At 73.9% G+C, this 57,671-nt stretch carries 35 protein-coding genes and 1 pseudogene (1 of these 36 running past the window's edge); 19 read left to right on the forward strand and 17 right to left on the reverse strand.

Annotated features, from left to right (window positions below):
- Positions 1-158: 158 nt before the first annotated feature.
- From ACZ4Z1_RS39175 to ACZ4Z1_RS39185, 3 genes are all read right to left on the reverse strand, one after another.
- Entirely contained in the window at positions 159-782 is a 624-nt protein-coding gene (locus ACZ4Z1_RS39175) for a GNAT family N-acetyltransferase (protein WP_468491467.1), read from the reverse strand.
- Positions 783-852: 70 nt separating this feature from the next.
- Positions 853-2,406, reverse strand: a complete 1,554-nt coding sequence (locus ACZ4Z1_RS39180; protein WP_468491468.1) for an MFS transporter — start codon at positions 2,404-2,406, stop codon at positions 853-855.
- Positions 2,403-3,359, reverse strand: coding sequence for a GntR family transcriptional regulator (locus ACZ4Z1_RS39185; RefSeq protein ID WP_468491469.1), 957 nt, complete (start codon positions 3,357-3,359; stop codon positions 2,403-2,405). Before ACZ4Z1_RS39185 ends, ACZ4Z1_RS39180 begins: the two co-directional genes overlap by 4 nt.
- A gap of 442 nt (positions 3,360-3,801) precedes the next feature.
- Between ACZ4Z1_RS39185 and ACZ4Z1_RS39190 the strand changes: the two genes are divergently transcribed.
- Positions 3,802-5,253: an amidohydrolase family protein gene (locus tag ACZ4Z1_RS39190; RefSeq protein WP_468491500.1), complete on the forward strand. Its 1,452-nt coding sequence runs from the start codon at positions 3,802-3,804 to the stop codon at positions 5,251-5,253.
- A 124-nt stretch (positions 5,254-5,377) separates the two neighbouring features.
- Positions 5,378-5,446 (forward strand): annotated as a pseudogene (locus tag ACZ4Z1_RS39195) (hypothetical protein); the annotation flags it as partial.
- A gap of 53 nt (positions 5,447-5,499) precedes the next feature.
- Here ACZ4Z1_RS39195 and ACZ4Z1_RS39200 read toward each other — a convergent pair.
- The gene (locus ACZ4Z1_RS39200; RefSeq protein ID WP_468491470.1) at positions 5,500-7,311 is read right to left on the reverse strand and encodes an ABC-ATPase domain-containing protein; all 1,812 of its coding nucleotides are present in this window, start codon (positions 7,309-7,311) and stop codon (positions 5,500-5,502) included.
- Positions 7,312-7,503: 192 nt separating this feature from the next.
- Positions 7,504-7,752 carry a hypothetical protein gene (locus ACZ4Z1_RS39205; protein WP_468491471.1) on the reverse strand — a complete coding sequence of 83 codons (249 nt, stop codon included), beginning with the start codon at positions 7,750-7,752 and terminating at the stop codon, positions 7,504-7,506.
- Positions 7,753-8,343: 591 nt separating this feature from the next.
- On the opposite strand from ACZ4Z1_RS39205, the gene ACZ4Z1_RS39210 reads away from it, so the two are divergent.
- Complete coding sequence (locus tag ACZ4Z1_RS39210; protein ID WP_468491472.1) at positions 8,344-9,210, forward strand: helix-turn-helix domain-containing protein; 867 nt, start codon at positions 8,344-8,346, stop codon at positions 9,208-9,210.
- A gap of 136 nt (positions 9,211-9,346) precedes the next feature.
- Positions 9,347-9,994, forward strand: a complete 648-nt coding sequence (locus ACZ4Z1_RS39215) for a hypothetical protein (RefSeq protein WP_468491473.1) — start codon at positions 9,347-9,349, stop codon at positions 9,992-9,994.
- Between the two features lie 50 nt (positions 9,995-10,044).
- On the opposite strand, the gene ACZ4Z1_RS39220 is transcribed toward ACZ4Z1_RS39215, so the two are convergent.
- The gene (locus ACZ4Z1_RS39220) at positions 10,045-11,025 is read right to left on the reverse strand and encodes a hypothetical protein (RefSeq protein WP_468491474.1); all 981 of its coding nucleotides are present in this window, start codon (positions 11,023-11,025) and stop codon (positions 10,045-10,047) included.
- 273 nt (positions 11,026-11,298) lie between these two features.
- Here ACZ4Z1_RS39220 and ACZ4Z1_RS39225 point away from each other — a divergent pair, with 273 nt between their 5' ends.
- Together ACZ4Z1_RS39225 and ACZ4Z1_RS39230 are read left to right on the forward strand one after the other, a co-directional pair.
- Complete coding sequence (locus ACZ4Z1_RS39225) at positions 11,299-12,255, forward strand: threonine/serine dehydratase (RefSeq protein WP_468491475.1); 957 nt, start codon at positions 11,299-11,301, stop codon at positions 12,253-12,255.
- Positions 12,256-12,799: 544 nt separating this feature from the next.
- Positions 12,800-16,987 (forward strand): amino acid adenylation domain-containing protein, encoded by a 4,188-nt coding sequence (locus tag ACZ4Z1_RS39230; protein ID WP_468491476.1) that lies wholly within the window; start codon positions 12,800-12,802, stop codon positions 16,985-16,987.
- A gap of 79 nt (positions 16,988-17,066) precedes the next feature.
- On the opposite strand, the gene ACZ4Z1_RS39235 is transcribed toward ACZ4Z1_RS39230, so the two are convergent.
- The gene (locus tag ACZ4Z1_RS39235) at positions 17,067-18,098 is read right to left on the reverse strand and encodes a helix-turn-helix transcriptional regulator (protein ID WP_468491477.1); all 1,032 of its coding nucleotides are present in this window, start codon (positions 18,096-18,098) and stop codon (positions 17,067-17,069) included.
- Between the two features lie 113 nt (positions 18,099-18,211).
- Here ACZ4Z1_RS39235 and ACZ4Z1_RS39240 point away from each other — a divergent pair, with 113 nt between their 5' ends.
- Positions 18,212-18,640 (forward strand): DUF3224 domain-containing protein, encoded by a 429-nt coding sequence (locus ACZ4Z1_RS39240; protein WP_468491478.1) that lies wholly within the window; start codon positions 18,212-18,214, stop codon positions 18,638-18,640.
- Here ACZ4Z1_RS39240 and ACZ4Z1_RS39245 read toward each other — a convergent pair.
- Both ACZ4Z1_RS39245 and ACZ4Z1_RS39250 read right to left on the reverse strand, forming a co-directional pair.
- Positions 18,625-20,016, reverse strand: coding sequence for a glycosyltransferase (locus ACZ4Z1_RS39245; protein ID WP_468491479.1), 1,392 nt, complete (start codon positions 20,014-20,016; stop codon positions 18,625-18,627). The two genes, ACZ4Z1_RS39240 and ACZ4Z1_RS39245, sit on opposite strands and share 16 nt — an antisense overlap.
- Positions 20,010-20,327: a hypothetical protein gene (locus tag ACZ4Z1_RS39250; RefSeq protein ID WP_468491480.1), complete on the reverse strand. Its 318-nt coding sequence runs from the start codon at positions 20,325-20,327 to the stop codon at positions 20,010-20,012. The genes ACZ4Z1_RS39245 and ACZ4Z1_RS39250 overlap by 7 nt, the downstream gene beginning before the upstream one ends.
- 564 nt (positions 20,328-20,891) lie before the next feature.
- Here ACZ4Z1_RS39250 and ACZ4Z1_RS39255 point away from each other — a divergent pair.
- Positions 20,892-23,204: an NHL repeat-containing protein gene (locus ACZ4Z1_RS39255; RefSeq protein WP_468491481.1), complete on the forward strand. Its 2,313-nt coding sequence runs from the start codon at positions 20,892-20,894 to the stop codon at positions 23,202-23,204.
- Between the two features lie 90 nt (positions 23,205-23,294).
- Here the strand turns inward: ACZ4Z1_RS39255 and ACZ4Z1_RS39260 are convergent, their stop codons facing one another.
- The gene (locus tag ACZ4Z1_RS39260; RefSeq protein WP_468491482.1) at positions 23,295-27,794 is read right to left on the reverse strand and encodes a cation-translocating P-type ATPase; all 4,500 of its coding nucleotides are present in this window, start codon (positions 27,792-27,794) and stop codon (positions 23,295-23,297) included.
- Between the two features lie 246 nt (positions 27,795-28,040).
- Between ACZ4Z1_RS39260 and ACZ4Z1_RS39265 the strand changes: the two genes are divergently transcribed.
- The 3 genes from ACZ4Z1_RS39265 to ACZ4Z1_RS39275 all read left to right on the forward strand — a co-directional run bounded on the left by ACZ4Z1_RS39265 (position 28,041) and on the right by ACZ4Z1_RS39275 (position 33,664).
- Positions 28,041-28,730, forward strand: coding sequence for a formylglycine-generating enzyme family protein (locus ACZ4Z1_RS39265; protein WP_468491501.1), 690 nt, complete (start codon positions 28,041-28,043; stop codon positions 28,728-28,730).
- Between the two features lie 154 nt (positions 28,731-28,884).
- The gene (locus ACZ4Z1_RS39270) at positions 28,885-29,508 is read left to right on the forward strand and encodes a hypothetical protein (RefSeq protein ID WP_468491483.1); all 624 of its coding nucleotides are present in this window, start codon (positions 28,885-28,887) and stop codon (positions 29,506-29,508) included.
- Positions 29,509-29,920: 412 nt separating this feature from the next.
- Complete coding sequence (locus ACZ4Z1_RS39275) at positions 29,921-33,664, forward strand: nSTAND1 domain-containing NTPase (RefSeq protein ID WP_468491484.1); 3,744 nt, start codon at positions 29,921-29,923, stop codon at positions 33,662-33,664.
- 449 nt (positions 33,665-34,113) lie between these two features.
- Here ACZ4Z1_RS39275 and ACZ4Z1_RS39280 read toward each other — a convergent pair whose 3' ends face one another.
- Entirely contained in the window at positions 34,114-34,962 is an 849-nt protein-coding gene (locus tag ACZ4Z1_RS39280; protein WP_468491485.1) for a hypothetical protein, read from the reverse strand.
- A gap of 399 nt (positions 34,963-35,361) precedes the next feature.
- On the opposite strand from ACZ4Z1_RS39280, the gene ACZ4Z1_RS39285 reads away from it, so the two are divergent.
- From ACZ4Z1_RS39285 to ACZ4Z1_RS39300, 4 genes are all read left to right on the forward strand, one after another.
- On the forward strand, positions 35,362-35,976 hold the full coding sequence (locus ACZ4Z1_RS39285; RefSeq protein ID WP_468491486.1) for a hypothetical protein: 615 nt from the start codon (positions 35,362-35,364) through the stop codon (positions 35,974-35,976).
- A 188-nt stretch (positions 35,977-36,164) separates the two neighbouring features.
- Complete coding sequence (locus tag ACZ4Z1_RS39290) at positions 36,165-39,818, forward strand: hypothetical protein (RefSeq protein ID WP_468491487.1); 3,654 nt, start codon at positions 36,165-36,167, stop codon at positions 39,816-39,818.
- Positions 39,819-39,821: 3 nt separating this feature from the next.
- Entirely contained in the window at positions 39,822-44,060 is a 4,239-nt protein-coding gene (locus tag ACZ4Z1_RS39295) for a hypothetical protein (protein WP_468491488.1), read from the forward strand.
- A gap of 446 nt (positions 44,061-44,506) precedes the next feature.
- The gene (locus ACZ4Z1_RS39300) at positions 44,507-45,331 is read left to right on the forward strand and encodes a SigB/SigF/SigG family RNA polymerase sigma factor (RefSeq protein ID WP_468491489.1); all 825 of its coding nucleotides are present in this window, start codon (positions 44,507-44,509) and stop codon (positions 45,329-45,331) included.
- Positions 45,332-45,525: 194 nt separating this feature from the next.
- Here ACZ4Z1_RS39300 and ACZ4Z1_RS39305 read toward each other — a convergent pair whose 3' ends face one another.
- Entirely contained in the window at positions 45,526-45,786 is a 261-nt protein-coding gene (locus tag ACZ4Z1_RS39305; protein WP_468491490.1) for a hypothetical protein, read from the reverse strand.
- Positions 45,787-46,009: 223 nt separating this feature from the next.
- Positions 46,010-46,354: a trypco2 family protein gene (locus tag ACZ4Z1_RS39310; RefSeq protein ID WP_468491491.1), complete on the reverse strand. Its 345-nt coding sequence runs from the start codon at positions 46,352-46,354 to the stop codon at positions 46,010-46,012.
- A 63-nt stretch (positions 46,355-46,417) separates the two neighbouring features.
- On the opposite strand from ACZ4Z1_RS39310, the gene ACZ4Z1_RS39315 reads away from it, so the two are divergent.
- The 4 genes from ACZ4Z1_RS39315 to ACZ4Z1_RS39330 all read left to right on the forward strand — a co-directional run bounded on the left by ACZ4Z1_RS39315 (position 46,418) and on the right by ACZ4Z1_RS39330 (position 53,788).
- On the forward strand, positions 46,418-50,374 hold the full coding sequence (locus ACZ4Z1_RS39315; protein WP_468491492.1) for a tetratricopeptide repeat protein: 3,957 nt from the start codon (positions 46,418-46,420) through the stop codon (positions 50,372-50,374).
- Complete coding sequence (locus ACZ4Z1_RS39320) at positions 50,371-51,597, forward strand: hypothetical protein (RefSeq protein WP_468491493.1); 1,227 nt, start codon at positions 50,371-50,373, stop codon at positions 51,595-51,597. The genes ACZ4Z1_RS39315 and ACZ4Z1_RS39320 overlap by 4 nt, the downstream gene beginning before the upstream one ends.
- Positions 51,594-52,874 (forward strand): hypothetical protein, encoded by a 1,281-nt coding sequence (locus ACZ4Z1_RS39325; protein WP_468491494.1) that lies wholly within the window; start codon positions 51,594-51,596, stop codon positions 52,872-52,874. Before ACZ4Z1_RS39320 ends, ACZ4Z1_RS39325 begins: the two co-directional genes overlap by 4 nt.
- Positions 52,875-53,161: 287 nt before the next feature.
- Positions 53,162-53,788: a ScbR family autoregulator-binding transcription factor gene (locus tag ACZ4Z1_RS39330; RefSeq protein WP_468491495.1), complete on the forward strand. Its 627-nt coding sequence runs from the start codon at positions 53,162-53,164 to the stop codon at positions 53,786-53,788.
- 23 nt (positions 53,789-53,811) lie between these two features.
- Here ACZ4Z1_RS39330 and ACZ4Z1_RS39335 read toward each other — a convergent pair whose 3' ends face one another.
- The 4 genes from ACZ4Z1_RS39335 to ACZ4Z1_RS39350 all read right to left on the reverse strand — a co-directional run.
- Positions 53,812-54,684 (reverse strand): carbohydrate ABC transporter permease, encoded by an 873-nt coding sequence (locus ACZ4Z1_RS39335; protein ID WP_468491496.1) that lies wholly within the window; start codon positions 54,682-54,684, stop codon positions 53,812-53,814.
- On the reverse strand, positions 54,681-55,691 hold the full coding sequence (locus ACZ4Z1_RS39340) for a carbohydrate ABC transporter permease (protein ID WP_468491497.1): 1,011 nt from the start codon (positions 55,689-55,691) through the stop codon (positions 54,681-54,683). Before ACZ4Z1_RS39340 ends, ACZ4Z1_RS39335 begins: the two co-directional genes overlap by 4 nt.
- A gap of 63 nt (positions 55,692-55,754) precedes the next feature.
- Positions 55,755-57,074 carry an extracellular solute-binding protein gene (locus ACZ4Z1_RS39345; RefSeq protein WP_468491498.1) on the reverse strand — a complete coding sequence of 440 codons (1,320 nt, stop codon included), beginning with the start codon at positions 57,072-57,074 and terminating at the stop codon, positions 55,755-55,757.
- Positions 57,071-57,671 carry the 3' portion of a GNAT family N-acetyltransferase gene (locus ACZ4Z1_RS39350; RefSeq protein WP_468491499.1) on the reverse strand. Its footprint extends 383 nt past the window's final position, so 601 of the gene's 984 nt are visible here — the last part of the coding sequence; the start codon falls outside the window, past its right edge; its stop codon occupies positions 57,071-57,073. The genes ACZ4Z1_RS39345 and ACZ4Z1_RS39350 overlap by 4 nt, the downstream gene beginning before the upstream one ends.

A 57,671-nucleotide genomic window follows, 5' to 3' on the forward strand; every position in this document is an offset into this window, starting at 1 on the left:
TGGTCGCCGCCCTGCGCGCCCAGGGCGACGGCAACCTGGACCACTCCGCCCTCCTGCGCGGCGTCGAACGCCTCTCCGGCCACCCCACCGGCTGAGCCCGGCCCGCCCCGTACGACGTCTGCCCGAGCCACCGCCGATCAGCAGCCCGCGGCGGTGGCTCAGGCGTCCGGGGGCCAGTCGTCGCCCGCGATCCGCGCGTGCAGGTGCTCGTCGTGCCAGCCGTCCGCGTGCAGCAGGGCGCTGCGCAGGGTGCCTTCGAGCCGGAAGCCCGCCCTGGCCGCCACCCGGCAGGACGCCGGGTTGGCCACGGAGTGGCACAGGCGCAGCCGGTGCAGGCCGAGGTCTTCGACGGCCCACCTGCTGATCCGTACGGTCGCCGACACCGCGAGCCCGCGCCCGCGTCCGGCCGGGAGCAGCCAGTAGAGGAACTCCGCGCTGCCGCCCTTGAGGTCCATGTCCCCGAGTCCGGCCAGCCCCACCGCTTCGCCGCCCGCCGCGTCGGCGACGGCCCAGAGGGCGGCCTGCTCGTGGCGCCACCGCTGGTGCCAGTGGGCGATCTTGGCCTGCGCGCCCTCCAACGAGACCTGCGCGGGCCGGTTCCACTGCTGGATGTCCGGGTCCTGACAGGCGGCGACCAGGACGGGCGCGTCGACGGGCCGCCACGGGCGCAACTCGGCGTCCGCGGAGAGCGGGAGAGTGGGCTGCTGGCTGTCCCGCATCCGGCCGGCGGGCACGACGGGAGGTATCGGGGAGGGCGGGGGAGGAGACGCGGGGGAGGTCATGGGTGGATGATGCCAAAGGCCGTAGGGGGACTGTTCGGTCAGACACCCGGCCCGTTCGGCCGGCCCGCGCTCACGCCCGCGTACGGTCTCCCGGGTACCACGCGATCACCAGCGCCCCGCCCGCCACGACCACCCCGGCCAGTACGAGCATCGCGACGTCGAGCGATCCGGTGAAGGCGTCGAGCACCGCGTCCCGTAGGCCGCTGCCCACGGGCCCGGACACGCTCGGTTGCCGCTCCGCCGCGGCCACCGTCGTCGGCGGGTGCGGGCCGTGCAGCACCGCAGGCAGGTGCGCGGTGAAGAGCGCGGTGACGACGCTGCCGCTGATCGCGATGCCCAGCGCGCTGCCCAACTCGCGGGCCAGGCTCTGGAGTCCGGAGCCGGTTCCCGCGCGGTCCGGTGGCAGCGCCGACATCATGCCGTGCGAGAGCAGGGGCGTGGCCAGTCCGCAGCCGGCCGCGGTCAGTGTGGCACCGGTGGCGTAAAGGACGTACGGGGTGCGCGCGCTCACCGTCGACACGGTGGCGAGCCCCGCCGCCAGCACCAGCAGCCCCGTACCGACGGTGGCCCGGCCGCCCAGCAGCCGCTCCAGTGCCACCGCGCAGCGCGGGGCCAGCAGCAGCGCAGCCGCCATCGGCAGCAGACGTACGCCCGCACCCAGCGGCGAGTGGCCTTGTGCGTACTGGAGGTACTGGCCGTTGACGTAGAACAGGCCGAACATGCCGACGAAGGCCAGCGCCAGGCCGAGCGCCCCCGCCCGCACGACGGGCAGGGCGAAGAGCCGCGGGTCCAGCATCGGGTGCGGACGCCGGAGTTCGTACCGTACCCAGCAGGTCAGCAGTACGGCGGCGAGGGCGAAGCCGCCGGCCGTCCGGACGCCCAGCCAGCCCGACCCCGGCCCGGAGACGATGCCCGCCAGCAGAGCCAGGAAGCCGGCCGTCAGCAGGGCCGCCGAGAGAGGGGAGACCGGGCGGTCGTGGCGTACGGCGACCGGGGCGCAGACGGCTATCAGGCCGAGGGCCAGGAGGGCAGGCGGGATGACGCACAGGAACAGCGCCCGCCAGGAACCGGTCTGGAGGGCGGCCCCGCCCCCGACGTTGCCCAGGACCGCCGCCAGCCCCGTCATCGACGCCCACACCGCCACCAGGCGGGGCCGGCGCTCCGGCGCGGCGTCCGCGACCAGCAGGGCCAGCGTGGTGGGGAGTACCGCGGCGGCGCCGGCCCCGCTGAGCATCCGTCCGGCGATCACCACCGCGATGCCGGGCGCGGCGGCACACAGCGCCGACCCCGCTGTGAACAGTGCCATTCCGCCGAGCAGCGTGCCCTTGCGGCCCAGCCGGTCCGCGAGTGCGCTCGCCGGGACGAGCAGGCAGGCGAAGAACACCACGTACCCGTCCACGACCCACACCACCGCCTCGGCGGAGGGGTGCAGCGCGCTGCGGGACAGTGACGGGATGGCGAGGTTGACGGCGGAGACCATGCCGACGACGAGGGTGACGCACAGGCACATCACCGCGACGGTGATGCGGTTCGGGCCGGTGGTGGGGCCGGGGGTCGGTGCGGGGGCGGTTTCGGTGGGAGCGGTTCCGGCGGATGCGGTTCCGGTGGGTGGGGTGCGGGTCATCGGCCGTCCTCCGTCGGGCCGGGGCCGGCGGGCGGGCTTTCCGGCGGCCCGTCGTCCCGGGAGCCGGGCGAGTTCTCCGGCGTTCCGGTGTCCCGGCAGCCGGACGGGCCGTCCGGCGTCCCGGTGTCCGCAGAGCCGGGTGGGCTTCCGGGCGCCGCGGCGCCCCGGCAGCCGGGCGGGCTTCCGGTCACTCCGGAACCCCGGCCCAGCTCCGCCCGGAATGCCAGCCGGTCGCCCCGGATCCGTAGGAACTCCAGGTCCACAGGGCGCCCGTCCGGCAGCCGGGTCAGCCGCTCGACCGTGAACACCGCCTGCCCCGGCGGGGTTCCGAGCAGGGCCGAGGTGCCGGGGTCCGCGTTGACCGCGTGTACGGTCACGCTCGCCGACCCCAGCGGGCCGCCGACGGACTCCTCGATCAGGCTGAACAGGTCCCGGCCCGCCAGGTCCGCGTCCAGCAGTGGCCGCCCGATGCCGGTGGTCAGATACGTCAGGTCCAGCGACAGCGGATCCTCACCGAGGCGGCGCAGCCGCTCGATGTACACCACCTGCCCGCCGTCCGGCACACACAGCTTGCGGGCCACCTCCCGGGGCGGCCGGATCACGTCCGCGACCCGCACCTCGTTGCTGACCGGCCCGTACGCCGACAGGGTCTCGGCCAGCCCGGTCAGCCGCTCCAGCGAATGCTCGTACGTACGGCGCCGGACCACCGTTCCCACACCCTGCCGCCGCTGCACCACGCCCTCGTCGCGCAGGACGCGCAGCGCCTCGCGGACGGTGTTCCGCGAGACGCCGTGGTCGGCGATCAGGCTGCGTTCGTCCGGCAGGACTCCGGCGGGAAAGGCGCCGGTGGCGATCTGCCGGCGCAGAACCTCCGCCACCTGCCGGGCCCGGTCCGCGCGGGACCGGGCGCGGGGGCCTGCCGGAGCGGTCGGGTCGGGTGACGACGCGGTCATGGGATCTCCGCAACTCGGCTCGGGGTACGCCGGGCGACACGGTGCCGGGCGTTCGCCCAACCTAGGGTCCGGACATTTCTTCGAAGTTACGCCACCCGCTCTGACCTGGGGCGACGCTGGGACGTGGGTGTTTGCACACCGGGCCGGGGGGTTCCGCCACCCGGGGCGGGCCGTCGGTGCGGCCAAGACATCTCCCGTATGCCGGAAGGGTTGTTCCGCGTTACGGGCTCCTTTATCGTCGGCCCGCCCGGTCCAGGGCGGCGGGAAACCGACCACTGAGGAGAGCGCGTTGGCGAACCAGGCAGGGCGGGAACGGCCCGGACGGTCGGGGGACGAGGGGGAGCGGGCGGCGGACGGCGGTGAGCTTGTGGCGGGCGGCGGCCGGCCCGCCGCGGAGGAGGAGCCGCGCCAAGAGGAGGGGACGGGCCGCCGGGCCTTCCTGATGCGCGCCGGGCTGACCGGGGCAGGCGGCCTGCTGGCGGCGACCACGGCAGCGGGCCCCGCGTCGGCCGCCGCCCCGGGGCCGGCCACCGCCCCCGCGTCCGCTACCGCATCCGCGCTCCACCCCGAGCAGTTCGACGGCGACGAGCTCCTCCTCGTCCCGGAAGTACTCCTCCTGCCCGCAGGACCGGTCAAGGACCATGCCGTACGCGTCGCCGACGGCGTCTTCAGGGAGGTCGGGCCCGCGCGCAAGCTCATCGGCGCCCACCACCACCTGACGCCGCTACGCCTCGGCCGCGCGCTGCTCATGCCCGGCTTCGTGGACGCGCACCACCACCTGACGCAGAGTTTCGGCAAGGCGCAGGCGTTCGGGCAGCCGTCGGAGATCTTCAAGACGGTCTGGGAACCCCTGGAACGCGCGCTCGACGAGGAGAGCGCCTACCTGGCGGCGAAACTGGCCGCGCTGGAAGCGCTGCGCGGCGGGTTCACCACCGTCGCCGACGCCGGGACCCGTGCGCCCGTCGATGTCGCGGCCCTGGCACAGGCCACCCAAGAGGCCGGTATCCGCTGCGTGCTGGGCCGGGTGTGCTCGGACGGGAAGGGCGGCGAACGGCACCTCGCCCGCTGGGACGGGTCCCGGCTGGTCCACCCCTCACTGGCGATACCCGTGCCGGAGGACGCCGCCGACGCCGGGGTGCTGCGGCGCACGGCCCGGCTGTGCGCCGAAGCGGGCGCCGTCTTCCAGGTGCACGTCAACGAACACCTCGCCTCCGTCGAACGCTCCCTCAAAAGCGTCGGCCGGCGCCCGGTCGAACACCTCCACCACGTCGGTGCCCTCGGCCCGCACACGCTCGGCGCCCACGCTACCCTGCTCACCCCCGGTGAACTGCGCCTGCTCGCCGATACGGGCACGGCCGTCAGCTACAACCCCGTCGCCAGCGCGTGGAAGGGCAACGGCGTCGCGCAGGCCGGCACCATGGCCGCCCTGGGCGTGCGCTTCGGCACCGGCACCGACGGCACACGCGGCGACGGATTCCGCCTGATGGACGCCGCGGAAACCGCGCAGCGCCTGGCGTTCGGCCTGCAGACCGGCGACGCGGTGTGCGGCGCCGGACGGCTGTGGCTGGAGCACGCGACCTCGCGCGGCGCCGACGCGCTCGGCCTCGGCCGGGTCACCGGCGAGATCGCGGCCGGCAAGGCGGCGGACTTCCTCGTCGTGGACCTCGACGTACCGGAACTGACACCGTCGTGGGACCTGAGCTGGGAACTGGTACGGCTCGCGGGCCGCGACCAGATCCGCGCGGTCGTCGTCGCCGGACGGCTGCGCCTGTGGGACGGCCGGCCACCCCACTGGGACGGCCCCGCACTCGTACGGCGGGCCGCCGAGGCGGGACGCGAGGCCGTCCGCAGGGCGCGCATCCGCCGCGTCGAACCGGTGCCCCCGGCGTCGTAGCGGTTACGCGTGACGCCACCGGAACGGCCCGCGGCCGACCACGGCCGGCCACACGGGACATCGCCTCAGAGTTGAATGCCCCTTCGACCCGCCGAGGAGCGGCATCATCAGCGGATCAACCGAGATCACCGGCTTCACCTGCGAGAACTGCACAAGGCCGGTCGCGGCGCCGGTCAACGGGAGCTACCGCGACCACCGCCCGTACTGCCTGTACTCGCTGCATGCGGACATCACGCCCGGCGCCGCTCAGCCCTCCGCCGCCCCCGTCGGCCTCCCCAGGACCCGCAGGCCGCGCAGCCGGTTCAGGGCCGCGGCGACCTCGTGGCGGCGGGGCAGGGCGAAGTCCTCGTCGCGGACGGCGAGGAGCTGGTGGGCGCCGTCCGCCAGGTCACCGTCGAGGAGGTCGAGGGCCTCGGCCAGGGTGCGCTTGCCGTCGACGTACCCGCGTCGCACCATCAGTTCGAGGGCCAGGCCGATGCCCACCACCTGGCGCGCGTCCGTGATCTGTTCGACGGCCCGCAGGTCGATGTCGTGCTCGCCGAAGGTCAGTCCGTCGTCGCCGCGGGCGCGGATGCGGGACCGGCCGCGTACGGACGTGTCGAGCGAGCCGGGGTCGGGGCGGCGGTGTGCGACGCCGGGGAAGGAGTCCGCCTCGGCGGTCCGGCCGGTCGGTACCGCCGCCAGCGCGCGTGCCCGTCCGGTGACGTCGGACGGCAGGTACGCGTCCATCATGATCACCTGGTCGGCGACCTCCATATAGTCCCCCGACCCGCCCATCACCAGCACGGTCGAGACCCCGTGGTCCCGGTGCAGGGAGCGGACGAGGTCCACGAACGGCGTCAGCGGCTCCCGCTCCTTGGCGACCAGCGCCTGCATCCGCGCGTCGCGGATCATCAGGTTGGTGGCCGCGGTGTCCTCGTCGATGAGCAGGGCCCGCGCGCCCGACTCGACGGCCTCGCACAGGGAGGCGGCCTGCGAGGTGGAGCCGGAGGCATTGTCCGTACGGAAGTCGGTGGTGTCCGCGCCGCTCGGCAGGTGGTCCACGAAGGCGTGCACGTCCACCCGCTCGACCCGGCGGCCGTCCTCGGAACGGATCTTCACAGTGTCGGGCCTGGCCACCACCTGCTCGCGGCCGTCCCCCGGGACGTGGTCCCACACGCCCGTCTCCAGCGCCCGCAGCAGCGTCGACTTGCCGTGGAAACCGCCACCGACGATCAGCGTGACGCCCTCGCGTACGCCCATGCCGGTGACCGTCCCCGCGTGCGGCAGGCCGACCGAGACCCGCAGCTCCTCCGGGGAGGCGAACGGGACGACTCCGCCGCCGGTCGCCGGGCGGTCGTCCACGCCGCTGCGCCGCGGCAGCACCGCGCCGTCGGCCACGAACGCGACCAGGCCGAGACCGGGCAGCGCGGCGCGCAGCGCGGCCGAGTCCTCGACGGTGTCCGCGAAGGCCCGTACGTCGTCGGCGTCCAGCGCCGCGTACCGCAGCGCGCGCTCGGCGACCCTCGGCAGCAGACCGCACAGCACGTGCTCCGCCGCGTGCCCGTCGATGCGGCGGCCGTGCCCCGGCAGGTCCACGCCCAGCCGCAGCGTCACCGAGCCGTCCCGCGCGTCGACCAGGCAGGAACTGCGCTCCAGCACCTCCTGACCGCCGGCGTCCACCCGCAGCGACCGGTGGTCCGCCGCCTCGGCGGCCCGCCGCGCCAGGTAACTCGCCAGCGCCCGCCGCCGTACGGGCGACTCCCACAGGTCGGCGGGGAACCCGGCCTCCTCGGCCGGTACGCGCAGGGCCACCCGCGCGGGCGGCGCGTACGGGTCGGACTGCCCGCGGATCACCTCCAGGGTGAAGCCGGGCATCGACCAGGAGCCGAGGAGCGCCTTGTACCTGCCGTACGAGGCGCCGTCCATCCGGCGCAGCTCCCCGGCCAGACCGTCACGGGTCCCTTGCGGGCGGTCGGCCCGCTGCCGGTCCTGGGGACGGCCGTGGCCACGGGCCTGCCCGCGGTCCCGGCCGTGTTCGCGGCCGCGGTCGTGGTCGCGGCCTTGAGGGCGTCGCACAGCGCCTGCACCTTTCGCGTGACGTCTTGCGGTCACCGGTGGTCCACCGGTCCGACGGCCGACGATACCCAGACCTGCCCCGCGCCGTCGCACGCGGACGAGTGACCGGCCGCGGCCGGATCTAACCGTCCGCGGCCGGTCACGGGGCCGGACCGGCAGTGCCGGGCGGACCCGCCGGCGCCGGCGAACCCGTCAGTACAGGGTGAAGGGGAAGAGCTGGCGGGTTCCGTCCGCTCCCGCCTCCGGTTCCGTTCCCGCTCCCGCGTCCCGCCCGACCGCCGTACGGACCGGCCGCAGACCGACCAGGGTGGTGGCGCCACACGCGCAGATCACGGACGTGGCGATCAGCAGCCGGCCGGAGCAGTCGACGACCGGGGTGGTGAAGGCGCGCGGCTCCGGAGCCCCGCACCGGTCGCACGCCGCCTTCGGCGATCCGCTCACCGTCCCCGCCCCGATCCACTCCGTACGGCGGCCGGCGTGAGCGCCGACGCCAGGAGCAGGACCCAGAGGGTGTCCTGCGGGGCGGGGAGGACGGCGGGGGAGGGTGTCACCAGGGTGACACCTACGATGAGCACCGCCACGAAGGCGATGCCCGTACAGCGAAGGGCTATCCTGCAGTCGACGAACATGAGGTCTCCTAGTGGGTGGAAGAACACGGGGTCTCGTGAGTTCGGCAGAAGGCCGTTCCCTGCTTCCCGCCAGAAGCACCAGGGGGCGGCCTTTTCTTTTGCCGGTGGCGGTACGGAAGCTCCGTCCGCCGGGTCGTGGTGGTCGGTCGTGACGGCCGGTCAGGTCACACGGGGTGCTCCTTCCCACGGTGCTCGCCGCGCGGAGCCGCGCAGCCCGTACACCGGAAGTGTCGGCCCCGCGCTCACCTGGGCCAATGGCCCGGAGACGGGCGCAGGCATTCCTGAGCACCACGACGGCGAGGGCGAGCACTGGCGAACACCGGTGGCACAGGCGGACAATGACGGGCAGGCACGGAACTTCTGTGGCACCTTCGCCGTCGCGCACCCGGGGGATGATGATCCATTGACCGAACGGCCCGTGTCCTCGCCCGTGCCCGAGCCGGTGGAGGCGTTCGCGGTGCAGCTGCGCGAACTGCGGCTGCGGTGCTTCGAACCGACGGAGGCCAGCCTCGCCCTGCAGATGAAGTGCGGGCGCAGCTCGGTGTCGGCGATGCTCAACGGGCGCCGCTTCCCGAGCTGGGAGCTGACCTCGGCCTTCGTCACCGCGTGCGGGGCCGAGCCGGCGGACTGGCTGGACCGCTGGCGGGACGCCAAGCGCCGCCTCGACGCGCTGCGCAGGGGGCCGGCCGGGGGCGGGGACGGGGCCGCGCGTCCCGCGGCGTTGCCGGACGTCGGCGGTGACGCGCTGCTCGCCGCGACCTGGTACCGCAGCAACCCCGAGTTCTACACCGCGGCGGCCCGGTGCGTCCGGGCGGCCCGGTCGGAGATCAGGGTGACGTACACCCGCCGCTACCCGCCCGACCAGTACACGACCAAGGCCTCCGCCGACTACTTCGCGGCCATCCTGGCCTGGGCGCGCGAGGACACCGACGACCAGCGCAGCGTCCGCCGCATCATCGGTGTCCCCGAGACCGACGGCGTACCCGACCGGGACGTCCTCGTCTGGGCCCGGCGGCACCGCGAGGAGACCGGCCACCTCCTCAACTACGAGGCGAGTGTCCTGCGCTGGACGGCGGCGGCCGACGGCCTGAACATGGCGCTGATCGACGACAGCACCGTCTTCCTGGCCTTCTCCGGCGGCGCCCGCCAGAAACTGAACGGCTTCAGCGTGCAGGACCCGACCTACATGTCGTATTTTGCTGCCTACTTCGAGCAATTGTGGACACCGCTCCAGCCGCTGGGCGCCTACCTGGACGCCACGGAAGGCTGAGGCAGCCGGCGTGGGCCGGCGCGCGGAGCCTGGAGCGGCGAGACGTCCCGCTCCGGAGCCCTCGGCTCGGCCGGTCCGTGCACACGGCCGACGCACCGTCGCTGCACGGCGGGGCGCCGCGGCGCATACTGCACCTGTGAGCAACGAGTCTTCGGAGGGCCTGCCGGACACCGCCGCACAACAGCCCGCCGAGCGGAAACGGCAGCTCGAAGAGCGCGAGAAGGCCATGGGCCGGCGCGAACGCCACGCCGACGAGCGGGACCGGCTGGCGGACCGGCGTGACGAGGCCGCCGACCGGCGGGAACACCTCGCGGACACGCGGGAGGACGCGGCCGATCTGCGGGACGGTTGTGCGGACGAACGGGAGAGAGCCGCCGACCGGCGTCAGGCCGCTCTCGACTCGCAGGAGCAGCGGGCGGACCGGCGGTCCCGTGCCGCGGGAGAGAGCACCGCCGGCCATCGGCAGCGCTGCTCCGAGGCCATCGACCGGGCAAAGGACCTGATCGCGGCCAGCAAGGACCAGCTTGAGCGGGCCGGTGCCACCCTGCACCGCACGGAAGCGCGCGAGGAGAACGAACAGCGGGCCATCGACATGGAGGTGGCCGCCTCGGTACGGCAGGCGCGCCGGGACGCGAGCGTGACCCAGGGCGCCGCCGACCAGGGGGAGCGCAGTACGGACAGCACGAACGGGACGGACGGGGCGGACAGGGCGGACAGCACGAACGGGACGGACGGGGCGGACAGGACGGACAGCACGAACGGGACGGACGGGGCGGACACCTGAACGCCGGTGGCCGTCCGTACCGCCCGTTGCGGTGCTCTCCGTTCTCCGTCCTACCGCGCGCCGGCGGTCGGCGCGATCGCGTCGTCGGCGAAGCGTGGCACCTGCGTGTTCTCGTTGTGGCCGCCGTTCTTCTCGCGGATCCACTTGCCGGCGAGGGCGGGAATCCACGCCGAGAACTCGCTCTGCGTCAGGTCCGCGGGGACCTTGCCGCCCAGCTTGTCGATGTCCGCCGCGGGGTAGCCGCCGGGTGCGTCGATGCGTTCGGACGGGGTGTCCTTCATCGTCGCGTCCCAGACCTGGAGGGCGAACGTGGTGCAGTTCCTGGCGGACGTGCCTGCCCAGCCGCCGGTCAGGAGGTAGTTCCAGCTGGGCAGGAGCGTGTACTTTTCGTCGAGTTCGGCGCGGCGCCGGATCTCCTGCTCGAAGTTGCTCTGCTGTGCGCCGGTCAGTGCCGTGCAGCGCGCGGCGCGTGGGGAGTACGCCTGGCCCTGGTCCTGCTTGCGGCTCGGCCGGTCCCACTCGACCAGTGGCTTGCCGGGGACGTTGATGTCGTAGCCGGTGTAGTTGACGGACATGCCGTCGACCGGTGATCCGTCGCCGTTGGTGCCGTCCGGGTCGTCCGGCTGGAAGGAGTACGTGTCGTACCGGGCCTCTTCGCCGTTGTCGAGCTTGCGGTGCAGCTTTCCGCCGGTGTTGAAGTGCACGAGCCAGCTGTGGCCGAACACGTGCCGGCTCACGTTCAGTTCATACAGCAGCTTGTTCGTCTGCTCGGCGTAGGACAGCTTCCCGTACTTCTTCCGGAAGTCGTCGCTCTTCCACAGCGCGTGGGCCCGCTTGCCGATGTCCCAGACGTAGCCGCCGGTGGTGCGGTCGGTGATCTCGGTGCTGTAGATGCACAGCACGTTGTCCAGTGCCCGGGCGCCGGACGGCTGCGGCCGGCCGGCGGCCTGGGCGGCGGGTGCCTGGAGCAGGCCCAAACAGAGGGTCACCGCGGCACCGGAGGCGACCATGGCCGGCGTACGTAATGTCATGACGTGCGGGTACTTTCCTTCGGTCGGCCGGCGGCTCGGACGCGCCGCCGGCTCGGCATACCAAGATCATTTCGCTGGGCGGCCCTGTGCGCCAAGGGCGGAAAGTCCTGGTGGCGCGGGACTTTCGCCCCTGCCGGAGTGGGGAGGGCGGGCACCCGGGAGGCCGTACGTGATCAACTGGTGCCGCCCGGCCGGGAGAGCGGCCCCGCCGCCCCGTGCCGGACGGCACGTGACACGACGTCCGACGTTACGACCCCGGGAGAGTGGTCCGCGATGAGCAGCATCAGCTACCAGGACGTGAAGGCGGCGGCCGACCGGATCGCCGGGGACGTGCGCCCGGTCACCGTCGCGCCGGCCGACCCGGAGGCGTTCGGCGCCGGCGAGGGCTGGTTCGCCTACGAGTTCACCCAGCACACCGGATCCTTCAAGGCCCGCGGCGCGGCGAACTTCATCGCCGCGCACCGCGAGACGGGCACCCTGCCCGAGGCCGGGGTGGTCATCGCCTCCGGGGGCAACGCCGGGCTGGCCTGCGCCTGGGCCGCGGGCCGGCACGGCATCCGGGCGACGGTGTTCCTGCCGGAGACCGCGCCGCCGGTCAAGGTCGCCCGGCTGCGCCTGCTCGGCGCCGACGTGCGCCAGGTGGGCCCCGAGTACGCCGCCGCGCTGGAGGCGGCCCGGGAACACGTCGCGCGGACCGGGGCGTTGGAGGCGCACGCGTACGACCACCCGCTGATCGCGGCCGGCGCCGGCACCCTGCTGGAGGAGATCCGCACCGCGCTGCCCGGCCTGGACACGGTCGTGGTCGCGGTCGGCGGCGGTGGCCTGTTCAGCGGTGTCGCCGCGGCCGCGCACCACCACGGCGTACGGGTCGTGGCCGTCGAGCCGGAGAACTGCCGGGCGCTGAACGCGGCGGTCGAGGCGGGCCGGGCCGTCGACGTCACGGTGGACTCCGTCGCCGCCGACTCGCTGGGCGCGCGCCGCGTCAGCGACATGGCGCTGCACTGGGCGCGGCGGGCCGGGGCGGTCTCGGTCCTGGTCCCGGACGAGGCGATCCTGGCCGCGCGGCAGAGCCTGTGGGACGACCGCAGGCTGGCGGTCGAGCACGGCACGGCGGCCGCCTTCGCCGCCCTGCGGGCCGGGGCGTACCGGCCCGCGCCGGGGGAGCGGGTGTGCGTCGTGGTGTGCGGCGCCAACACCGACCCGTCGGACCTCGTACGCCCCGGTGGGTGACCCCGGCGGCCCGCTCTGGCGCAGGCATTCGACGGACGCATGACCGCCGGGCCGGTCTCAGGGGAGCCGCCCGGTCCCCGGAACCGCCCGGCGCCGCCCTCGTTGTTCCGCCCGTGAGCTGCGCGTCAACGGCTTCCCGGGCGGCCCGCGGACCATCGGCCGCCCCCGTCTCCGTACACCTGTCCAAAGAGATTTGCCGACGAACCGATACACCCGTCGCGTGGTGCTCGTTGGCCCTTCAGAGCCTGTGTCATCACTCCGGCCGGATCAGCGCACGTCGTCCGGTGCGTGCGATTGCAAGGCGCCGGAGCGCCCTCGTGGGGTTCCCCCTGGCTTCAAGGCCTTGGGGAGGAGCTGCGCGGGCGTTTTGGCAACACAGCGAGCGTGCGTGCCTGGCGGCACCTTCCGGCGGTAGCCGGGGGAGGCCGGCCCGGCCGGGGGCATGACACAGGCTCTTACGGCGCGTGAGTCGCGGCCGGTCGCACGGCCCCGCCACGGCCCGGTCGCCGTTGTACACCAGCACCTTCGTCAGGAGACGGCAAGCATGAACAGGAAGCCAGGCCACCGCGGTCGCCGATTGCCGCTGACCGTCGCGCAGACGGGGATGTGGTTCTCCCAGCAGCTGGACGCGGAGAACCCGATCTACCGTGCCGCGGAGTACGTGGACATCCACGGCCCGGTCGACCTGGCCGTGCTGGACGCCGCGGTGCGCCACGCCGTGGCCGGCATCGACGCCGTACGCGTCCGGTTCGAGACCGACGAAGAGGGCGGCGTCTGGCAGGTGCCCGACCTCGCGGACGACTGGCCGCTGCCCGTCGTCGACCTGCGGGGCGCGGCGGACCACGCCGCCGGCCCGCCGCCCGGACCGGCCCTGGTGGTCCCGCCGCCCGACCCGTGGGCCCGCGCGAAGGAATGGATGTGGGCCGAGCTGCGCCGGCCCGTCGACCTGCGCCGCTCCCCGCTGTTCAGCTTCGCCGTACTGCTGCTGCCCGACGACCACTGTGTGCTGTACATGGCGCTGCACCACATCGTCCTGGACGGGTACGGCTTCTCGCTCCTGATCCAGCGCGTCGCCGAGATCTACACCGCTCTGGAGGCGGGCGAGGAGTGCCCGCCCAGCCGGCTGGGGACGCTGGAGGAGCTGCTGGCCGACGAGGCCGGGTACCACGCCTCCGAACGGTTCACCCGCGACCGGGCCTTCTGGGCCGAGCGGTTCGCCGGCCGGACCAGCGACAGCGGTCTCGCCGGCCGGCTGGCCACCGTCCCGCACCGCTTCGTCCGCGAGACCGGCCACCTGCCCGCGCCCGCCGCCGACCGGCTGCGCTCCCTGGCCCGGCAGACCCGGTCGGGGCTGCCCGTGGTGGCGATGGCCGCGCTCGCGCTGTACGTGCACCGGATGAGCGGGTCCGCCGAGGTGACGCTGGACCTGACCGTGACCGGCCGCGTCGGCGCCGTACCGCGCAGCGCGCCGTCCATGGTCGCCAACGTGCTGCCGCTCCAGGTCGAACTGGGCCCGTACACGACCGTACGCGAGCTGGTGCGGCACACCTCCGAGCGGGCCCGCGGGCTGCTGCGCCACCAGCGCTACCCGTCGCCGTACCTCGTCCAGGAGCTGGGCGCCGCGCACACCGGCGGCCACCTCGGCGACTGGGGCATCAACATCATGAGCTACGACCCGGAGCTGAGCTTCGGACGGCACCCGGCCACCCTGCACAACCTCTCCAACGGCCCGGTCACCGGCCTCGGCGTCAACGTCTACGAGCGGACCGACGACGGCTGCCTGCGCATCGACTTCCAGGCCGACCCGGACCTGTACGACGCCGCGACCACCGCCGCCCACCAGCGCCGCTTCCTGGCCCTGCTGGACGCGCTGGCCGGCATCGACCCCGAACAGCCCGTCGGCGGCATCGACCTGCTGCCCGCCGCCGAGCGCCGCCGGGTGACGACCGGGTGGAACGACACCGCCCGTTCCGTGCCGGTCACGACCCTGCCCGCGCTCTTCGAGGAACAGGCCCACCGCACGCCCACCGCCACCGCCCTCGTCTGCGGCGCCACCACCCTGTCGTACGCTGCGCTCAACTCCCGCGCCAACCGGCTCGCGCACGCGCTGATCGAACGCGGCGCCGGGCCCGAGGCGTACGTGGCACTGGCCCTGCCGCGCACCGCCGACCACCTCGCGGGCCTGCTGGCGGTCCTCAAGACGGGCGCCGCGTACGTACCGGTCGATCCGGAACTGCCCGCCGAGCGGATCCGCTTCCTGCTCGCCGACACCCGCCCGGTCTGCGTCCTCACCACGGCGGCCGCCGGGCGGCTGCCCGGCACCGCCGCCACGCTGTGCCTCGACGACCCGGCCGCCGTCCGGGAGCTGGAGCTGCGCCCGGACACCGACCCCACGGACGCCGACCGGCGGGCCCCGCTGGCGCCGGGCCACCCGGCATATGTGAGCTACACCTCCGGCTCCACCGGGCAGCCCAAGGGCGTCGTCGTCGAACACCGCCAGCTGACGAACCTGTTCTTCGACCACAAGGCCGAACTGATCGACCCGGAGACGGCCGCGGCCCGGCGCCGCCTGCGGACCGCGCTGACCGCCGCGTTCTCCTTCGACACCGCCTGGGAGGGCCCGCTGTTCCTGGCCGCCGGCCACGAACTCCACCTCGTCGAGGACGCCGTACGGCTCGACCCGCCCGCCCTGGTCGACTACATCGCCGACCGGCGCATCGACTTCCTGGACCTCACCCCCACCTACCTGCACCAGCTGCTCGCCGCCGGACTGTTCACCGGCGAACGGCACCGGCCCCGCATCCTCATGGTGGGCGGCGAGGCCGTCGACGCCGCCCTGTGGGAGACGCTGCGCGCCCTGCCCGGCACCACCGCGTACAACTATTACGGGCCGACCGAGTGCACCGTCGACGCCGTGTACTGCCGCATCGCCGACCAGGGGGAACAGCCCGTCATCGGACGCCCCGGACGCAACGTGCAGGCGTACGTGCTCGACGCCGCGCTCAACCCCGTGCCGGCCGGCGTGCCGGGGGAGCTGTACCTGGCCGGCGACCAGATCGCCCGCGGCTACCTCCGCCGGCCCGCGCTGACCGCGGAGCGGTTCGTCGCCAACCCGTTCGCCCACGCGGGCAGCGGGTCGGCGGCCGGCACCTGCGGCGACCCCGGAGTGCCCTGTACGTGCGGCGCGCCCGGCTCACGCATGTACCGCACCGGTGACCGGGCCCGCTGGACGCCCGACGGCATCCTCGAATACCTCGGCCGTGCCGACGGGCAGGTCAAGGTACGCGGTTTCCGCATCGAGCCCGGCGAGGTCGAGACGGCACTGGCCCGCCACCCGGGGGTCGCCCACGCGGTGGTCACCGTACGGGAGGACACGCCCGGCGACCGGCGCCTGGCCGCGTACGTCGTGCCCGTCGCGAGCGGTGGAGCGGTCGGCCGTGTCCCCGCCGCCCGCCGCTCCGGCTCCGACCGCACCGCCCTGTCCGCGCCGGCCGACGCGGACACCCTGCGCGCCTGGGCCGCCGCGCGCCTGCCCGAATACATGGTCCCCAGCGCCTTCGTCCTCCTGGACCACCTGCCGCTGACCTCCAGCGGCAAGCTGGACCGCGCCGCCCTGCCCGCCCCGGAGGCGCCCGCCGCCTGCAACGGGCGGCAGCCGCGGAGCCCGCAGGAGAAGGTGCTGTGCACCTTGTTCGCCGAGGTGCTCGGCGTACGGCAGGTCGACGTGGACGACGACTTCTTCGCGCTCGGCGGGCACTCCCTGCTGGCGGCCAAACTCATCAGCCGTATCCGCTCCGCCCTGGGCACCGAACTGTCCATCCGCGCGCTGTTCGAAGCACCCACCGTCGCCGACCTCGTCAAGGTGCTGCGGACCGGCGGCGGATCGGACGGCTTCGAGGCGCTGCTGCCGCTGCGCACCCGGGGGAGCCGGTCCCCGTTGTTCTGCGTCCACCCCTCCGGTGGCCTGAGCTGGTGCTACGCCGGTCTGCTGCGACACCTGGACCCGGATGTCCCGGTGTACGGACTCCAGGCCGGCGGTCTGGAGCGGCGCGCGGCGCTGCCCGCCACCTTCGAGGAGATGGTCGCCGATTACGTCGGGCAGATCCGCGCCGTCCAGCCCGCCGGGCCGTACCACCTCCTGGGCTGGTCGCTCGGCGGCGCGCTCGCCCATGCCATCGCGGTCCGGCTCCAGGCCAGGGGGGAGCGGGTGGCGCTGCTGGCCATGCTCGACTCGCGCCCCATCGACCCGCACGGAACGACGGATTCCGCCGTGACGGAGCACGACATCCTGGCCCTGCTCCTGGAGGCGGCGGGCCACGATCCGGACACCTTCGAGCGGCCGCTGACCGTCCCGGGCGTGGCGGCGGTGCTGCGCGGGCAGGGCGGCGGGGAGGAACTGCTCGACTCGCTGAAGCAGCACCCCGCGCTCGGCGAGGACCGGCTCACCGCCGTCACCGAGGTGTTCACCAACTCGGTGAAGCTGCTGCCCACCTTCTCCGAAGGCATCTTCGACGGCGACCTGCTGTACTTCCACGCCACGGAAGGCAAGCCCGCGCACACACCGACCGCCGAGGCATGGCGCCACCTGGTCACCGGCCACATCGAGAACCACGACATCGCCTGCACCCACCACGCCATGACCCAGCCGGGCCCGCTGACCCGCATCGGCCGGGAGGTGGCGGCACACCTGGACTCGGCGGTGGCGGTGCCGGGTTCGGGGCGGCGCGGGTGAGGCGGGGGAGACGGCCCGTGGGCGGGGCGCCGGCTCCCGGTTCGAGCAGGTCCGTGCGCGACGCCGGTCCGGGGCAAGTTCATGTCGCCGCGTACCGTTCCGCCAGTTCCGCCGCCGTGCGGGCGACGGCGGCGCGGAGTTCGGGCGGGCCGAGTACCTCGGCCTCCGTGCCCAGGCGGAGGAGGTCGCCGACCGCGACGGCCGGGGTCTCGACCGGGAGGTCCACCAGTACCCAGCCCTCGTGGTCCGGTGGCCCGGCGCCTTCCAGGGCCTGGCTGCCGGCCGTACCGAAGTGCATGGGCAGCAGCCGCTGCGCGCGTGGTGATATCCGCAACCGTGCTGTTCCGCGGTGCAGTGTGGCCTCCAGGCGCCGGGAGGACTCCGCCCAGCAGGCGGCCAGGTCGAAGCCGGCCGGCCGCTCGAAGGCCGTGTCCGTCGTCTCGGCGCTCACGAGGCGCGAGATCCGGTAGGTGCGGGTCGGTACGGTGTCGTCGTGCGGCGGCGTGGCGGCGCCCGGCGGAAAGCCGTCGTCCGGCGGGGCGCCGTCCCTCCACGCCACCAGGTACCAGATGCCGCCCTTCAGGACGAGGCCGAGCGGGCGCAGCTCCCGGTGTGCCTCACCGCCGCCCCACCTCCGGTAGTGGACGCGCAGCGTCCGCTGCTCCCAGACGGCACGCGCCACGGCCGCCAGGTGGGGGACCGGGTCGGCATGCCGGAACCAGGCGGCGGCGTCCAGGTGGAAGCGGTCCTGGAGGCGCCGGGCGCGGTCGGCCAGGCCGGGCGGCAGTGCGGCCTGGAGTTTGAGCTGGGCCGTCGCCAGCACCGCGCCCAGGCCCAGTTCCCGCGCGGCTCCCGGCACACCGGCCAGGAACAGCGACTCCGCTTCGGCGTCGTTCAGGCCGGTCAGCCGGGTGCGGTAGCCGTCCATGAGCGAATAGCCGCCGTCCGGGCCGCGTTCGGAGCGGACCGGGACGCCCGCGGCGCCCAGTGCTTCGACGTCGCGGTAGACCGTGCGCAGGGACACCTCCAGTTCGGTGGCCAGTTCGGCGGCGGTCATCCGGCCGCGGTTCTGGAGCAGCAGCAGGAGGGAGAGCAGGCGGTCGGCACGCATGCGGTCATTGTCGTGCGGTGTCCGGCCGTACCTGACAGGAGGTGTCAGGTACGGCGGTCAGGCTGTGGTCACGCCGCGCGGACCGTACCGCGCGGCCGGACGAGAGGATCACCATGGCCGCACGGACCGGCACCGAACGTACCCGCATCACCGGGCACTTCACATACGCCAACTGGGAGGAACGCGCGCTCGGCCGGGACGGCGCGTACCCGCGCCTCGCGCACGCCACCGTCACCAATGCCTTCTCCGGTGGCATCGAGGCAGCGCACACGATCTGCGAGTACACGATCGTCTATGCCACCGAGACGACCGGCACGTTCACCGGCATGGAACTGCTGGAGGGCAGCGTGGACGGGCGCCGGGGCACGTTCGTCGTCGAGGAGCGCGGCTCGTTCGACGACCGGGGGAGCGTGCGGTGCGCCTTCGAGGTCGTACCGGGCTCGGCCACCGGCGAGCTGACCGGGCTGCGCGGCACGGGCGGGTTCACGGCCGAGCACGGCAGCCCGTCCGTCCCGTACACCTTCGATCACGACTTCGGCTGAGCCGCGTCCGGTCCCGGCCCGGCCTCCGCCTCCCGCGCCGTCTTGGTCCACCCCGTCTGCCCGCGCAGCATCCGGAACAGCGCGCTCCAGGCGCACAGGAACGACAGGTAGTTCATGACGACGAAGGAGTGGCCGAGCAGCAGGGCCCGGGCCACGCCCACCGACCGGTCCCGGCGCAGATAAGCCCAGGACGTGACGAGGGCGGGCGCGAAGGTGAGCAGGTACCAGGCGAGCAGATTGACCGGCCACCGCAGCCGGGTCCCGTCGAGCGCGGCGGCCGGGCGGCCGCGCAGCACCAGGACGTTGGGGCTGCGCAGGAACCAGATCAGGCAGTACTGGAACAGCAGCGACCAGGGCAGGTCCAGCACCCACGGCACCAGCAGGTACGCGAACATCTCCAGCGCGGCCAGGTGCCCCAGCCGGGGCGCCCGCCAGATCTCGCCCATCCGCCGGCCGGCCGTCATGTGGCCCTGGTACCAGCGCGTGCGCTGCCGGACCAGCCGGCGCAGCTCGCTGACGCCCTGCTGGTCGACGGAGGCGTGGGCGGTGGTACGCAGCCGCCAGCCGCGTACCGCCAGGCTGATCGCCAGGTCCAGGTCCTCCGTCAACGACCGCGACCACGGCCGGGTGCCCAGCCCGTCCAACGCGGAGAGCCGGGTGAACTGGCCGTTGCCGCCGAGGCTGACGGTGGCGGTGACGTTCCGGCCGAACTGGGTGACGGCGGCCATCGCCCAGAACTGGTAGTCCTGGAACCAGGTGAGGAAGTTGGTGCGGCGGTTGCGGATGCGGACGCCGAGCTGGACGCCGCCCGTCCTGGGGTCGTCGAACAGCGGCAGCACCCGGGCCAGGGCCCGTTCGGAGAGCCGGCCGTCCGCGTCCATGACGCACACCACCACCTCGGCCGGGTCCTGGCCGCGCGCCGCGACCTGTTCCCGTACCCGCGCGATGCCGTGGTTGAGGGCCTCGCCCTTGCCCTGGCGGGCGTCCGGCAGCTCCCGGCGCAACACCGTCACCTCGCCCTCGCGCCCGCGGGCCCGCGCCGCCTCGCCCGCCCGCTCTGCGACGCGGCCCGTACCGTCGTCGGACCCGTCGTCGATCACCACGACCGTGGTACGCGGGCCGAGCAGCCCGTCGACCGTCGTGCCGATCACCGACTCCTCGTCGAGGCACGGGATCAGGGCGTACAGGTGGCGGTGGTCCCGGCGGCCGCGGTGGGGGCTGCCGTACGCCGTGTCGCCCTGGACCCGTAACCGCGCTCGCTGGCGGCGGAGTTCGAACAGGCCCGCGCCCATGGCGACGGCCAGGTAGCCCGCCGACATGGCGATGACCGTGTGGCCGACCGCGTCGGCGGCCTTGACGAGCCGGTGTTTCAGCATGGGTCTCCTGGTCGGTGGCGGCGGGACGGCACGGCGGGCGGTCCGGCCGCCGCGGCGGTGGCCGGGCAGGGGCGGCGGGGCGCGGCGGGACGGGTGCCAGGGCTCTTCGGCGGGGCGGGCGCGAGGGGCCGTACCGGTGTACGGGCCGGAACCGCCCGCCGTCTGCGGTCCAGCCGGCGCTGGATCTCCCGCCCCAGCACGAACCCGGCGGGCACCACCGCCGCTCCGATCGCCGCCGCGAGTGCGCCGCCGCGCCCGGCGCGTACCGCCGCGACACCGCCCGCCGCCGGCCAGGTGATTCCGGTGTACATGGCGCGGGGGCACCTCCAGACGGAAAGTGGAATTCCGGTCGCGGGGCGACGCGGCGGGCCGGGGGCAGGAGATCGGACGTGGACCACTGTCACCCAGAATGCGATCGCGGACCAGACCCCGATGAGCCGGGAAAATGATGCCGGTCGGTGATTTCACGCCGTCCGGCGCGGGAACGGACGTGCGGACGGCGCGAGACCACCAGGAGACTTGGAGCGCGGACAAGGCGCTGGTGGCCTGATCGAGCCACCCGCCAGGACCGGGGCCGTTGCCCCTTCAGGGAGGGCGGAGTTAGCGTCGTCGGCAGGCTGGTGGATTCCCGTTCACGCTGCCGGAGAGCGCTATGGGGAGAACGTCTTACGGGCCCGGTGCGGAAAACCGGTGGCCGTTTCAACATTCCGGCAGTGCGCGCCATGGTGCAATTCCGTAATTCCTTCCGGCCGGTATCGCCCGCCGTCGCTCCGTCCGCGTCCCAGAAAAGAGAGGGACTTCTCCCCTCCCCGTAATGCGGGACGGCTGCGCGCGGGGGCTTTCGTCATCGACCCTCCGACTCAGGAGCCGCTGCAGTGACGGCACAGACGCAGGAGTTCAGCGCACGCACGCAGTCCGCCATCCCGGACGGCTACATCGTCACGGTGGCCGGCGACGGCCACTCCGGGTACCAGTCGGACGGCGGTCCCGCGGTCTCGACCTGGCTCTACGACCCCCGGTCGGTGGCCGTGGACAAGGCCGGGAACCTGTACATCGCCGACACGTACAACCACCGCATCCGCAAGGTCGACACCAACGGCATCATCACCACGGTCGCGGGCAACGGCCAGGCGGGCTACGTCTCCGACGGCGGTCCGGCCACCGCCACCAAGCTGTACAACCCTTCGGGCGTGGCGGTCGACGGCGCGGGGAACGTGTACATCGCGGATACCTCCAACCACCGCGTCCGCAAGGTGGACACCCGCGGCATCATCACCACGGTCGCGGGCAACGGCCAGTGGGGCTATGTGTCCGACGGCGGCCCCGCCACCGCCACGCCCCTGAACCAGCCCTGGGGACTGACGGTCGACCGCGAGGGGAACGTGTACATCGCGGACACCGACAACCACCGCGTCCGCAAGGTGGACACCCGTGGCATCATCACCACGGTCGCGGGCAACGGCCAGTGGGGCTACGTGTCCGACGGCGGCCCCGCCACCGCGACGCGGCTCAACGCCCCGCGCGGCGTGGCCGTGGACGCGTCCGGCGTCGTCTACATCGCCGACGACAACAACCACCGGGTCCGCAAGGTCGGCCGGGACGGCAACATCACCACCGTCGCGGGCGACGGCAACTCCGACTACACCGGTGACGGCGGCCCGGCCGTCACCGCCCGGCTCCGCCAGGTCCGGGACGTGACCGTGGACAGCGGCGGCAACCTCTACATCGTCGACGACGACAACGAGCGCGTCCGCAAGGTGGACGCCCGCGGCATCATCACCACCGTGGCGGGCAACGGCTATGCCGGGTACGTCTCCGACGGCGGCCCGGCCGTCGCCACCAAGCTGTACCAGCCCTGGGGCGTGGCGGTGGACGACCAGGGCAACCTGTACATCGCCGACGAGTTCAACCACCGGGTGCGCAAGGTCGCGGGCGTGGCGAGCGTCGTACCGCCCGTGCCACCGGGCGCCGATCTGTACAGCGAGGTCGTGGCCCCGGCCACCGTGCGGCGCCGGATCCCGTTCCACCTCGGCGGCCGGATCAGGAACCGGGGCCCGGCGACGGTCGACGGCCAGGCCGTCACCGTCGTCCTGACCCTGCCCGACGCGTTCGAGGGCGGCCCCGAGTTCAGCGGGCAGCGCGGTTCACGCACGTTCACCGGGCAGCAACTGGCGCCGCAGCAAGGCTCCTTCGACGGCGTGTTCCAGGTCACCGCGCTCCCCACGGCGGCGGCCACGACGTACGAGGCCACCCTGGAGGTCCAGTACGGCGGCGAGCTGAACCTGAAGGACAACGTCCAGACCCTGCTGATCACCGTCACCGACAGCTCGGCCGGGGACGAGACGCGACTGGCCATCGTCCAGGAGAGCGTGCCGCAGGTGCCCCCGGGCGGGCGCACCCGGCTCAACCTGCGGCTGACCGCGCCCGGCGGGACCTCGGTCAGCCCCGGCGTCGTACGCCAGCGGTTCCACGCGCCCACCGGCTTCGTCTTCAGCGGCCAGCCGGTGTACGGCTACTACGACACCCCGGCCGGCGTGCTGACCGGGGACCTCCCGTACCAGGTCGCGGACGGCGGCCGGACGCTGACCGTGGAGTCCGACCCGCACCTCAACACCACTCTCAGCGACAGCGGTTCGCTGGTCTACTCGCTCCCGCTGCAGGCCGAGTCCGGTGCCCGGCCCGGCCTGTACACCGACGGGGTCGCCGTCATCGGCAAGCACGCGCCCGTCCAGCTCTCCGGCCGGGTCACGGAAGCGGCCGGGGAGGACGGCGACGAGCGGCGGCTCACCGTGCGCCAGGAGTCGGTGCCGCGGCTCGCGCCCGGCCGGACCGGCACCTTCAACGTGGAGATCTCCGCGCCGGACGGCCGGCCGGTCGACCCGGGCACGGTCGGCCAGCAGTTCATCGCGCCCACCGGCTTCGTCTTCACCGGCGCCGCCTCGTACGGCTATTACCACACCAAGCCGCCCGTCACCGGGAACCTCGACAGCCGGCTGGAGGCCGACGGCAAGATCCTGTCGGTGCGCGGCAACCCGCACGTCAACACCTCGGCCCGGGACCGCATCTCGGTGATCTACACCATCGGCATCCGGGCTCTGCCCGGCACACCGTCCGGGACCGAGTCCGGTGACGGCCAGTACGTGCTGGGCCGCCACGAGCCGGTTCCGCTGGCCGCGCGCGTGCAGTGACCGTGACGCGGAGGGCATGACCCGGGGCCCGGGCGGGTGGTACGCGGCAGCCGCCCGCCCGGACCCGGCAGCCGGGCCGTGTACGGGAGTTCAGCCCGTCACCGGCCGCGAGGCCGGGAGCCGCCGGACGACGGGACCCAGCACCACGCTCGCCAGCGTGGCCGTGGCGATCGCTCCCAGCGCGATGCCCCAGGCCACCGGGCCCATCGGCGTACAGCCGAAGAACCGGCTGACGCCCGGCGTCTGGATGACCGCCGCCAGCACCGCGGCGGACCCCACGCCCGCGAGCAGCACCCTGCGGTCCGGCCCGCCGGTGAGCACCGTCTGGGCGAGCTGGGTGCCGACCACCGCGGCCAGCGCGACGGTGCCCGCGCGGCGGCGCCGGCCGGTGAGCCGGGCCGCGCCCCAGGCCAGCGTCGCACCGAGGGTCGTGGTGAAGCCGCGCAGCAGCAACTCGTGGGTGAGCGCGGTGCCCAGGGAGCGGTCCGGGCCCTCCCGCAGCAGGTGTTCACCGCCGTCGCCGGGCGGCTCGCGGACCGCGATGGCCAGCGCCGGTGCCAGGTCGGTGAGCAGGTTGACCAGCATGATCTGCCGGGCGGTCAGCGGCGAGTGGCCGGTCAGGGCGGCGGCGAGCACGCTGAAGCCGATCTCGCCGAGGTTGCCGCCGATGAGGATGGACAGCGCGGCGCGGACCGAGGTCCACATCGCCCGGCCCTCCATCAGCGCGGCGATGATCGTCTCCAGCCGGTCGTCGCTGACGACGAGGTCGGCGGCGGCGGTGGCCGCCGGGGTGCCCCGGCGGCCCAGCGCGATGCCGATGTCGGCGAGCCGGATGGCGGGGGCGTCGTTGGCGCCGTCGCCCGTCATCGCCACGACCCGGCCGATGCGCTGGTACGCCTGCACGATGCGGACCTTGTGGTGCGGGCTGCACCGGGCGATCACGTCGACCCGGGGCAGCAGTTCGTCCAGCGCGTCGTCGTCCAGCTCGTCCAGGTCCGCCGCGTTGCACACGTGCTGGGAGGCGCCCTGGCTGATGGTGGAGGCGATCGCGTCGGCGGTGGCGGGGTGGTCACCGGTGAGCATGACGATCTGCACCCCGGCCTCGCGCAGCTGCTCGGTGGCGGGCAGCGCTCCGGCCCGTACCGGGTCGGACAGGGTGAGGAAGCCGAGGAGGACCAGCCCGTCCACGGCCTCATCGGTGAGCTGCTCACCGTGCTGCATCGGGCGTTCGGCCACCGCCAGCACCCGGCGGCCGGCGCCGGCCAGCTCCTCGGCGGACGCGGTCAGGCGGGCGCGTTCCGCGTCGTCGAGCGGGCGGGTGGCCGTACCGTCGGTACGGCGTCGGGTGCAGCGGGCCAGGACGTTCTCGGGCGCGCCCTTCACGCTGAGCAGCGCGCCGCGCGAGGCGTGCCCGGCGGTGGCGTGGTAGGCGCGGGACGGCTCGAACGGCAGGTCGTCGGCGCGCCGCCAGCGCGGGGCGCCGCCGCGTACCGTGACGTGCTGGCGGCGGGCCCCGGCCACCACCGCCCGGTCGGTGTGGTGGGCCATCGGCTCGGGGGAGTGCGCCGACGGGGTGGCACGCAGGGCCGCGGCGAGGACCGTCCGGCGGACGTCGTCCAGCCGGCCCACGGGCAGCGCCCGTTCGCCGTCGCTGACCTCCGCCAGCTCCAGCGTGCCTTCGGTGAGGGTGCCGGTCTTGTCGAAGCACAGCACGTCGGCGCGGCCGAGTGCCTCGATCGTACGGGGGTTGCGGACCAGCGCGCCGTGCTCGGCGAGGCGGCGGGCCGCGGCCAGTTGGGCCGCGCTGACCAAAAACGGCAGGCCCTCGGGGACCGAGGCGACCGCCAGGTTCACCGCCGAGGCCAGCGTGTGGTGCAGACGCCGGCCGTGCAGCACACCGGCCCCGGCCACGGCGGCGGCCGAACCGAGCGCGATCGGCAGGCTCGCCTTGGTCAGCGAGGCCAGCCGCTTCTCCACGCCCGCCGTGGGCGCCGCCTGCCGGGCGGTGGCCAGGCTGCGCCCGACCTCCGTGGCCGCGCCCGTGGCGACGACCACGGCCGTGGCCCGGCCCGCGGCCACCGTCGTCCCCTCGTACAGCATCGAACGCCGCTCCGCGAGCTGCGCCGCCACCACCGGCGCCGGGTCCTTGGACACCGGCAGGGACTCCCCGGTCAGCGAGGACTCGTCCAGCTCCAGGCCCTCGGCCTCCAGGAGGCGGCAGTCGGCCGGCACCACGTCCTCGGTGCCCAGCACGACGATGTCCCCGGGGACGAGTTCACCGGCGGTGACCTGCTGTTCGCCGCCGTCCCGCCGCACCCGGGCGCTGATCGCGGAGCGCCGGAACAGTTCGGCCAGCGCCTTCTCCGTACGCACCCGCTGGACGCCGCCGACCAGCGCGGACGTGCCGGTGATGGCGGCCACGAGCGCGGCGTCGGTCCGTGAGCCGACGGCGGCGGACAGCGCGGCGCCCGCCGCCAGAACGGGCGTGAGCGGGTTGGCCAGCTCCTCGACGAACGCGGCGCCGAGGCCGGTGTGCCGCGGGCCGTCCGCGCGGTCGGCGGGCGAGGACCGGGCCTCCGCCTCGCGGGACGCCAGTCCTTCGGGCGTCGCCGCCAGGCGCTCCAGGACCCGGGCAGCGGGCATCAGATGCCAGGGCGTGCTCTGCGCGGGCGGCACCGGCGGACGGTTCAGCAACTGCCGGGCGCGCCAGGCACCGAGGCAGAAGGCGGCGGACCCGGCGGTGTTCCCGGCTGCCGAGGCGCGCCGGGTGGCGAGGGACGGGCGGGCCTGTACGGCGGCCACGGCCCCCACGCCGCTGCCGCCCGCCGCCAGCATCGCGGCCTCCCGGTCCACCTGTGCCGCCACGGCCACCGCGTCCACGATCAGCCCGGCTGCGCTCAGGTCGCCGCCGACCAGCAGGTGCGCGCCCCAGGCGGGCGCCTTGCCCTTGCGGTGCACCCCGATGCCGCAGTCGGACGTGCCCAGGGCCCGGCGGTTGCCCGAGACGAGCAGCACCACCGCGCCGTTGCCCTGGAGTTCACGTACGGACGCGACGAGGCGCTTGCCGCCGGGCATCACGGCGTCCGCGTAACCGCACTCGGGGTCCGGCCGGTCGGAGGCCAGCACGATCCGGGCCCCGGCGCGGCGCGCGGCCGCCGCCACGGCCTGGGCGCCCGGCGCCGTCTGCGCCACCAGCCCCGCCACGGCCCGCAGCCGGCCGTCCTGGGCCAGACCCAGCAGGTGGTCGCACTTCTTCTGCCGCAAGCGCCGTACGGCGGCTTCCGCCGCGGCACCGCCGTCCTGAGGGGAGGGCGGATCCGCCAGCGGGCCGAGGACCCAGCCGTCCGCGGTCCGCCGTATCTCCAGCGGATCGTCGGCGTCGAACAGTTCGAAGAGGTGGCCGGTGGCCGCGTCCGCGTCCGCGTCGTCCAGCAGTTCCAGGTCGGCCAAGTCGTAGCGGTCGGCGCGCAGCGCCGCCTCGTCCAGCACCACGCAGTCCACCTGCCCGAGCCGGCGCAGCACGCCCCGGTCCATGGCCACCACACCGCGCAGCGCCAGGAACCGGCCCAGGTTCGTCGCGAACCCCTCCCGCCCGGCCTCCGGCGCCTTCGGCACCCCGGCCAGCGCGACGGCCAGCCCGCGGCGCGGCCCGGCGAACGGCACGGCCGCCACCCCGGCCGCCAGCGCCACGAGCGAGGACCTTTCGGTGTACCGGTCCACCGAGTCCTTCGGCGCCGGTACCGGCCGCTCGACCACGATCGGCTCGGCGGCGGCGTCCTGCGGGCCGCGCACCATCCGCGGCTCCACCGTTTCCCACGCCTTCCGGTACGCGTCGGCCTCCCGCCACTGGGCGACCCGCTGCACCACGTCCAGCACCAGCCCCCCGCCCCGTGTGGCCACGCCCTGCGCCAGCGCGCTGACCGCCGGCAGCAGCGACTCGGCCTGGTCCGGACCCGCCAGGCCCCGCGCCACCCACGCACGCAGCCGGGGATGGTGCTGGAACAGCCCCGCCAGCGATCCCAGCTCGGCGGGCAAAGGGGTCCAGGGAGCGAGACGCGTCAGGGTGGCGATGCCCAGTCCGACCGCGTCGGCGGCCAGGCCCGTCATGGACTGCCGGGTCCGCGGGCCTTCACACGGGTGGTGCGGTTCCTGGCACCACTCACCGTGCTCCGCACATTCCGAGTCCGCTGCGGTGTCCGCACCCGTACGGCCTGCCTCGGCCTCCGTCACCAGAGCGACCAGCTCCGACTGCCGCGGCGCCCCGGGCCCCAGCGCCACCACCACTCGCCCGGACGGCCCGTTCACCCGCGCCCACTCCACCCCCGGCTGCCGCTCCAGCACGCGCTCCACCCGCCGCGCGACCCGTTCGCCGTCCGCCGTCTGCACCCCGTGCACCGCGATGTAGCAGCGCCCCGGCCGCGACCACACCGCCCGCTTCGGTACCCCCGCCAGTTGCCAGGCCAGTTCCAAGGCTCCTCGGGCGCCCGCCCGCACACCCTCCACGACCGGGCCGGGCACCGGCAGCGGCGGCCTCGGCACGCGCAGCCCCGACAGTCCCGACAGCCCGGGCACCCCTGACAACAGCGACATCGGAGGCCTCACCTCACAGGGTTCCCCCGGCGGATCGCACAGGGATCCCCGAATGGGTAACCCTCTCGCCGTCGGGCTACACCTGGTCCTCCCGCCGTGTGCCGGCGGTAGGGCCGGAGGCGGTGGTTCGTGAACATCACGTGTCGGCTGTACGGCACGGCCCGTACGCCCGTACGGATCCGCCGGAGGAGCGGCACCGGCACCCGCTGCCGCTCCGGTAGAAAGAGCCCCGTGACGAACCCTGGAATGACACAGCGGCAGGCGACGGCCGTCCCCGGGCCCTTGACCGCGATACCGGCGGGCGAGGTCGTCCTGCGGGACGAGGCCGCGAAGACCAGCCGGCGGGCCGAGGTCGCGGCCTTCCGGCTGGCGCCCTGGCCGGTGACCCGCGAGCTGTACACCGCCGTGCTCGGCGAGGTGCCCGCCGCGGGACCGGCGGAAGCCCGTACGCCGGTGACCGACGTCTCCTGGACGGACGCCGTACGGTTCTGCAACCGGCTCTCGCGGGCATCGGGACTCCGGCCCTGCTACGCGACGGGCGACGGCCCCGACGCCCAGGACGTGGTCTGCGACTGGTCGGCAGACGGCTACCGCCTCCCGACCGAGGCGGAATGGGAGTACGCGTGCCGGGCCGGTTCCACCGGCGTCCGCTACGGGGACCTGGACGAGATCGCCTGGTACCAGGACAACTCCGGCGGCCGGGTGCACGACGTGGCGACCAGGACACCGAACGCCTGGGGCCTGCACGACATGATCGGCAACGTGTGGGAGTGGTGCTGGGACATCTACGACCCCCGGGTCTACGGCCCGTACCGCACCTTCCGCGGCGGCGGCTGGCAGGACCCGCCCCGTGGCTGCCGTGCGTCGTGCCGCCGCAAGAGCCACCCGGCCCTGCGCATCGACGACCTGGGATTCCGGCTGGCCCGGTCGGGCTGAGCCAGGCCGGGCCGGCCGCTGCCCGCGCCCCGCCCCCATCCGTACCCGCTTCCTCCGCTTCGCCGCGCGCGTCCTAGGATCGGGCGGTCCAGGAACAACGTGCGCAGGTCGGCGCAGGCCGGCCCGCGTGCAACGGGGAGACGGGGAAACAGCAGTGCAGCGCAAGAAGTGGATACGTACGGCGGCGACGGCGGCGACGGTGGCCCTGATGGTCTCGGCGGCCAGTGCCTGCGGGTCGTCCGAGGACCCGGCCCTCACCAAGGGCACACCGGTCCCGAGCCCGACGGCACCGGCGCCCGAGAAGGTCGCGCCCGAGCACCCCGCGCCCGGCAAGGAGGCGCCGGCGCTGGAACAGATCAAGTACGACCTGGAGAGCCGGGTGCTCTCCATGGGCGGCGCGGTCCCCAAGCCGACCAGCAGCACCTGCGACACCGAAGAGGTCGGCGACAAGCCCCAGACCTTCACCTGCACCGTGAAGTACATGGGCGTCGACGTGCCCTTCCGCGTCGAGACCAAGGGCGGCTACATCCTGATGCAGTACACGGCCACCCCGACCAAGGGCGGCGTGCTGACCGCCGAAGGGATGCGGGCCCGGGCGTGGAAGCAGTACGGGGTGTACGGGGGCAAGGCGGCCAGGTCGCTGCGCTGCGACAAGGCCCCCGCGGTGCAGCTGGTGCCGATCGACAAGCCCAGCGGATTCCGGTGCTACGTGGGTGAGGGCGGCCTGAAGGGCACCTACGACGCGGTCGTCACGGCCAACGGGATGCGGCTGACGTGACCCGGGAGGCGTGCCAGGGCGCCCGTCCTTGACCTGAAGTGAGGTCGAGTTCCTGGCGTCTCCGTCAGTCGATCGGCCGCGGACGGACGGGCCGTTCAGGACGGTCGTGTTCCGGCACGCCGCGGGCCCGGTGGGGCGCTCGGAGGTGCCGGGCATCCCACCCCCGTGAGGATGCCCGTCCACCCGCCGGCCGCACCGCGTGCGGTCGTACGCCGGCGCTGTCCCCGTCGGTGCCGAAGACGCGACACCACAGGACGGCGCAGGTACTGCCCACTTCACCGCGCCGCCCATTGATTGGCAGCCCGTTTCCGTGCGCGCAATCAATGGCGCGCACGGCCGGAACCGTTCTTGCGGCGCCCCCGCCGCGCTCCGTACCGTGGCCGTTTGCCCGGTCAGCACGGCGGGGGGCCGCATGGGGCGTCGCGAAAAACCTGTGGACCCCGGTGCGGGCCCGGTACAGCGGTTCGCATACGAACTGCGCAAGCTGCGCCTGGAGGCGGGCAGCCCGACCTACCGGGCCATGGCGGAACGGGCGGACTACTCGGCCGCCGTACTCTCCCAGGCGGCGGCGGGCGAGAAACTGCCGTCCCTCCCGGTGACCCTGGCGTACGTGGCGGCGTGCGGCGGGGACGCGGGGCACTGGCAGCGGCGCTGGCACGAAGCCGTACGGGAGGACGCCGCCCGCGTCCTGGAAGCGGACGAGAACGGAGCCGTCGCGCCCTACCGCGGCCTGGCCCGCTTCGAACCGGACGACCACGCACGCTACTTCGGCCGCCGCCGGCTCACCGAGGAACTGCTGCGGCGGGTGGGCGAACGCCGGGTCGTCACGGTGTTCGGCCCGTCCGGCAGCGGCAAGTCCTCCCTGCTGCGCGCCGGACTCATCGCCCGTCTGCGGCAGCCTGCCGCCGACCCGCCGCTGCGCCTTCCCCCGCCCGCCGCGATCCGCATCCTCACCCCCGGCGCCCACCCCGAGCGCGACGCCGGGCAGGTGTTCGCCCCGGCCGGGCCACGGGGGGACACGTGGCTGGTGGTGGACCAGTTCGAGGAGGTCTTCACCCTCTGCGCCGACCCCGACGAACGGAACGCCTTCATCCGCCGCGTCCTGACGGCCCACGACCCCGCGAGCCGGCTGCGGGTGGTGCTGGGCGTACGGGCGGACTTCTACGGCAGGTGCCTGGCCCACCGGGAACTCGCCGACGTGATCCGGGAGTCGAGCCTGCCCATCGGCCCGATGTCACCGCAGGAACTGCGGGAGGCGATCGTCAAGCCCGCGGCCGCCGAGGGGCTGATCGTGGAACGGACGCTCACCGCCCGCCTCGTCGAGGAGATGGCCGAGGAACCCGGCAGCCTGCCCCTGCTCTCGCACGTCCTGCTGGAGACCTGGCGGCGCCGCCGCGGCCGTACCCTGACACTTCAGGCGTACGAGGCGGCGGGTGGCGTCCACGGCGCGGTCGCCCAGACCGCCGAGCACCTGTACGGACGGCTCTCGCCGCAGCAGGCCGGGACGGCCCGCCGGATGCTGCTGCGCCTGATCACCCCGGGCGAAGGGACCCCGGACACCCGCCGGCCCGCGGCCAGGGGAGAGCTGGACGCCGGTGACCCGGCCGCCGCTCAGGTCGTCGAACAGCTGGCCAGGGCCCGGCTGATCACGATGGACCAGGACACCGTGGACCTGGCCCACGAAGCACTGATCACGTCCTGGCCCCGGCTGCGCGGCTGGATCGAGGAGAACCGCGGACGCCTGATCGTGCACCGCCGGCTGACGGAGGCGGCCGGACTGTGGGACGAACTCGACCGCGACCCCGGGGCGTTGTACCGCGGCACCCGCCTGGACGCCGCCGAGGAGGCGTTCCCCCCGGAGGAGGCCGGTCCGTCCCCGGCGCCTGCCGACGTCCCCGACGAACTCACCCCGCTGGAACGCGCCTTCCTCACCGCCAGCGCCGCCGCGCGCGGCCGCGAGCGGCGCGCGGCCGCCCGTACCACCCGCCGCCTGCGCCAGTTCGCCGCCACCCTGTCCGTCCTCCTCGCCCTCGCCCTGGCGGCGGGGCTGATCGCCTGGGACCAGTTCCGCACCAGCGAACAGCGGCGCGACGCGGCGCTCGCCGCCCAGCGGGTCTCCCTGTCGCGGCAGCTCGCCGCCCAGTCGTCCGCCCTCCTGGAGGACCGGCCGGACCTGGCCTCCCTCCTGGCGGTACACGCCTACCGGACCGCCCCCACCACGGAAGCCGTCGCGGGTCTGTTCAGCGCGGTGGACATACCGCTGCGGCTGCGGATCACCGCGCACACCGGCGGAGTGCGGGCGGTCGCGTTCAGCCCCGACGGGCGCACCCTCGCCACCAGCGGCGGACACGACAACACCGTACGCCTGTGGAACGTGTCCACCGGCACGGCCCGCGCCACCCTCGCCGCGCCCGCTGACACCCTCGTCTCCCTGTCCTTCAGCGCCGACGGGCGCACGCTGGCCGGCAGCACCCGCACCGGAAGCTGGCGGCTGTGGGACGCGGCCACCGGCCGCACGCGCGCGACGTTCGGCGGGCACGGCGGCCCGGTGGCGGCCACGGCCTTCAGCCGGGACGGCCGCACCCTGGCCACCGGCGGCACCGACGGCACGGTACGCCTGTGGAACGCGGCCACCGGCGTGCTCTCCGCGACACTGCGTGGGCACACCGGGAAGGTCGTCTCGGCGGCCTTCGCCCCCGACGGACGCTCGGTGGCCACCGGCAGCCTCGACGGGACCGTGCGCCTGTGGAACGCGGCCACCGGCACCGCCGAAGCCCGGCTCGTCCGGCCCGCCGGCAGCAGCCGGGCGGTGGCGTTCGGCCCGGACGGCCGCACCCTGGCCGTCTACGGCAGCAACGACGCCTCGATCCGGCTGTGGGACGTGACCGCGGGCACGGCTCGTACCACCCTCGCCGGACCCGCCGGGTACGTGATCGCGATGGCGTTCGCCCCCTCAGGACGCATCCTGGGCGGCGGCAGCGACGACGGCACCGTACGGCTGTGGGACGTGGCCACCGGCGCGATCCTCGGCACCCTCCCCGGACACGCGCGCCGCGTCAGCTCGGTGGCGTTCAGCCCGGACGGGCACACGATGGCCAGCGGCAGCGACGACGGCACGGTCCGGCTGTGGAACACCGCCCTCGGCGACGTGCTCACCACCCTGGACGGCCACTCCGGGCCGGTGGGCACGGTTGCGTACGGGCGGGGCGGCCGCACGCTGGCCAGCGGCAGCGACGACGGCACCGTACGCGTCTGGGACCTGGCCACGCGCGGCAGCCGGCTCCTCGGCGGGCCCGCCGACGGCGGCCGGCGCGAGCGCGTGCGCGCGGTGGCCTTCAGCCCCGACGGCCGTATCCTCGCCACCAGCAGCAGACGCGCCGGCCTGCGCGTCTGGGACGTGGCCACCGGCAGACTCCGCGCCACCCTCCGGCAGTTGACGGGCGAAGCGGTCGCCTTCAGCCCGGACGGCCGCACCCTGGCCGGTACCAGCGGCTCCGGAGCGCTGGTGCTGTGGGACACCGTCACCCACCGGACCCGCACCCTCTCCGCCTCCGGTACCGGCCCGGCCACCTCGGTCGCCTTCAGCCGGGACGGCCGGACCCTGGCCGACGGCAGGCCGCACGGGCCCGTACGGCTCTGGGACGTGGCCGCCGGCCGGACCCGGACCGTCCTCACCGGCCCCCGCGGCGGCGCCGGGGCGGTCGCGTTCAGCCCGGACGGCCGCACCCTGGCCGGCGGCGGCGCCGACGGATCGGTACGGCTGTGGGACACGGCCACCGGCACGGTCAGGACCACCATCGCCGGGCACACCATCGGCACGCTCGGCGCGGTGGCCTTCACCCCCGACGGCCGGACCCTGGCCGCCAGCGGGCGCGACACCGGCACCGTACGGCTGTGGGACGTGGCCACCGGCCACTCCCGCGCCACCTACGCGGGCCAGACCGGCCTCGTCCGCTCGGTGGCGTTCAGCCCCGACGGCCGCTCCCTGGCCAGCGGCAGCAGCGACGGGGTGGTCCGCCTGCGGGAGGTGGACCTGCCCGGACCCGCCGAGTCGATCAGGAAGATCTGCCGCGCCGTGAACCGCGAGCTGACGCCCGCCGAGCACGCCACGTATCTGCCGGACGAGGCGCCGCGCAGGGCGTGCGGGGGCTCTTGAGACCGTGTGTCCTACGTGGTGAGGCGGACGAGGCGTCTGTAGCAGCACAGGGCGGCGGCGAGGGGGAGGAAGGGCCGGTAGTTGCGGGGGGCCGGTGAAGCGCTCACCTGACGGGTTCGTCGACTTCGGCCGCTGGACGATCGGCACCTGGACGGTGGAGGCCGGCATCTGGTTCGCGATCGGCTACGCCTCCAACAAATAGCACGCGGCGGTACGGCGTCGCCGGCCCCACCATCACCCTCGGGCGCCGGGCCTGGGCGTGTACGCGGCGTTCCTCGCGGCCTCGAACCGGGCCACCAGCCACCTGCGGCTGCTCCCGTCGGCTCGGGTTCACGGCGACCGCGAGATTCTTCACCGCCGGCGCGGCGCGGACCAGGCGAGGCCCCGGCCTCGGTTCTGCGTACAGCTCGGTGATCTCACGGTGCGCGGGCCGTGAGGTCGGCGCCGTTCTAGCAGCCGCGGATCCAGTAGCCGAGAAAGGCGCCGAGTTTCGCGCCGACCTGTCCGGAGAACCAGTGTTCCGAGCGCAGGCCCTGTTTGAACTGACGTCTGTACTCACTGCAGTGCTCGTCGAAGGTGGGTTCGGTGCCGATGCTGACCTCGCCGATGGCGTCGACGTTGACCACGAAGAGCACCGGGTCTGTGCTCTTTTCCGCGCCCCAGCGGGGCTCCTGCCAGGAGTAGAGCCACTTTTCCGATCCGCTGGAGAGTTCCTGGTATCTGTCCTGGAGGTCCAGCATGGCGAGTTTGCCGGAGCCCTTGTACTCGACGTACCACCGGGAGGCGCCCGTGCCATTCGTCCAGCTGTACCAGCTCGTCATGCGGACCAGGAGCGTTTCGGTGCGGCCCTTGTTCTCGTATCGAACCCATCCGTCCACCCCGGACGACAGGTCGACGGAGAGGAGGACGATCGCGGTGCCGCTGTGTGGTTGGATCACTTCGGGTGGGCAGCCCTCCCGCTTCGGTGCGCTCGTTTCGTTGGGCCACTTGCCCCATCCGTTGATCTTGCCGTGTCCGGTTCGGGCCAAGGGTTCGTCCAAGGCGTTCCAGATAGCGATCTCTCGGCAGAACTGGCCCCGGCCCTGTTGTCCGGCGGCGAGCTTCCACAGCTCCAGGTTCTGTCCCGCCACCGGGGGTGGGAGGTCGATCGGTGGGAGGTCGTCGGGGGCCCGGTCGGACAACGCGGTCGTGGGTTGTGCCGCCTCCGCGTTCCGTCCGGTATACGGCTTGCTGTGGTCCTCCTCGACACCGGGAGGCTGCTCGCCCACCTCTTCGAGGAACTTCGGGGTGTCCGTCATGGTCCATGCCTTCCTTGTGATGTGCCGGGAAGCGGCGGCCCCACCGGCACTCCACGGCATCGCAGGGACGTCACTTGCCCCACTCCCGGTCGGGCCGCCCTGCCCGGCGCCACACCTGCCCTCGACGCGCGCGGGAGCTGAACGAGGGGGTGCCTCCAGGCTGACGCGCAGGGCCCGGGTCTGCGCGGGCAGGGCGCGTGGATGGGGCCATCGGAGGGGTACGGACGCGCCCGACTCGAAGATTTCGGCCGCAGCGTTCTCAACGGCGCCGCCGGCCGTCTGCGAAGCCCACCCATGCCCAGTGCTGTGCTATTTTCTGGTGTTCGTTCGGCATGGGGTTGCCCCAGCCTTCGCACGGCATTCGTATCGCGCGGTGCCGCAACCCAACGGAGGCCAGTCATGCCCGCCGCGCACCAGCGTGCCCCGCACCACACCCTTGAGATCCCCGACCACGGGAAGATCCGCGCCAATGCCGTGAGCGAGGTCAAGGAGGAGCTGGGCACCCTCGCCCGTTCCGACGACCGGTTCAAGCGGGCGTGGGAGATCGTCCAGCAGGCCGACCTTGAGATCGCCGCGCACGTCGACGAGCGCAACCAGTGCGCTCTCAGCCTGTGGTTCTACGACGGGACCCGCGGTCTCAACCGGGTGCTGGGCATCCTTCCGAACGCGTACGTCGAGATGCGACGCGCGGCACTGCACGGTGACAAGAAGTCGGCTTCCCTCACCACCGACGACGGGCGCATGACCGCCGAGGAGCGGTGCGCGGCCGCGGAGGAGGCCGGCGTGCCGCACATCGAGGACGCCGCCGGGCGGCTGCCGGGGCTGGCCGCCACGGTGTCCGCAGCCACGGCCCGCAGGAAGACCGCGTTGCCGTTCCTCCAGGATGCGGTGCTCGCGCTGACCGAGGAGCCGTACGGCTGGACGACGGCCCGTATCGCCGAGCTGGGTGACGACCTCACCGTGAAGTACGTGCGCGACGCGAAGAACGCAGCCAAGCGCCGCCGCGGCCACTGACCAGCACATGGACGACGGCCGCGAAGCCTCTGGCGGACTTCGAAGGGCCCCGGGCACGACCCCGAACAAAGTTAGCCCTGGCGGAGCGCTGCACACCGTCTGGTGCGCGGGCGCCGTTGGAGATAGGAGGTAGGCGGGCTGCGCACGAGGACGGGAGGCCCGGCCGGTGCGCACGGCTAGGGGGCGTCATGAGTACTCCGGCAGCGCTGCGGCTGCTGCGCGGCACCGACCTGCTGGACCTGTCGTTCGGCTTCGCCGGGCTGACCGTCGAAGGGAACGGCGGGGACAGACGGCTGGTATGCGCGGACGCGCAGGCGGACGGCTGGATCACCGTCACCTTCGGACCGCAGCACACGGTGGAGCAGGCGTTCAGCGACGAGGTGCCGGGGGAGTCCCGCGACCTGCCGGTGGGCTCCCTGATCAGCGGCCGCAGCGTCCTCGTCTTCGAGGTGGGCCCGCGGGACGCGGTGCCGTTCACCGAGGACGGGCTGCTCGACGCCATGCGCAGGCTCCCGCTGCGCGTCGTGGACGCGGCACGCGAACCGGACACACCACCCGCGGCACCGGCACTCCGCCCGCCGCCCGCGGCACCGGACGGCCAGGACGCCGCGGCCCGCGCCATGGCACTGGTGCGGCTGCTGCGGAAGACGACCGAACTCACCGCCCGCTTCGGCCCGGAGACCTCGCGTGCCCTCGCCGAAGCGGCGGGAGCGGTGGTGGAAGGGGCGGCAGAGGCGGAAGCCGCAGTGCCGGCCGCGGCCGCCGGTCCGCAGGATCCGCTCGCCGACCCCGCCCGCCCCCGTACCGGCGTCGAACTGCCCTACCGGCTCCACCTGTCCCCCTCGCAGAAGGGGAGGTGGATCCACCCGGGCCGGATCGCGTCACCCGAACCCGGCGCCCGCGTCGCGCTCTGGCACACCCGGCTCGACGCGGCAACGGTCCGCGCGGTCTGGAACCGCGAACGCGGCGGCGACCCCGGCGCGCCGTACGCGTTCCGGCAGGCGCTGGAGCCGGACGACCGGCGGGACATCGTCGACCTCACCACCGGCGCGGGACTCCTGAAGCCCGACGGCACACCGTACGTCCCGCAGCCCGTCGCCGTTCGGCTGCTGATGCTCTCGACGGCCGGCGGCTGGCTGGACGGCCTCGGTACCTGGCCGCAGCGGCCGCGCGGCGTCTCGCTCTCCGAATGGCGCCACCGCGCCGCCATGGGCCGCGACCACTACGTCCGGGTGATGCGCGAGGGATTCCTGTGTCCCTTCGGGCACAAGGCGGTGTACGTCCGCGTCACCGAGCGCAAGTTCGACGACTCCCGGGCCGCGTACCTGATCCAGCGGGAGTTCGTCCTGGTACGGCAGCCGCTGCGGACGTACGACCCGAAGACCGCGCTGCCCGCCGGGCCGGACCCGGCGAGCGACCTGGCCAACGTTCTCTTCCCCTTCACCAGCGTACGGCTCGACACCGTGCAGACGCCGAACCTCCAGCCGCCCGCCGACCGGCGGAAGTTCTTTCCCGGGACCCCCGCGGAGCAGCCGTTCCACTTCAAGGTCACCGCGGTCGACCACGGCGGGAACACGGTGGAGTTCCGTACGCCGCTGCTCTTCCTCGATGAGACGCTGGCCTCCGGCGCCGGACTCGCCGCGGCCGTCGCCGAGTACAACGCCCTGGACCGCAACCCGCCGAATCCCACGGCGTCCGCCGGCGCCGTCGCGGTGGAGCACCCGCCCGAGGCCAGCGCCGACCTCCTCGGCCAGTCGGTGGCGCTCGCGCCCGCCCTCCGGCCCGACGACACCCGGCTCGACGTGACCCGGATGGTGTGGGGCATGGCGGCACCGCCCGCGCTGGCCGACCCGGCGCCGGGCGACCCGGCCGTGTCGAAGAACGCCCAGTTCCTGCCGCAGCTGCGCTGGGCCCAGGCCGCCGTGCCCGCCGTCGGCCGGCTCAGCGGCACGGATGCCACCGTCCCCGTCGCCTATGCGAAGCGGTACGCCCTGTCCGGCTTCGACACCGTCGGCGGCCCGGTACGCAAGGCCAACGCGGGGCAGGTCTTCCTCAACCTGCTCACCCCCGCCGACCAGCCGCTGCGGATGGATTTCGGCAGGCAGCGCGACCGGTCCGGCGGCCTCACCGCGCCCAGCATGATCGTGTCCGGTCTGTCCCGCCTGACCGGCCCGGTCTCCGGCGTCCCGCCGGTCGGCGGGCAGGACCCGCTCGACCTCATCGCGAACGGCACGTTCCGGCCCGAGGAGTTCTTCCGCCCGCTGGGCGCCCTCGACGCGGTCGGCCCGAGCCTGCTGGGCGTGGTGCCGCTGGCCGAGGTGATCGCCGGTGTGGACGGGCTGGGCAAGGCCCTGAAGGTACCCAACTTCTTCACCGAGACCGTCAGCGCGGTCACCGGCTTCCTCTCCGACCTCGGCCGCGCCCGGCAGCTGCTCACCCACGCACCCGACCGCTACCCGCCCGCCGCCCGCCAGGTCGCCGACACGGCGGAGAAGTTCGTCACCGTCGTCGGCGACTTCGTGGCCCAGGGGCTCGCCGGCCGCACCGGCCCGGTCACGATGCGGCAGGTCGACGACGCCTTCGCCGCCTTCGCGGCCGCGCTGACCAATCTGCTGAACCTTCTGCCCGCCGGCACCGATCCGGGCGTACGGACCCTGCTCACCCGCGTCCAGCAGCAGATCGCCACCTGGACCAGGGCCGCTGGCGAGGTCGTCGCGCTGCGCGACGCCGTACAGCGGGCCGCCAACGGCTTCCGGCTGCCCGAGACCGTCAACGCGCGCCTGGAGTGGAACCCGGACATCCAGCCGGTCCTCCTGGGCGGCTCCCCGGTCTTCCTGCCGGATGCCGACGGACGGCTGTCCCTCGTGGTCGACCTGCGCGGCTCCCTGCGCGGGGACCTCAGCGTCGGCGCCGACGTCAGCTGCAGCCTGGAGAACTTCTCCCTCATCCTCGTACCGAAGTTCAACGCGCTACGGCTGAGCTTCCGGCACGTCCGCTTCGTCGCACGCGCCGGACGCAAACCCGACATCGACGTCGTCCTCAAGAGCGTCGACTTCATCGGCCCGCTCTCCTTCGTCCAGACGCTGCGCAAACTCATCCCGGTGGACGGTTTCAGCGACCCGCCGGGCATCCAGGTCACGCCCTCCGGCATCGTCGCCCGGTACGGGCTGCCGCTGCCGAACCTGGCCATCGGCGTGTTCAGCCTGGAGAACCTGCGCCTGGACGCCTACCTCGATCTGCCCTTCATCGGCAGGTCACTGGAGATCGGCTTCTCCTTCTGCAGCCGGCAGGCGCCGTTCCGGCTCACCGTCTCGCTGCTCGGCGGCGGCGGCTTCTTCGGCATCGTCCTGACGCCCCAGCGGGTGGCCGTCCTGGAGGCGGCCCTGGAATTCGGCGCGGCCGTCTCCCTCGACTTCGGGGTGGCCAGCGGCAGCCTGTCCGTCATGGCGGGCATCTACTTCCGCCTGGAACTGCAGACCGGCGAGTCCCGGCTGACCGGCTACTTCCGCGCCCGCGGCGAGGTCGACGTCCTCGGCATCGTCTCCGCCTCCATCGAGATCTACCTCGACCTCACCTTCGACACCGCGACCGGCACGGTCTACGGACGGGCCAGGATCTCCGTCAGCGTGCACATCGGCTTCTGGTCGCAGTCGGTCACCATCGAGTGCGAGAAGCGGTTCGTGGGCAGCGGGCCCGCCCCCGCCCCGCTCGGCCCGGCGGCCGAGGAGCCGCCCCGGCCGCCCACCTTCGCCGAGATGATGGCGCCCTACACCGACCCGGCCACCGGCGCCCGGCGCGACCCCGTCACCGAGTACTGCACCGCCTTCGCGGAAGTGAGCTGAGCCATGCCCGAGACGATCCGGTGGACCGTACTGCCCGACGGCTTGGCACCCGACGGCACGCTCCGGCTGACCGTGCTGGTCAGCCCCCGCCTCACCGGCGGCACCCGCCTCGACGCCTTCCGCGGCTTCCGGGACTGGCCGCAGACCCTGCGGACGTACGCGCCCGCGCTCCAGGCCGAGTTCCGGGCGCCCGGCGCCACCGGGCCGGGCGTCCTCGTCCCCGTCACGGCCCAGACCGGACGCTTCCCGCCGGCCGACAGCGCGCTGTGGACCGAGCTGTTCAAGCCCGAGACGGTGGTCCACGCGCCCACCGGCGCCTTCGCCGCCACGGCGGAACAGCTCCCGGTGCTGCGGTCGTTCCCCGCCGGGACGGTGCACGACCAGGTCACGGCGCTGTACGAGGCGGCGGTGAGCGCGACGGCGGACCGCCGGGCCAACCCGCCGGCCGGCGGCAGCGAGCTGAACCTCGCGGCGGCGCGCCCACGGGAGACGACCGGGCCGGCCGCCGACTGGGACCACCCCGAGGGCAGCGACCTCACCGGTGTACTGACCCGCACCATCCGGGCCTTCTCCGGCCAGGTCGGCACCAGCTATCCCCGGCTCGACGATCTCATCGGCGCCCCGCCCGCCGGGCGGCAGGGCGCCACCGCCGACCCGAACCCCTACCGCCCCCGGCACATGGACCGTGCCGCGCGCGACTACACGCAGGACAGCGCACTGCTCGGACTCGCGGAGATGTACCGGTTCTACGACCGGACCGCACGCCCGGCGGCCTCCGCGGCCGTACCGTCCCCGGCCGCCCCCGAGGCCGAACCGCCCCCGCAGCGCCCGGACTTCGACTTCCACACCGCGTGCGCCCTCCTCGCCGACTACCCCGAACTCCTGCGCCGCTTCGGCCTCGCCCTCGACCTGCTCGTCACACCCCCGGCCGGTCTCGCCGACCGCTGGCAGGCCCGGGTGGCCTTCACGGCCGCCCAGGCGCACCTGAACACCGACGCCGCCCTGCGCCCCTGGACGGCGCTGCGCCACGTCCCGGGCCGCCGCTTCGAACCGTACGCCGCCGACGACGGTTTCCACGGCCACCGGATGCTCAAGCTGGGCGCCGACGAGGTGCACACCACCGACCTGGACCTCGACGGCGCCGCGATGAAGTTCGTGGAGTTCTCCCGCGTCATCGACCAGTACCTGAGCGGCACGCAGCAGCCGGGCGAGGCCGTCGCCGCCGACCCCACCGCCGTACCGGCCCTGCACGGAGCGGGCCTGACCGTCGTCCACGACGACCGCGACCGGACGCTGGCCGACCAGATGGAGGCCGACGCCCGGCACACGGCAGGCGTCGGCCCCGACGGACAGCCCGTCGCCGCCGCGGTCCTGGACGCCGCGCACCTCGTACGCGGCCTGCGCGTCGACGTCGGCGTGGCGGACGAGCGGACCGGGCGCGTCACCGCCTGGCACCCGCTGTGCGCGCGGACGGGGGAGTACGCGATCAGGCGGCCCGGCGTACCGGCCGTACCGGTCGCCGCCGCACCCGACGAGGGTCACGTCAAGGCGTCCGCCGTCACCCGCGACCGCGCCGCCGACCACCAGCTCTACGTCCACCAGGCGCTGTTCGGCTGGCACGGCTGGAGCCTGGCCGCCCCGCCGCCCGGCCGGACCCTCGGCGCCGACGACCGGCCGCGGGTGCCCGACCCCGAGGTCTGCGACCGCTTCCCGCTCGCCGCCACGTTCCGCCCCACCCCCGGCACGCTGCCCGCCCTGCGCTACGGCCGTACGTACCGGATGCGCGCCCGCCTGGTCGACCTCGCGGGCAACAGCCTCGGCCCCGGCGCGCCCGCCGTGGAGGGCACCGCCACCGAACCGGTCACCTATGCCCGCTGGGAGCCCGTACCACCGCCCGTGATCGTGCCGAGGTGGCCGTTCCTGGAAGGCGAGTCGGAACCGCACCTGGTCATCCGCAGCACCGTCGACGGCTCCGGACGGCCGTTGTCGCCCGGAGAGTGGGCCGGCCTGCGCAACCCGCAGGTCCCCGACCACGAGAAGAGGTCGCCGGCGGACGGCCTCGACCGCCGCTACCGTGCCTTCGACGAACGGCACCTCAGCCCGCCCAAGAGCGCGCTCCAAATGGCCGAACAGCACGGCGTGTACGACGCCGTCTTCGGGCCCGGCAAGCCGGAAGCACTGCGCCGCCAGTACTTCGCGGCCGCGTCCCGCGAGGCGGGCAGCTACCTCGACACGGTGGTCAGCCTCCCCGAAGACCCACGCGTCACCCGCGACCTGAAGGCCGCCGAGGAGATTCACGTGGCCAAGCACAGCCCGCACGACACCTCACCCCTGACCGAACTGCCCGTGGCGCGCGGCGACGGTCTGCACACGGGCGAGTACGTGGTCCACGACGCCGCTCAGCTCCTGCTGCCGTACCTGCCCGACGTCCCCGCGCGCGGCATCGCACTGCGCGGACTGCCGGGTACCGGCGACGAACCCCACCGCACCTACGACTTCACCGGCACCTGGCCCCAGGCGCGGCCGCTGCGGCTGCGGATCGTGGAGGGGGACCGCCCGCCGGACCCGCCGTCCGGTGGCGTCCTGACCGTGTACGTACCGAAGGCGGAGGTCGTGACCGTCCGTATGAGCTGCCGCATCGCGGAGGAGGACCTGCCGCTCTTCCGCGTCTGGCGGCTGCTGACCGCCTCCCCCCTGTGGAACGACGCGCTGCGCCTGACCTCGGACCAGCAGCGGGACCTCACGGCGGCGTCGGCGGCCGGCGAGAACTGGATGATCACCCCGTGGACGGAACTCACCCTCGTCCACGCCGTCGAGAAGCCCCTCGCGCCGCCGTCCCTGGCCGATCTCCGGTTCGGCCGTACGGCCGGGGAGACCTTCGCGCTGGTCTCCGGCACGCTCTCCCTGCACGCGAAGAGCAGCGGCCGTATCGACCTCGACGCGACCTGGGAGGAGTGGCTCGACGACGTCAAGGAGCCCGCGCCCCGCCGCGTGACCGGCTACGACCACGTGGGCGACCTCACCACCGGCCCCTACCGGAACACCCTGCCCTTCGGCGACGTACGGCACGAGTTCCGCGACACCCGCCACCGCAACATCACCTACACACCGACCGCCACCACCCGCTTCCGCGAGTACTTCCACCCGGCGATCACCGACCGGCTCGAACTGATCACCAGCCGGGGCCCCGCCGCCCCCGGCCCCTCCGGGCGGGGCTGGCCGGTGCCGGCCGGCCGCCGCCCCGAGCCGCCCGACGTGAGCCACACCGTTCCCACCTTCACCTGGGAACGCACGGTGGACACCGACGCGCACCGGGTGACCAGGACCCGCCGGAGCGCGGGCGTACGCGCCTACCTCCGCCGCCCCTGGTTCTCCTCCGGCGACGACGAACTCCTCGCCGTCGTCCTCGACCCCGGCAGCAGGCTCCCGGCCGAACTCGTCACCCGCTGCGGCATCGACCCCGTATGGGCGGACGACTCCGTCCTGCCGCGCCTGCGCCCCGCCAACTTCCCGAACGCCGCCGTGACCGCCACCGACCGGCTCCTGACGGAGACCGTCGGCGGCACGCCCGCGAAGGTGTCGGTGGCCGCGTACGCGCCGGTGTACGACGAGCAACTGGGGCTCTGGGCCTGCGACATCGACGTGGACCTCGGCGACCTGGCCGACAGCCCCGCCTACTTCCCCCACCTGCGGCCCGCGTTCGCCCGCTACCAGCCGTACGCCGTCGACCCCCTCCACCTGTCCAAGGTGGTCACCGGGGACTTCGTCCAGCTGCCGCCCGACCGCACGGTCACCGCCGCGATGACGGCCGACGGCCGGATCCGCCTGGAACTGAGCGGCCCGGCCGCCGCCAACGACACGGGCGAGTTCGCGGGCCCGGGACGCGAGGGGATGGCGGCGAGCCGCCGCGTCACCGCGACCGTGCAGCAGCGCGCCCGCTCCGCGGACGAGCTGGACTGGACGGCGACCGCCGCCACGGCCGAACTGACCTGCACCCCCAGCGGCGACGGCTTCGTCTGGTCCGGCGAACTGACCCCGCCCCCCGGCCGGTTCCCTTCCCCCAGCCTCCACCGCCTCCTCATCGAGGAGTCCGAAACCTGCTTCACCGACCGCACCACAGCCACCGGCACCCTCACCGCCCACGGCATCACCCGCCCGGTGTCCCAGCGGCTCGTCCACGCGGACTTCTTCGGGCTGACGACGACGGTGTTCGGGCGGGTGGTGCTGGAGTTGGAGGAGTAGGGGATGGGGCGGTGCCGGGCGATCGTGGTGTGGGGGGCCGCGTCCGGGCGGGGCGGGCCTGGTTCCCTCAGGAGTCCGGGGCGCGATCGCCGGCGTAAGGATGAAGGGCCGACGGTGGAGGTACCGGCCACGTGACGGTCTTCCGTACCACGGCTGGACCGGATCACCCGCCCATCTGCCGGGCCCGGGGACACGAAGGGGTCTCCCCGCAGGCGACCGGTGCGGACACACGGTCCACCGACTGATCCGGATCATGTCACCCGCTGCGAAACCCTGCCCAGAAAAACTTCGGCTCTCGGAGTGTGAGCCGCGGATGCCGGGACACAAGACCGTCAGTGCTTCGGAACCGCAGGCACCCCGTCCCAGAGGGGCCAGTCTGCCGTCTTCCGGTGAGTGGCCACTCACATGCCTGCGAACCGCCCACCAGCGTCTAAGGAGAGCCGGCGATGGCCACCACCATGATCGCGCGCCGCCACGGGCGCCGTCACGACGACCCCGACACGACCGAGGAACTCCGGCTGCTGGTCACGCTGCCGGACGGGCCCAGGAAGGAGCGGCTGCGCCAGCGTGTGATCACCGCGTGGCTGCCGCTGGCGCACCGCCAGGCCGTACGGCTGCGGGAGCGCGGGGAGCAGCTCGACGACCTCAAGCAGGTTGCCGCCCTCGGCCTGGTCAAGGCGGTCGACCGCTTCGACCCCGAGCGGGCCGACGCCTTCGAACAGTTCGCCATACCCACCATCACGGGCGAGCTCAAGCGGCACTTCCGTGACCACACCTGGGACGTGCACGTGCCCCGGCGCACCCAGGAACTGCGCAACAAGGTCCGCAAGGCCGTACGGGAGCTGAGCACCACCCTGGACGGCCGGTCGCCGACCGTGGCGCAGATCGCCGAGCACGCCCGGCTGCCGGAGGACGACGTGGTGCTCGGGCTGGAGGCGCTGGAGACCTACCGCTCCCTGTCGCTGGACGTGGCCCTGGACCGCAGCGGTGACAACGACGACTACACGCTCCTGGACACCCTCGGCTCGGCCGACGGCCGCTTCGGGCTCATCGAGGACCGCGAAGCGGTCAAGCCCGCCCTGGCCCGGCTGCCCGAACGCGAACGCCGCATCCTCTACCTGCGGTTCTTCAAGGACATGACACAGAGCGCCATCGCCGCCGAACTGGGCCTGTCCCAGATGCACGTCTCGCGGCTGATCAGCCGGGCCCTGGCCCGGGTGCGGGCCGAGGTCGACCGGAACACGGAGCAGGAGTGCCGGTCCGCCGCCTGAAGACCGGGACGAAACGGCTCGCGCGGCACCCGGCGGGAACGTCCTCGGCCGCCTGGGCACCGCCCACGGCGCGGAGGCGGGCGATGCCGGCGCCGGTACGCCCGGGTACGGCGCAGCCCTCCGTGCCGGGCAGGCGACGGAGGGCTGCGGGGCCGGTGCGGCCGGGAAGCGTGGTGGGGCCGGGCGGCGAGCGGTCAGCGCACCCAGCGGTGGTAGAAGTGCTTGTGCTTCTCCAGGTCGCTGACCTTCGAGTGCGAGGCGACGCCGGTCTCACCGACGGTGACGCCGTCCGGCCCGCCGGCGTTCACCCCCTCCGCGTAGGCGGCGTGGTGGTGACTGGCGGTGCGGTGGTGCAGGTGCTTGCCCCCGCCGCCGGCGGTGGCGGCTGCTGCGGGGGTGGCGGCGAGGAACCCGGCGGCGATGATGCCGACGGCGGTTATCGCGGTGCGACGCATGGTCTCTCCTCAGGGAGGGGAATGTTTGAGACGACTCTCACCCGGCTCGGAACGCGTCGCACGCGGAGGCTGGCGAACGGGTTGCGCGGGCGGGGTCATGGTTGCGTACGGTGACGGTCCGGCCTGCTGCCCGCGCGCCGGGCCGCCTGTACCGGCCGGCTGTCCCTGAGGGCCGCCCCGGCGGAGGCCGCCGCTACGAAGGCCATCGCTACGAGGGCCACCGTTACGAAGGCCCGCCCACGCTGATGCCCGGTCCTTCGGGAGGGGCGTCCCGGTCGTGCGGCTTGAGTTCGATCTCGATGCGGTGGGTGCTCTCGCGGGACAGCGCCCCGCCCGCCTCCGCGGTGACCACACCGATCCGCAGGCCGCCCCTGCCGGAACCCTCGCGGCGGACCTGCACGGCGAACTCCACATTGACGCGGTCCACCAGGAACCGGAGCCTGCTGCGCTCGCCCTCGCGCTGCGCCGTTTCCAGCTCCTCGCGGATACGGCCGATGACGTCGGCCAGCCCGGCGGTCTCCGCGCCCTCGTCCCCGCCCGGGCCGCCCGGCCCGCCGATCCCGCCCATCGCTGGCCCTTTCGTCACACGGCGGGGAGCGGTCGTCACTCCCCGCGGCTATGGTTCAGGAGTATGAGGGAGCTCGGGGGAACTTCCAACTACTACTCAGACGACGGATGTTGGCGGGTCCGGCTGTTCCAGGGGGAGCGCCGGGACGCCCCGCCGCTCGGCGCGGGCGTGCTGCTGCCCGACGGTCTGGTGCTCACCTGCGCGCACGTCGTCCTGGCCGCCCGTCGGACCGCCGGCGGCACCGGCCGGCCGCTCGGCCCGCCGGTGCCGCTGGCCGACGTGTACGCGGAGTTTCCCGGCGCCCTGCCCGCGGTGCCCGACCCGGTGGCGGCAGTGGTGCTCACCCGCCATCTGTGGCCGCCCACCGCGCAGTTCGGCGCCGACATCGCGCTGCTGCGGCTGGCCGAGCAGCCGCCGGTGGAGCCCGCCGTGCTGCACCGGCAGGTCCCGGCGCGCAACGAGCGGGTGCACACCGTCGGTTATCCCAAGGACCTGCCGGGCGGCGAGCACATCACCGCCCGGCTCATGGGACGCGGCGGACCGGGCCGCTTCCCCGAGTGGGTGCAGCTCGACCCGGAGACGGCGCCCTACGTGGTCCGGCACGGCTTCAGCGGCAGCGGGGTGGTGCACGACCGTACGGGCTGTGTGATCGGCATCCTGGTGCACCAGTACGGCACGGCGCAGTTCCCCGTGCCCTCCAGCCACGCGTACATGATCCCGACCGAGACGGTCCTGGGTCACCTGGCCGACGAGAAGATCAAGCTCCGTGCCACCGGAGCCCGCGCCGTCTCGGGCTCCATCCGGCTCGACCCCGGAGCGGCCGGCCCGGACCGGGCGGTCGGACTCCGCCGCTGGATCGCCCGCTGGCTCGGTGACGGAGGACCGGGCACCGGCAGAGCCACGGTCAGGGACACGGGCCGGGGGACCGGCGCGGGGCGCGCCACCGGCGTCGGCAGAAGGACCGGTGCGGGCACCGACCGGTACACCGGAGCGCGGCGGGGGACGCCGGGGGCCTTGGGCGGCAGCTGGGGCGGCACCGTCCAGGGGCACGGCCGCCCGGAGGGTGTGGCGGAACCCGTGGAGCTGGCCTTCGTCGCCGACGACGACGTGGAGGCCCGGTCCGTCCTGCACTCCGCGCTCGTCCTGGCCGACCGGGAGCGCGGTCCGTGGTCGCTGCGGCGTGGCCGCGCGGCCACGCCGCGGGCGGGCTCGATCGACCTGGCCCTGGACGCGACGGGCTGGACGGCCGAGAAACTGGTCCGCCGTACCGCGGCCCGGGCCGGCGTGCCCGAGGGGGCGGCACAGGACGGCGCCGTCGCCGCCCTGACCGCGCGGATCGCCGAACAGGCCCCGCCGATGACCGCCGCCCTGCTCAGCGTCGACCGGACCCGGAGGGCCGACGGAGCGGTCATGTCGCTGCTGCACGCGCTGCTGGCGCGCGGTCACAGCCGGCTCCTGCTCGTCTTCCGTGACCAGCGCTCACCGCTGCTGGCCCGGGTCGTCGGCGAACTCCTCGACGAAGGCTGGGCGGACCGCCACGAGAAGGCCGTCGCCGCGCGCCTGACCGTGCTGGCCGGCCTGGAGGACCAGCGCCGGCGGTCGCGTACCGGGCGGACGGCGGCCGGCGACGGATACGTGCCGGTCCAGCCCCGGCTGGCCGGCAGGCTGGCGGCGCTGCGCCAAGGCGGCACCCTGCGCAACAGCGCGAGCGCCGCGTACCACCTGTTCCGTATCGGCATCGACGTCGAGGAGGCCCTGCAGCGCCTCGACCGGCCCCGTGCCCCGCGTGGTTACGTCGTCCTCCCGCCGGGCGACGGGCTGACCGACCTGCCGCACGTCACGGTCGGCGATCCGGACGCCCTCGTCGAGCCGGAGCCGCCGCCCGATCCACCCCCGCCCGCGCCGCCCGGCCCCGCGTCGGCGCCCGGTGCGGACCGCCCGCCGGCCGCCGTGCCGGTGACCGCCCCCGCGCGGCGTACCGGGCTCGTCCGGGGCCAGCAGCTGCACCAGCAGTACGAGGTCGTCGGCCGCCTCGGCCAGGGCAGTTACGGGCAGGTCTACCTCGCCCGCGACCGGATGCTCGCCGGCCGGCCCGTGGCTCTCAAAGGGGTGCACGACCCCGACGACGAGCAGGCGGTGAAGAACGCCGTGCAGGAGCGCCTGCGGCTGGTCGGCCTCAACCACCCGTCGATCATCAAGGTCTTCAACTACGCCAGGGAGCCCGGGGCTTCGGAGCACAAGCTCAGCTTCATCGTGATGGAGTTCGCCGACGGGGCGCCGCTGCAATGGATCGCCGAACAGATCGAGAAGCGCGCCGAGCCCTTCCACGACCACCGGGTGTACGAATTCGTCGCGGCCTACGGGCTGCTCGTCCTGGACGCGCTCACCTACCTCCACGAGGAGCGCGGGCTCGTCTACGGCGACCTCTCCCTCACCAATGTGATCCACTGCGGCGCCGGCATCAAGCTCGTCGACGTGGCCGGCGTCCGGCCGATCGGCACCTCGGGTCCCGTGACGTACCCGGCGCCCGAGGTGCACGGTTCCTCCGGCATGACCGTCGCGGCCGATCTGTACGCGGCCGGCGCCGTGCTGGAGGAACTGCTCGCCCGGGTGCCCGAGGCGCCCCCGGGGCTCGGCACCCGGTCGCTGCTGAAGGTGCTGAGCCGCGCCACGGCCGGCTGCCCGGAGGAGCGCTTCGCCGACGCCCGGGAGATGTCCGTCCAGCTCCGCGGCGTCCTGCGGGAGCTGCGCTCGCTGCGGCTCGGCGAGGAGGCGGCCTTCGAGCCCTCGACGCTTTTCGCCCCGGCGTCCGCGGCCCTCGACGGCGCGCTGGGCAAGGCTCCGCCGCTCGGCCAGTGGCGGGACGGCGGCAACGTCAAGCGGAAGCTGGAGGCGGAACCGCCGGCCGCCGCCGAGGTCGCCCTCGGCCTGCCGGTCCCCATGCCGAGCGCCGCCGACGGCAACTGGACCGAGCTGCACCGCACCTCCTACGACGACCCGGTCGGTCTGCTCCAGCTCAGCGACGCGTGGAAGGAGTCCCCGGAGAAGGCGCTGCTGCACTGCCGGCTCCACCTGGAGATCGCCCGCGACCACCCGGAGGAGGCCGTCGTGGAGCGGGCCGCCGCCGAGGCCGAGCTGGCCCGGGCCCGGAAGGCCGTCGGCGAACTCGCCGATTTCGACTGGCGGCTGCACTGGCACGAGGGGCTGCTGCACCTCGTGCACGACCGGGTGGCCGACGCGCGGGCCTGCTTCGACCTGGTGTACGAGGCCATCCCGGGGGAGTACGCGCCGAAACTGGCCCTCGGCTACTGCCACGAGGCCGAGAAGGACCTGAAGGAGGCCGTTGCCCTGTACGGAGCGGTGTGGCACCGCAACCACGCCCTGGGCGGCGCCGCCTTCGGCCTGGCCCGCATCCACCTCGCCACCGGCAAGCCCCAGCTCGCCCTCGACTGCCTCGAAGCCGTCCCCGCCGACTCGCGGCACCGCACCGCCGCCCGCACGGCCATGGTCCGTATCCTCGCGGCACCGCCCGCCGACGGCAGTCCGCCCACCGTGGCCGCGGCCCGGCAGGCCTGGGTGGCCCTGCACCGGCTCACACGGAAGGAGGGCCTGACCGACCGGCACGCCCAGGACCGGCTCCGTGCCGACCTCCAGGAACTGCTGCTCCTGCTCGTGACGACCGCGCCCGCCGGTGCGGGCCCCGGCCCGCTGAGCGTCTTGTGCGCGGGACCCGACATCCGGGCCGAGAAGATTCCCGCCCCGCCGACGGAGCGCGTCCTGCGCGAAGAGCTCGCCGCCTGCTACCGGCGGCTCCTGTACCAGATGCCGCCTGCCGAACGGGGCCGTGACCGGGCCCTGGCCGAAGCGCTGCTCGACAACTCCTACCACACCCGCCCCTTCGGTCTCTGGCACCGGCGCGGCGACCAGCGCCGCCGCTGGCTGGGCCGCCGGAAGCGGGCCCGGGCGAACGGCGGGGGCTTCCAGACGTACGAGGACATCGCCACGGAGGGGCCAGGATGAACCGCCACGACCGCCCCGGCCCGGACCCGGGCAAGCCCGGCACGGACGGGAGCGGCCCGCAGGAACCCGGCGGGCGAGACCCCGACCGGCAGGAACCCGGCCCGCCGGATTCCGACGAGCAGCCCGGGGCGCCCCGGGAGCGGTGGCGTCCGGTCCGTGCGCTGTGGCGCTGGTCGGCGGGCCGCGGCGCGGGAGGCGCGCTGAAGCCCACCGGGAAGTTCCTGTTCAGCCGCATGGTGATGCTGCCCGCCGCCATGTTCGCGGTGCTCGCGCTCGCGGGGACGGCGTTCTTCGACGTCCACCACCGTACGGAGGAACAGCGCGACCGCTACGCCCCCGCACTGGTCGACCTGGCCCACGCCCGGGTGTCGCTGACCCTCGCGCAGCAGGAGGCCGAACAGCGGCTCGGCACCAGCGACAGCGAGCCCTTGAAGCAGACCGGTCTCGTCGGGCTCGGCGAGAGATACCCGGCCCTGGTGACCGAGGCGTCGCAGAGCCTCAACAACGTCGTTCAGACCCGAGCGCTGAGCAGGGCCCAGGAGCAGATGGTCCGTGTGGTGTCGGGCCTGGTGACCGCTTACGACGGCTGGATCGGCTGGGCCGACAGCCACCACGACAGCCGGCCGCTGCGCAGGGCGGGCATGGACTACGCGACGGATCTGCTGCGCACCGGCCCGACCGCCGTACTCCACCGCATCACCCGCCTGGAGAAGGACCTGCGCACCGCCGTGGCCGAGCTGTCGGACCGGCGCACCGTGCTCGCCGTCACGGCGTCGGCCGCGCTGCCGGCCGCACTGCTCCTCGCCTTCGTCTTCGTCGGCCTGCTCGACTACGTACGGGTCCGCCTGCACGTCCGCAGCCCGCTGCTGGTGCTGTACGCGCTGCCTGTGCTGCTGGTGCTCGCGGTGCTCCCGTCCGGCATCACCGCGCAACAGCGGGCCCAGCGGGACGTGGAGAGCTCCGCGTACCGGCTCGGGCAGATCACCGTGCCCCGCCCGTCCGGTGACGGCACGGAGGAGGCCGATTCGCCGCGCGGTCCGGACGCCGTGGTCGAGCGGGAGGACGCCGCGCTCGCCGCGAAGCTGCGCGGCACCCACCCGGGCGGCTGGGAGCTGGCGGCCGTGCTGGCCCTGGCCGCCGGGGCGGCGGGCGCCGTGGCGTGCGGCTTCACGCTCCGCCGGTACGGCCGGGAACACTGGAAGATCGACTGGGGGAAGGCATGAGAAGCGCACGCCGGTTGCTCCGTCCCGTCCTGGCCTGCTGCCTGCTGGTCACCACCGCCCTGGTACCGCTGGGCTGCTCCTCGGAGGAGGACCGCACGGTGGTGGTCCTGGGCCCGTGGACGGACGGGGAGGAGACCCCGTTCGTCAGGATGCTGGAGGACATCGGCAAGCGTACGGGGCGGTCCTTCGAGTACGAGGGCACCCGCTCCCTGCGGGAGACCCTGGCGGCCCAGCTGCGCTCGAAGACGCCGCCCGACGTGGCGGTCCTCAACGGCCTGGGCGAGCTGGCCGAGTACGCCCGGAGCGGTGACGCCAAGGTGCTGGAGGAGGACGTGGCGGGATCCGCGCTGGGGCCGTGGTCGCAGCAGATCACGCTGGAGGACCCGGCGGGGGAGCGGCAGCGGCACTCGTACTGGGTGCCGATCCGGGTGGACCTCAAGAGCATCGTCTGGAGCCGCCCCGGCGACCTCAAGGCGGCCGAGAACCCCCGCTGGTGCCTGGGCATGGCGTCGGGGCCCACGTCCGGCTGGCCGGGCACGGACTGGATCGAGGACCTGCTGCTGCAGAAGTTCGGCCCGGCCGTGTACGAGGACTGGGCCACCGGCGGTCTGCCGTGGACCAGTGAGGAGGTGAGACGGTCCTGGCAGGCGTGGCGGGACGTGCTCGCGAAGGACGGGCCCGAAGCGGGTGAAAAGGCGATATCGACCCAGTTCGAGAGCCTGGGCGGCGGCCGGTACGGCCTGCTGAACAGCGGCCGGTGCACCCTGGAGCACCAGGGCTCCTTCATCCGCCGGCACTACGGCGACGAGGTGCTGCCCGCGCCCACCCACACGTTCGTCCCCGGACTGCCGGCCGACCTCAAGGCGTACGAGGTCTCCGGCGACATGGCAGCCGTCTTCCGGCCGAGCGACGCCGCCTGGGACCTGCTGCGGGAACTGACCTCGCGCCAGGCCCGCGCCGTATGGGCCGCGAAGGCGGACCCGGGGGCGCGTCCCTTCTTCCCCGGCGGGAGCACGGGCGAGGGGCGGCTCTCGGCGAGCACCGCCGCGGTGCGCAAGCTCTTCCGGTCGGCGGACAAGATCTGTTTCGACGCGTCCGACGCCATGCCGTCGACCCTGCGGGGAGCGTTCCAGCGGGCCGTACTGGAGTTCCTGCAGGATCCGCAGGACGCCGGGCTCCTCAAGAGGCTGCTGGAGCAGCTGGAGGCCGAGCGGCAGACGCAGGAGCGGGCCGGGGCTTTCGCGCTGGACCACCTGTGCGGAGATCCCGCCGACTGACGGTGGCAGCGGCCGGCCGTGGCTGACCGGGCGTACCGGCCTGAACCGGCCTGAACCGGCCTGGACGACGGTTGACGGCGGCCGGCGGCGCCGCGCGGTGGCCGTCTGCGCGACCTGCGCAGTTGGACTGCGGTGCCGGCGGTCACGGCCGGGGCGCACAGCGGGCACCGGACCGGCGGCCGCGACCGGCCGGGGTCCCCCGTAGTGATCCACATCACGGGCGGGGCCGGTACCGATGCGGCAGGGCCCGCGTTTTCTTCGTACCATTCACGTGTTTGCCGAGGGAAATGGTGCGGTCAGTGCAGGAGCGGGCGGTCAAGACCCGGGAGGCTATTCTCCGGGCGGCTTCCGAGGTGTTCGACGAGTTCGGATTCAGCGGTGCGAGTGTCAGCAAGATCATGAAGCGGGCGGGGGTCACCCAGGGCGGGATGTACTTCCACTTCCCGTCCAAGGAGGCCCTGGCGCACGCCGTGATGATCGAGCAGGGCGAGGGACTGGAGATGCCGCCCGGTGAGGACGGCCTGCAGCGGCTGATCGACATCACGCTGTACCTCGCCGGGCAGCTGCAGACCAACCCGGCGCTGCGGGCCGGGGTGCGGCTGGCGATCGAGCAGGGCGAGTTCGGCGTCCAGGACGACGCCCCGTACCAGTACTGGGTGCAGGAGTTCGCCGGACAGCTGCGCGCCGCCCGGGACAGGGGCGAGCTGCTGGCGGACGTGGACGTGGACGACCTGGCCTGGGTCCTGGTCAGCTCCTACTCCGGCACGCAGCTGCTGTCGCAGATCTCGTCCGGCCGGGCCGACCTGCACCAGCGCATCATCACCCTGTGGCGGTACCTGCTGCCGGGGATCGCCGCGCCCGGCACCAGGCCGCTGCTCACCTTCGAGGAGAACCGGGGCGACACGGTCGCCTGACGCCGGGCCGTCGCGGCCGTCTCTCATTTGAGGCCGCTGAGCATGACTCCCCTGATGTAGTACTTCTGCAACAGCAGGAACAGGAGCAGCACCGGCAGCACGCTCAGCATGAGCCCGGCCATCATCACGGGCACCATGCGGTTGGGGTCCAGGTAGCTCTGGAGAGTCTGGATGCCCACCGGCAGCGTCATCAGCCGCGGATTCGCGGTCGAGACCAGCAGGGCCCAGATGTACTCGTTCCAGGCGCTCACGAAGGTGAGCAGCGCTAGGGTCACGGCCACCGGCTTGGTCTGCGGTACGACGATGCGCCACCACACCGTGAACTCCCCGGCACCGTCGATCCGGGCCGCCTCCAGCATCTCGTCCGGTACGGACACGATGAACTGCCGCATCAGGAAGATCCCGAACCCGGACACCAGGAACGGCATGACCAGCGCGGCGAGGCTGACCGTCAGCCCCGCGCCGCCGTCGCCGAGCAGGCCGTTGCCGCCCGCCAGCGGCCAGTGCACCAGGATCAGGAAGTGCGGGATGAAGAAGACGAACGGCGGGAACATCATCGTCGCGAGCACCAGCCGGAAGATCAGGTCGCGGCCGGGGAAGCGCAGCTTGGCCAGGGCGTAGCCCGCCAGTGAGGACGTCAGCAGCACCGAACCGGTGATCACGGCGGTGGCGACGACGCTGTTGCGGAACAGCAGCGGCAGGTCCAGCCGGACGAACGCCTCCCGGTAGTTGGACAGCTCGAAGGCCTCCGGGAGGAAGCGGTACGGGAGCCTGCCGTACTCGCCCGGCCCCTTGAACGAGGTCAGCAGCATGTCCAGGAACGGTACGACCGTCACCACCGCGCCCACCCCCACCAGCAGGTACGACAGCCACGGAAATCGCCTGCGCCGTCTCACGCGTCCGCTCCCTTCCGCCGGAACAGCCACAGCTGCGCCAGAGTGATCACTAGGATCAGGACGAACAGCACCAGGGCCGCCGCGCTCGCCGAGCCCCAGTCCCCGTACGTGAACGCCCGCTGGTACATCTCCAGGGCGGCGACGTCGGCCGCGTCGCCCGGACCGCCGTCGCCGGTCATCACGATGATCAGCGCGAACGACTGGAGCCCGGTGATGAACTGGGTCACGCACACGAACAGCAGCGACGGCCGCAGCAGCGGCAGCGTGATCCGCGTGAAGACGGTGAGCTGCCCGGCCCCGTCCAGCTCGGCCGCCTCGTAGTAGGCGCGGGGGATGGCCTTCAGGCCCGCGGTGAGGACGAGGATCGCGGAACCGAGCGAGGCCCACGCCTGGACCACCACGATCGACGGCAGTGCCGTCGCCGGGTCCTGGAGGAAGGCCACGGACCGCAGGCCGAGCGCGTTGAGCACCCCGTTGACCAGGCCGCCCGGCTCGTACATGTACTTCCACACGTTGCCGACCGCGACCACGGTCGTGACGATCGGCAGGAAGTACAGCGTGCGCCACAGCCCCTGGAAGCGCAGGTTGGTGATGCAGTGGGCGACCAGCACGGCGCCGCTCAGCGCCAGGACCACGGTGCCCAGCGCGTACAGCAGCGTGTTGCTCAGGACCGGCGTGAGGAAGGACGAGCCGCGGGCGAAGAGGGCGGCGAAGTTGTCCGTGCCCGTCGGCCGTATGTCGGCGAGGTCGAAGCCGGCCCAGCGGGACAGCGACAGCAGCACCGCGAACAGCAGCGGCAGGACGAGGAAGACCGCGAAGAAGAGCAGGCTGGGGGTGAGGAAGAGGTAGGCGGCGACGGTCTGCCGTCGGTGTCGCCGGTGCGCGGCGGCGCGGGCGCGGCTCCCGGCCGTGCGCACACCCCGCCCGCCGTCCTCGTAGCCGCGCCGCCCGGCGTCCGTGCGGTCTCTCCCGCCGTCCCCGTCCGCGTTTCCGACCGTTGTCGCCATGCAGCACCAGCCTTTCGGGACGGGCGGACCGGCGTGTGAGGGTCCGTGGGGCGGGGCGGGCGGTCAGCGGGCAAGTTCCTGGTCGACCTGGCGTACGGCGTTCCGTACGGCATCGTCCGGTGTGCGGCGGCCGGTCCACATCTCCTCGATGTTCTTGCGCAGCAGCGCCTTGGTCTTCTGCGCACGCGGTCCGTTCGGCTCCGGCGTGGCGTAGTCCAGCGCGTCGACGAACGGGCCCAGGTTCGGATCGCCACCGGCGGCCAGCAGGCTCCGCATGTCGCGGGTACGGCCGGTCATCGTGCCGACCGACATCTGCAGGACGCTCATCCGTGTGGCGCGCACCGCGGCGGCCCGGCCCGCCCGCGGGCCGGCCGGCACCACCTCGTCGTTCAGCCAGCGCAGGAACTCCCACGCCTCGCGCGGATGCCGGCTCTGGGCGTTCACGCCGAGCAGGAAGCCGGTGGTGACCGTGCCCCGGTTGCCGGGCGCGGGCCCCGGCACCGGCGCCACCGCGACATCGCGGTAGTCCCGGCCCATCGTCTGCCGCAGGCTGCCGGTCCACCAGGCGCCGCTGACCGCCAGCGCCACCCGGCCCGCGGGGAAGGCTTTCATCAGGTCGGTGCCGGGGTCGCTCGCGCCCCGGTCGATCAGCCGCCGCTCCAGCGCGAAGACGGCCCGGCCGGCGGGGGAGCCGAGGGCGCTGCGCGAGCCGTCCGGCTGGAGGAACGATCCGCCACGGGAGGCCAGCAGCGCCAGCGTCTGGTTCACCACGGTCGCGTCGTCGGCCCGCGACAGCCCGAAGCCCTGCACGAGCGTATTGCCGTGCCGGTCGCGCCGCGCGGTGCGGTACGCGGTCTCCTCCAGCTCCCGCCAGGTACGCGGCGGCCCGTCCAGCCCGGCCGCACGCAGCAGCCGCTGGTTGCAGTACAGCGCGTAGGGCTGCACCTCCGTCGGATAGCCGATGATCCGGCCGCGCACCGAGGCAGCCCGGACCGCGGCGCCGGCGAAGCCGTGCGTGATCCGCTCGGCGTCCTCCTGCGGGGCCGGCCGCACCACCCCGGCCTCCGCCAGCTGCCCGGCCCACAGGCTGTACGGGTGGATGATGTCCGCGCCCTGCCCCGCGGCCTGCCGGACCATCAAGGTGGTCAGCAGGTCCTGGAACCGGACCGCCGTCGTCCGTACGTGCACCCGGTCGTGCCCGGCGTTCCAGGTGTCCACCGCCCGTTGCAGCGCCGACTTCAGCGGCTCCGTCGCGTAGTGCGACAGCAGCGTCAGCACGACCGGGTCGCCGGGGCGGCCGCTCCCGCTCCGCCCCGGGGCGCCGCAGCCCGCCGCCGTCACCGCCGCTCCGGCCAGCCCCGCCAGCACCCGGCGCCGCTTCATGACCGCACCTCCCGCCGCAAGATCTGGAACGTCCGGGTCGTGACGAACCCCGCCGACCTGTACAGCTGCCCGGCCGGGCTCCGCTCGCCCGTCCACAGGAACCATGCCCCGTGCGCGCCCGCCGCCCGCATCCGCTCCAGCGTCAGGTGCAGCAGCACCTTGCCCAGCCCGGTGCCGCGCTGGTCCGCCCGCACCCCGAACGGTCCGAACCGTTCGGTCAGCCCCTCGTACGCCCCGTGCATCGCCCAGCCCACGACCCGGCCCGACGGGTCGCGGGCCGTCACGACGCGGTCCATGGGCGCGCCGCCGTCCAGCGCCCGGCGGATCGTCCACGGCCAGTCGGGACCGAATGCGTCGCCGGCCAGCCGCAGCAGCCCCACCAGGTCGTCTTCCCGCGGCGTGCCGAAGCGGTAGCCCTCGGCGGCCAGCGCGGCGGCCCGCTCCCGCACCGCGTCGGGCATCCGGTAGCCGACCAGCCCGCGATCCATCGCGACCGCCTCGCCCCGGGGCCGGAAGCCCAGCTCAGCCAGCAGCCGGCCGGCGTCCGGATAGAGGTTGCGGTCCAGGCCGGGCAGGAAGTAGTGCGGTGTGTAGCAC

The sequence above is a fragment of the Streptomyces sp. NPDC030165 genome, assembly GCF_055573595.1.

What these genes read in the sequence shown, in the direction of transcription:
- ACZ4Z1_RS39295 (WP_468491488.1), top strand. Translation starts at nt 39,822, where the DNA reads ATGCCCGAGACGATCCGGTGGACCGTACTGCCCGACGGCTTGGCACCC.
- ACZ4Z1_RS39230 (WP_468491476.1), top strand. Translation starts at nt 12,800, where the DNA reads ATGAACAGGAAGCCAGGCCACCGCGGTCGCCGATTGCCGCTGACCGTC.
- ACZ4Z1_RS39340 (WP_468491497.1), bottom strand. Translation starts at nt 55,691, where the DNA reads ATGGCGACAACGGTCGGAAACGCGGACGGGGACGGCGGGAGAGACCGC.
- ACZ4Z1_RS39185 (WP_468491469.1), bottom strand. Translation starts at nt 3,359, where the DNA reads ATGACCGCGTCGTCACCCGACCCGACCGCTCCGGCAGGCCCCCGCGCC.
- ACZ4Z1_RS39280 (WP_468491485.1), bottom strand. Translation starts at nt 34,962, where the DNA reads ATGACGGACACCCCGAAGTTCCTCGAAGAGGTGGGCGAGCAGCCTCCC.
- ACZ4Z1_RS39245 (WP_468491479.1), bottom strand. Translation starts at nt 20,016, where the DNA reads ATGCTGAAACACCGGCTCGTCAAGGCCGCCGACGCGGTCGGCCACACG.
- ACZ4Z1_RS39225 (WP_468491475.1), top strand. Translation starts at nt 11,299, where the DNA reads ATGAGCAGCATCAGCTACCAGGACGTGAAGGCGGCGGCCGACCGGATC.
- ACZ4Z1_RS39260 (WP_468491482.1), bottom strand. Translation starts at nt 27,794, where the DNA reads ATGTCGCTGTTGTCAGGGGTGCCCGGGCTGTCGGGACTGTCGGGGCTG.
- ACZ4Z1_RS39265 (WP_468491501.1), top strand. Translation starts at nt 28,041, where the DNA reads ATGACACAGCGGCAGGCGACGGCCGTCCCCGGGCCCTTGACCGCGATA.
- ACZ4Z1_RS39330 (WP_468491495.1), top strand. Translation starts at nt 53,162, where the DNA reads ATGGTGCGGTCAGTGCAGGAGCGGGCGGTCAAGACCCGGGAGGCTATT.
- ACZ4Z1_RS39310 (WP_468491491.1), bottom strand. Translation starts at nt 46,354, where the DNA reads ATGGGCGGGATCGGCGGGCCGGGCGGCCCGGGCGGGGACGAGGGCGCG.
- ACZ4Z1_RS39345 (WP_468491498.1), bottom strand. Translation starts at nt 57,074, where the DNA reads ATGAAGCGGCGCCGGGTGCTGGCGGGGCTGGCCGGAGCGGCGGTGACG.
- ACZ4Z1_RS39240 (WP_468491478.1), top strand. Translation starts at nt 18,212, where the DNA reads ATGGCCGCACGGACCGGCACCGAACGTACCCGCATCACCGGGCACTTC.
- ACZ4Z1_RS39275 (WP_468491484.1), top strand. Translation starts at nt 29,921, where the DNA reads ATGGGGCGTCGCGAAAAACCTGTGGACCCCGGTGCGGGCCCGGTACAG.
- ACZ4Z1_RS39250 (WP_468491480.1), bottom strand. Translation starts at nt 20,327, where the DNA reads ATGTACACCGGAATCACCTGGCCGGCGGCGGGCGGTGTCGCGGCGGTA.
- ACZ4Z1_RS39290 (WP_468491487.1), top strand. Translation starts at nt 36,165, where the DNA reads ATGAGTACTCCGGCAGCGCTGCGGCTGCTGCGCGGCACCGACCTGCTG.
- ACZ4Z1_RS39300 (WP_468491489.1), top strand. Translation starts at nt 44,507, where the DNA reads ATGGCCACCACCATGATCGCGCGCCGCCACGGGCGCCGTCACGACGAC.
- ACZ4Z1_RS39220 (WP_468491474.1), bottom strand. Translation starts at nt 11,025, where the DNA reads ATGACATTACGTACGCCGGCCATGGTCGCCTCCGGTGCCGCGGTGACC.
- ACZ4Z1_RS39180 (WP_468491468.1), bottom strand. Translation starts at nt 2,406, where the DNA reads ATGACCCGCACCCCACCCACCGGAACCGCATCCGCCGGAACCGCTCCC.
- ACZ4Z1_RS39175 (WP_468491467.1), bottom strand. Translation starts at nt 782, where the DNA reads ATGACCTCCCCCGCGTCTCCTCCCCCGCCCTCCCCGATACCTCCCGTC.
- ACZ4Z1_RS39320 (WP_468491493.1), top strand. Translation starts at nt 50,371, where the DNA reads ATGAACCGCCACGACCGCCCCGGCCCGGACCCGGGCAAGCCCGGCACG.
- ACZ4Z1_RS39190 (WP_468491500.1), top strand. Translation starts at nt 3,802, where the DNA reads ATGCGCGCCGGGCTGACCGGGGCAGGCGGCCTGCTGGCGGCGACCACG.
- ACZ4Z1_RS39285 (WP_468491486.1), top strand. Translation starts at nt 35,362, where the DNA reads ATGCCCGCCGCGCACCAGCGTGCCCCGCACCACACCCTTGAGATCCCC.
- ACZ4Z1_RS39325 (WP_468491494.1), top strand. Translation starts at nt 51,594, where the DNA reads ATGAGAAGCGCACGCCGGTTGCTCCGTCCCGTCCTGGCCTGCTGCCTG.
- ACZ4Z1_RS39305 (WP_468491490.1), bottom strand. Translation starts at nt 45,786, where the DNA reads ATGCGTCGCACCGCGATAACCGCCGTCGGCATCATCGCCGCCGGGTTC.
- ACZ4Z1_RS39315 (WP_468491492.1), top strand. Translation starts at nt 46,418, where the DNA reads ATGAGGGAGCTCGGGGGAACTTCCAACTACTACTCAGACGACGGATGT.
- ACZ4Z1_RS39235 (WP_468491477.1), bottom strand. Translation starts at nt 18,098, where the DNA reads ATGCGTGCCGACCGCCTGCTCTCCCTCCTGCTGCTGCTCCAGAACCGC.